The 55494-nt window shown below is 71.5% G+C and carries 56 protein-coding genes and 2 pseudogenes (2 of these 58 only partly in view); 27 read left to right on the forward strand and 31 right to left on the reverse strand.

What is annotated here, in order from left to right:
• Together NP777_RS23650 and NP777_RS23655 are read right to left on the reverse strand one after the other, a co-directional pair.
• Window positions 1-524, reverse strand: the 5' portion of a protein-coding gene (locus NP777_RS23650) for an ABC transporter permease (RefSeq protein ID WP_256652188.1). The gene continues 406 nt to the left of window position 1, outside the view; the window shows 524 of its 930 coding nt (coding positions 1-524); its start codon is at window positions 522-524; the stop codon falls past the left edge of the window.
• A 1-nt stretch (window position 525) separates the two neighbouring features.
• Window positions 526-2118: an ABC transporter substrate-binding protein gene (locus NP777_RS23655; protein WP_256652189.1), complete on the reverse strand. Its 1593-nt coding sequence runs from the start codon at window positions 2116-2118 to the stop codon at window positions 526-528.
• Between the two features lie 246 nt (window positions 2119-2364).
• Between NP777_RS23655 and NP777_RS23660 the strand changes: the two genes are divergently transcribed.
• Complete coding sequence (locus NP777_RS23660; protein ID WP_256652190.1) at window positions 2365-3414, forward strand: 2-hydroxyacid dehydrogenase; 1050 nt, start codon at window positions 2365-2367, stop codon at window positions 3412-3414.
• A 6-nt stretch (window positions 3415-3420) separates the two neighbouring features.
• On the opposite strand, the gene NP777_RS23665 is transcribed toward NP777_RS23660, so the two are convergent.
• Both NP777_RS23665 and NP777_RS23670 read right to left on the reverse strand, forming a co-directional pair.
• A complete protein-coding gene (locus tag NP777_RS23665) occupies window positions 3421-3777 on the reverse strand; it encodes a nuclear transport factor 2 family protein (RefSeq protein WP_256652191.1) in 357 nt (118 codons plus the stop codon).
• Window positions 3778-3859: 82 nt separating this feature from the next.
• Window positions 3860-4642, reverse strand: a complete 783-nt coding sequence (locus tag NP777_RS23670; protein WP_256652192.1) for an SDR family oxidoreductase — start codon at window positions 4640-4642, stop codon at window positions 3860-3862.
• Between the two features lie 100 nt (window positions 4643-4742).
• On the opposite strand from NP777_RS23670, the gene NP777_RS23675 reads away from it, so the two are divergent.
• The 4 genes from NP777_RS23675 to NP777_RS23690 all read left to right on the forward strand — a co-directional run bounded on the left by NP777_RS23675 (window position 4743) and on the right by NP777_RS23690 (window position 7118).
• The gene (locus NP777_RS23675) at window positions 4743-5267 is read left to right on the forward strand and encodes a winged helix-turn-helix transcriptional regulator (protein ID WP_256652193.1); all 525 of its coding nucleotides are present in this window, start codon (window positions 4743-4745) and stop codon (window positions 5265-5267) included.
• 33 nt (window positions 5268-5300) lie between these two features.
• Complete coding sequence (locus tag NP777_RS23680; protein WP_256652246.1) at window positions 5301-5705, forward strand: winged helix-turn-helix transcriptional regulator; 405 nt, start codon at window positions 5301-5303, stop codon at window positions 5703-5705.
• A gap of 17 nt (window positions 5706-5722) precedes the next feature.
• On the forward strand, window positions 5723-6046 hold the full coding sequence (locus tag NP777_RS23685) for a hypothetical protein (RefSeq protein WP_256652247.1): 324 nt from the start codon (window positions 5723-5725) through the stop codon (window positions 6044-6046).
• 109 nt (window positions 6047-6155) lie between these two features.
• A complete protein-coding gene (locus NP777_RS23690) occupies window positions 6156-7118 on the forward strand; it encodes a D-cysteine desulfhydrase family protein (RefSeq protein ID WP_256652248.1) in 963 nt (320 codons plus the stop codon).
• Between the two features lie 145 nt (window positions 7119-7263).
• On the opposite strand, the pseudogene NP777_RS23695 reads toward NP777_RS23690, so the two are convergent.
• Window positions 7264-7871, reverse strand: a pseudogene (locus NP777_RS23695) (helix-turn-helix transcriptional regulator); the annotation flags it as partial.
• A gap of 146 nt (window positions 7872-8017) precedes the next feature.
• Here NP777_RS23695 and NP777_RS23700 point away from each other — a divergent pair.
• The 4 genes from NP777_RS23700 (at window position 8018) to NP777_RS23715 (ending at window position 12444) form a co-directional block, all read left to right on the forward strand.
• Complete coding sequence (locus NP777_RS23700) at window positions 8018-8785, forward strand: GntR family transcriptional regulator (RefSeq protein ID WP_256652194.1); 768 nt, start codon at window positions 8018-8020, stop codon at window positions 8783-8785.
• 89 nt (window positions 8786-8874) lie between these two features.
• Window positions 8875-9882 (forward strand): ADP-ribosylglycohydrolase family protein, encoded by a 1008-nt coding sequence (locus tag NP777_RS23705; RefSeq protein ID WP_256652195.1) that lies wholly within the window; start codon window positions 8875-8877, stop codon window positions 9880-9882.
• Between the two features lie 61 nt (window positions 9883-9943).
• Complete coding sequence (locus NP777_RS23710; protein ID WP_256652196.1) at window positions 9944-11437, forward strand: purine-cytosine permease family protein; 1494 nt, start codon at window positions 9944-9946, stop codon at window positions 11435-11437.
• Window positions 11434-12444: a PfkB family carbohydrate kinase gene (locus NP777_RS23715; protein ID WP_256652197.1), complete on the forward strand. Its 1011-nt coding sequence runs from the start codon at window positions 11434-11436 to the stop codon at window positions 12442-12444. The genes NP777_RS23710 and NP777_RS23715 overlap by 4 nt, the downstream gene beginning before the upstream one ends.
• 51 nt (window positions 12445-12495) lie before the next feature.
• Here NP777_RS23715 and NP777_RS23720 read toward each other — a convergent pair whose 3' ends face one another.
• Window positions 12496-13125: a TetR/AcrR family transcriptional regulator gene (locus tag NP777_RS23720; protein WP_256652198.1), complete on the reverse strand. Its 630-nt coding sequence runs from the start codon at window positions 13123-13125 to the stop codon at window positions 12496-12498.
• Window positions 13126-13261: 136 nt separating this feature from the next.
• On the opposite strand from NP777_RS23720, the gene NP777_RS23725 reads away from it, so the two are divergent.
• The 3 genes from NP777_RS23725 (at window position 13262) to NP777_RS23735 (ending at window position 15156) form a co-directional block, all read left to right on the forward strand.
• Complete coding sequence (locus NP777_RS23725) at window positions 13262-13963, forward strand: SDR family oxidoreductase (protein ID WP_256652199.1); 702 nt, start codon at window positions 13262-13264, stop codon at window positions 13961-13963.
• 64 nt (window positions 13964-14027) lie between these two features.
• A complete protein-coding gene (locus NP777_RS23730; RefSeq protein WP_256652200.1) occupies window positions 14028-14450 on the forward strand; it encodes a tautomerase family protein in 423 nt (140 codons plus the stop codon).
• 103 nt (window positions 14451-14553) lie between these two features.
• A complete protein-coding gene (locus tag NP777_RS23735) occupies window positions 14554-15156 on the forward strand; it encodes a DJ-1/PfpI family protein (protein ID WP_256652201.1) in 603 nt (200 codons plus the stop codon).
• A 23-nt stretch (window positions 15157-15179) separates the two neighbouring features.
• On the opposite strand, the gene NP777_RS48135 is transcribed toward NP777_RS23735, so the two are convergent.
• The 4 genes from NP777_RS48135 to NP777_RS23750 all read right to left on the reverse strand — a co-directional run bounded on the left by NP777_RS48135 (window position 15180) and on the right by NP777_RS23750 (window position 17345).
• Window positions 15180-15503: a siderophore-interacting protein gene (locus NP777_RS48135; RefSeq protein WP_308405205.1), complete on the reverse strand. Its 324-nt coding sequence runs from the start codon at window positions 15501-15503 to the stop codon at window positions 15180-15182.
• Window positions 15504-15506: 3 nt separating this feature from the next.
• Entirely contained in the window at window positions 15507-15707 is a 201-nt protein-coding gene (locus NP777_RS48140) for a siderophore-interacting protein (RefSeq protein WP_308405203.1), read from the reverse strand.
• A gap of 76 nt (window positions 15708-15783) precedes the next feature.
• Window positions 15784-16692, reverse strand: a complete 909-nt coding sequence (locus NP777_RS23745) for a PDR/VanB family oxidoreductase (RefSeq protein WP_256652202.1) — start codon at window positions 16690-16692, stop codon at window positions 15784-15786.
• Window positions 16693-16715: 23 nt separating this feature from the next.
• Entirely contained in the window at window positions 16716-17345 is a 630-nt protein-coding gene (locus NP777_RS23750; RefSeq protein WP_256652203.1) for an MSMEG_1061 family FMN-dependent PPOX-type flavoprotein, read from the reverse strand.
• Between the two features lie 171 nt (window positions 17346-17516).
• On the opposite strand from NP777_RS23750, the gene NP777_RS23755 reads away from it, so the two are divergent.
• Complete coding sequence (locus NP777_RS23755; protein WP_256652204.1) at window positions 17517-18221, forward strand: TetR/AcrR family transcriptional regulator; 705 nt, start codon at window positions 17517-17519, stop codon at window positions 18219-18221.
• A gap of 22 nt (window positions 18222-18243) precedes the next feature.
• Here the strand turns inward: NP777_RS23755 and asnB are convergent, their stop codons facing one another.
• Complete coding sequence (gene asnB / locus NP777_RS23760; RefSeq protein WP_256652249.1) at window positions 18244-20076, reverse strand: asparagine synthase (glutamine-hydrolyzing); 1833 nt, start codon at window positions 20074-20076, stop codon at window positions 18244-18246.
• A 447-nt stretch (window positions 20077-20523) separates the two neighbouring features.
• On the opposite strand from asnB, the gene NP777_RS23765 reads away from it, so the two are divergent.
• Window positions 20524-21978: a glyceraldehyde-3-phosphate dehydrogenase gene (locus NP777_RS23765; protein ID WP_256652205.1), complete on the forward strand. Its 1455-nt coding sequence runs from the start codon at window positions 20524-20526 to the stop codon at window positions 21976-21978.
• Between the two features lie 147 nt (window positions 21979-22125).
• Here the strand turns inward: NP777_RS23765 and NP777_RS23770 are convergent, their stop codons facing one another.
• Both NP777_RS23770 and NP777_RS23775 read right to left on the reverse strand, forming a co-directional pair.
• A complete protein-coding gene (locus NP777_RS23770) occupies window positions 22126-22968 on the reverse strand; it encodes an NADP-dependent oxidoreductase (protein ID WP_256652206.1) in 843 nt (280 codons plus the stop codon).
• Window positions 22969-22973: 5 nt separating this feature from the next.
• Window positions 22974-23252 (reverse strand): hypothetical protein, encoded by a 279-nt coding sequence (locus NP777_RS23775; RefSeq protein WP_256652207.1) that lies wholly within the window; start codon window positions 23250-23252, stop codon window positions 22974-22976.
• A 334-nt stretch (window positions 23253-23586) separates the two neighbouring features.
• Between NP777_RS23775 and NP777_RS23780 the strand changes: the two are divergent.
• A pseudogene (locus tag NP777_RS23780) lies at window positions 23587-24525 on the forward strand (ROK family protein).
• A gap of 3 nt (window positions 24526-24528) precedes the next feature.
• On the opposite strand, the gene NP777_RS23785 reads toward NP777_RS23780, so the two are convergent.
• The 10 genes from NP777_RS23785 to NP777_RS23830 form a co-directional block, all read right to left on the reverse strand.
• Window positions 24529-25341, reverse strand: coding sequence for an IclR family transcriptional regulator (locus tag NP777_RS23785; protein ID WP_256652208.1), 813 nt, complete (start codon window positions 25339-25341; stop codon window positions 24529-24531).
• 150 nt (window positions 25342-25491) lie between these two features.
• Window positions 25492-25812 (reverse strand): indolepyruvate ferredoxin oxidoreductase subunit alpha, encoded by a 321-nt coding sequence (locus NP777_RS23790; RefSeq protein ID WP_256652209.1) that lies wholly within the window; start codon window positions 25810-25812, stop codon window positions 25492-25494.
• 1 nt (window position 25813) lies between these two features.
• Window positions 25814-26857: an NAD(P)/FAD-dependent oxidoreductase gene (locus NP777_RS23795; RefSeq protein WP_256652210.1), complete on the reverse strand. Its 1044-nt coding sequence runs from the start codon at window positions 26855-26857 to the stop codon at window positions 25814-25816.
• Between the two features lie 170 nt (window positions 26858-27027).
• Window positions 27028-27423, reverse strand: coding sequence for a MaoC/PaaZ C-terminal domain-containing protein (locus tag NP777_RS23800; protein ID WP_256652211.1), 396 nt, complete (start codon window positions 27421-27423; stop codon window positions 27028-27030).
• Window positions 27420-27941, reverse strand: coding sequence for a MaoC family dehydratase N-terminal domain-containing protein (locus tag NP777_RS23805; RefSeq protein WP_256652212.1), 522 nt, complete (start codon window positions 27939-27941; stop codon window positions 27420-27422). The genes NP777_RS23800 and NP777_RS23805 overlap by 4 nt, the downstream gene beginning before the upstream one ends.
• Before the next feature lie 11 nt (window positions 27942-27952).
• The gene (locus NP777_RS23810) at window positions 27953-28735 is read right to left on the reverse strand and encodes an IclR family transcriptional regulator (protein WP_256652213.1); all 783 of its coding nucleotides are present in this window, start codon (window positions 28733-28735) and stop codon (window positions 27953-27955) included.
• Between the two features lie 16 nt (window positions 28736-28751).
• Window positions 28752-29615, reverse strand: a complete 864-nt coding sequence (locus NP777_RS23815; protein WP_256652214.1) for an alpha/beta fold hydrolase — start codon at window positions 29613-29615, stop codon at window positions 28752-28754.
• The gene (locus NP777_RS23820; protein WP_256652215.1) at window positions 29612-30580 is read right to left on the reverse strand and encodes a DODA-type extradiol aromatic ring-opening family dioxygenase; all 969 of its coding nucleotides are present in this window, start codon (window positions 30578-30580) and stop codon (window positions 29612-29614) included. Before NP777_RS23820 ends, NP777_RS23815 begins: the two co-directional genes overlap by 4 nt.
• Window positions 30577-31926 carry a M20 family metallopeptidase gene (locus NP777_RS23825; protein ID WP_256652216.1) on the reverse strand — a complete coding sequence of 450 codons (1350 nt, stop codon included), beginning with the start codon at window positions 31924-31926 and terminating at the stop codon, window positions 30577-30579. The genes NP777_RS23820 and NP777_RS23825 overlap by 4 nt, the downstream gene beginning before the upstream one ends.
• A 114-nt stretch (window positions 31927-32040) precedes the next feature.
• A complete protein-coding gene (locus NP777_RS23830; protein ID WP_256652217.1) occupies window positions 32041-33300 on the reverse strand; it encodes an aromatic ring-hydroxylating oxygenase subunit alpha in 1260 nt (419 codons plus the stop codon).
• 353 nt (window positions 33301-33653) lie between these two features.
• Between NP777_RS23830 and NP777_RS23835 the strand changes: the two genes are divergently transcribed.
• Window positions 33654-34607, forward strand: coding sequence for a quinone oxidoreductase family protein (locus tag NP777_RS23835; RefSeq protein WP_256652218.1), 954 nt, complete (start codon window positions 33654-33656; stop codon window positions 34605-34607).
• A gap of 74 nt (window positions 34608-34681) precedes the next feature.
• Here NP777_RS23835 and NP777_RS23840 read toward each other — a convergent pair whose 3' ends face one another.
• Window positions 34682-35080 carry an acyl dehydratase gene (locus NP777_RS23840; protein ID WP_256652219.1) on the reverse strand — a complete coding sequence of 133 codons (399 nt, stop codon included), beginning with the start codon at window positions 35078-35080 and terminating at the stop codon, window positions 34682-34684.
• The gene (locus tag NP777_RS23845; RefSeq protein ID WP_256652220.1) at window positions 35077-35553 is read right to left on the reverse strand and encodes an FAS1-like dehydratase domain-containing protein; all 477 of its coding nucleotides are present in this window, start codon (window positions 35551-35553) and stop codon (window positions 35077-35079) included. Before NP777_RS23845 ends, NP777_RS23840 begins: the two co-directional genes overlap by 4 nt.
• A gap of 192 nt (window positions 35554-35745) precedes the next feature.
• Here NP777_RS23845 and NP777_RS23850 point away from each other — a divergent pair, with 192 nt between their 5' ends.
• The 3 genes from NP777_RS23850 to NP777_RS23860 are packed head-to-tail and all read left to right on the forward strand — an operon-like array spanning window position 35746 to window position 40448.
• The gene (locus NP777_RS23850; RefSeq protein WP_256652221.1) at window positions 35746-36615 is read left to right on the forward strand and encodes an alpha/beta fold hydrolase; all 870 of its coding nucleotides are present in this window, start codon (window positions 35746-35748) and stop codon (window positions 36613-36615) included.
• A gap of 18 nt (window positions 36616-36633) precedes the next feature.
• Window positions 36634-38934, forward strand: coding sequence for a CaiB/BaiF CoA-transferase family protein (locus NP777_RS23855; protein ID WP_256652222.1), 2301 nt, complete (start codon window positions 36634-36636; stop codon window positions 38932-38934).
• Window positions 38931-40448 carry an AMP-binding protein gene (locus tag NP777_RS23860; RefSeq protein WP_256652223.1) on the forward strand — a complete coding sequence of 506 codons (1518 nt, stop codon included), beginning with the start codon at window positions 38931-38933 and terminating at the stop codon, window positions 40446-40448. Before NP777_RS23855 ends, NP777_RS23860 begins: the two co-directional genes overlap by 4 nt.
• Here NP777_RS23860 and NP777_RS23865 read toward each other — a convergent pair.
• The 3 genes from NP777_RS23865 to NP777_RS23875 form a co-directional block, all read right to left on the reverse strand.
• Window positions 40417-41217 carry an alpha/beta fold hydrolase gene (locus tag NP777_RS23865; protein WP_256652224.1) on the reverse strand — a complete coding sequence of 267 codons (801 nt, stop codon included), beginning with the start codon at window positions 41215-41217 and terminating at the stop codon, window positions 40417-40419. The two genes, NP777_RS23860 and NP777_RS23865, sit on opposite strands and share 32 nt — an antisense overlap.
• 223 nt (window positions 41218-41440) lie before the next feature.
• On the reverse strand, window positions 41441-42712 hold the full coding sequence (locus NP777_RS23870) for an O-antigen ligase family protein (RefSeq protein ID WP_256652225.1): 1272 nt from the start codon (window positions 42710-42712) through the stop codon (window positions 41441-41443).
• 135 nt (window positions 42713-42847) lie between these two features.
• Window positions 42848-43909, reverse strand: a complete 1062-nt coding sequence (locus NP777_RS23875) for an Lrp/AsnC family transcriptional regulator (RefSeq protein WP_256652226.1) — start codon at window positions 43907-43909, stop codon at window positions 42848-42850.
• A 124-nt stretch (window positions 43910-44033) separates the two neighbouring features.
• Between NP777_RS23875 and NP777_RS23880 the strand changes: the two genes are divergently transcribed.
• Entirely contained in the window at window positions 44034-45332 is a 1299-nt protein-coding gene (locus NP777_RS23880; RefSeq protein WP_256652227.1) for a metal-dependent hydrolase family protein, read from the forward strand.
• The gene (locus NP777_RS23885) at window positions 45332-46903 is read left to right on the forward strand and encodes an AbgT family transporter (protein ID WP_256652228.1); all 1572 of its coding nucleotides are present in this window, start codon (window positions 45332-45334) and stop codon (window positions 46901-46903) included. The genes NP777_RS23880 and NP777_RS23885 overlap by 1 nt, the downstream gene beginning before the upstream one ends.
• 55 nt (window positions 46904-46958) lie before the next feature.
• Here NP777_RS23885 and NP777_RS23890 read toward each other — a convergent pair whose 3' ends face one another.
• From NP777_RS23890 to NP777_RS23900, 3 genes are all read right to left on the reverse strand, one after another.
• The gene (locus NP777_RS23890; RefSeq protein WP_256652229.1) at window positions 46959-47930 is read right to left on the reverse strand and encodes an arabinan endo-1,5-alpha-L-arabinosidase; all 972 of its coding nucleotides are present in this window, start codon (window positions 47928-47930) and stop codon (window positions 46959-46961) included.
• Between the two features lie 139 nt (window positions 47931-48069).
• A complete protein-coding gene (locus tag NP777_RS23895) occupies window positions 48070-48870 on the reverse strand; it encodes a DUF427 domain-containing protein (RefSeq protein ID WP_256652230.1) in 801 nt (266 codons plus the stop codon).
• Entirely contained in the window at window positions 48867-49187 is a 321-nt protein-coding gene (locus NP777_RS23900) for a hypothetical protein (RefSeq protein WP_256652231.1), read from the reverse strand. The genes NP777_RS23895 and NP777_RS23900 overlap by 4 nt, the downstream gene beginning before the upstream one ends.
• 271 nt (window positions 49188-49458) lie before the next feature.
• On the opposite strand from NP777_RS23900, the gene NP777_RS23905 reads away from it, so the two are divergent.
• The 6 genes from NP777_RS23905 to NP777_RS23930 form a co-directional block, all read left to right on the forward strand.
• Complete coding sequence (locus NP777_RS23905; protein ID WP_256652232.1) at window positions 49459-50094, forward strand: HAD family acid phosphatase; 636 nt, start codon at window positions 49459-49461, stop codon at window positions 50092-50094.
• A gap of 452 nt (window positions 50095-50546) precedes the next feature.
• Window positions 50547-51386, forward strand: coding sequence for a TrmB family transcriptional regulator sugar-binding domain-containing protein (locus NP777_RS23910; RefSeq protein WP_256652233.1), 840 nt, complete (start codon window positions 50547-50549; stop codon window positions 51384-51386).
• Between the two features lie 193 nt (window positions 51387-51579).
• Window positions 51580-52509, forward strand: a complete 930-nt coding sequence (locus NP777_RS23915; protein ID WP_256652234.1) for an ATP-binding cassette domain-containing protein — start codon at window positions 51580-51582, stop codon at window positions 52507-52509.
• A gap of 105 nt (window positions 52510-52614) precedes the next feature.
• Entirely contained in the window at window positions 52615-53688 is a 1074-nt protein-coding gene (locus NP777_RS23920) for a cysteine synthase family protein (RefSeq protein WP_256652235.1), read from the forward strand.
• Window positions 53685-55169 (forward strand): argininosuccinate lyase, encoded by a 1485-nt coding sequence (gene argH / locus NP777_RS23925; RefSeq protein ID WP_256652236.1) that lies wholly within the window; start codon window positions 53685-53687, stop codon window positions 55167-55169. The genes NP777_RS23920 and argH overlap by 4 nt, the downstream gene beginning before the upstream one ends.
• Window positions 55166-55494, forward strand: partial view of an ATP-grasp domain-containing protein gene (locus NP777_RS23930; RefSeq protein ID WP_256652237.1) — the start only. 940 nt of this gene lie beyond the right edge of the window; the window shows 329 of its 1269 coding nt (coding positions 1-329); it begins with the start codon at window positions 55166-55168; its stop codon lies beyond the right edge, outside the window. The genes argH and NP777_RS23930 overlap by 4 nt, the downstream gene beginning before the upstream one ends.

Genomic DNA, 55494 nt, shown 5'->3' on the forward strand with positions numbered 1-55494 from the left:
AGCACCCAGATCTCCGGACCGCCCAGGGTGCCGGAGGTCGGCAGCCAGTCGAGGCCCACCCCGAAGACCAGCACCCCCACGATCGCGAACCAGAAGTCGGGGATGCTGGCCGCCGTCATCGACAGCAGACCGGCGATCCGGTCGATGAGCGAGTTGGGCCGGTACGCGGCGAGGCTGCCGACCAGCAGCGCCCCGAGGATCGCCAGGAGCATCGTCATCCCGGCCAGTTGGAGGGTGACGGGAAACGCCTTGAGCACCATCGACCCGGCCGACTCCCCGGTGCGCAGCGAGGTCCCGAAGTCGAGTCGCGCGGCGTTGGTGAGGTAGTCCCACAGCTGCACCGGAATGGAGTCGTCGAAGCCGTGGGCGGCGGAGAACTCCGCTCGTTGCTGCGGGGTGGCGCTCAGCGGAAGGTACAGATCGACGGGGTTGCCGGTCAGACGGGCCAGGCAGAACACACCCAGCACCACGAACACCAGGGGGATCGCGCTGGAGATGACGCGCTTGCGCAGGAAGGACGTCATCTCAGCGCCTCCCCGCCTTCGCGGGGCCGACCTCGGCCAGCCGCATCTCGTCCCCGGTGGCGGAGTCCGGCCGGTACCGCACCTTCGGCGACAGCCCCAGCAGCCCGCGCATATGGGCCACATAGGCGTACTGCGCGACCGTCTCGTTCTGGTAGCCGAGCACCCCGGCGAACGCCTTCTCGCGGGCCTTGCCGGACAACGCGTCCGCCGCGGCGATGCGCCGGTCGAGCTCCTTGGTGCCGAAGGTGGACTGCGGGCCGTCGCTCACCAGGTACTGACTCGTGGTGAAGGCCGCGTCCCCGGCCTGGTTGCCGTGCATGATCAGCAGTGCCACCGGGCCGACGTCACGGGGCAGCGGACGGAGCTGGTACTGAAGGTGGGTGGCGGTGTCCGCCATGCGAATCCGCACGTTCAGCCCCACCCGTGCCATCTCGTACTGCAGGGCCTCGGCCACTTCCGAGATCCCGGCGAACATGCCGTTGCGCGCCACGAGGGTGATCTGCCGGTGCACGGGGACGCCGTCGTCGGCGGCCTGTTTCACCAGCGCGCGGGCGGCGGCCACTCGGTACGGGGCGGGGGCCAGGTCGTCGTTGTGGCCCACCACACCGGGTGGGACGAGTTGTGCGGCGGGCTTGGCCAGCCCGCCGAGCAGGGCGTCGATGATGCCCTTACGGTCGACGGCCATGCCGATCGCCTTGCGTACCCGGATGTCGTCGAGCGGCGCCTCGCGGCCGTCCAGCCGCAGGGCGGTGGTCTCGTTGTTGGGGTAGGCCACGGTGTTGCCGGTGTCGGCGCTGGTGTGGTCCAGCGCCGTCGCGATGTCGGCCTCGCCCTTGTCGATCATCGCGGCGCGGACGCCGGCGTCGCTGCGCCAGACGTACCGGGCCCGGGGGTAGGCGGGCGCCTTCCCCCAGTAGTTCGCGTTGCGGGCGAGGGAGATGGAGACACCGGTCTGCCAGGAGGTGACGGCGTAGGGGCCGGTCCCGATCGGTATCCGCACCTTGGCCTCGGTGCTGGTGGTGCGCGGCACGATCTCGACGAAGCTGAGCCGCAGGGGGAGGATGGGGTCGGTCTTCTCGGTGGTGACGGTCAGCCGGGTGGGGCTGACGGCGTCCACTTCGAGCTTCTCGTCGCCGAAGACGTAGCCGTCCACGTTGCAGGCGAGATCGGAGTTGACGGCGCGGTCGATGGAGAAGGCGGCGTCCTCCGCCGTGAACGGCTGCCCGTTCTGGAAGGTCACACCGGAGCGGATGTCGAAGGTCCAGGTCCTGGGGCTCGTATGCCGCCACCCGGTGGCCAGCAGCGGATCCAGCTTCCCCGAGGTGGGCTCGCGTTCCACCAGCGGCTCGGTGATGTTGGAGCGGACGACGACACCGGTCGCGGTCAGCGATGACTCGCAGGGCTCCAGCGTCGGGGGCTCCTGGGTGAGGACCACCCGCAGGGTGCGGCCGTCCGCGCTGCCGGCGTCCCCCGCGTCACTGTTCGCCACGGCGCACGCGCTGGTCAGCAGCATCGTGCCGGTCGTGAGGAGGGCGAGAACTGGATGGGCCCGGCCCCGTTCCCGGCGCGGGCTGGAGGGTACGGAGGACTTCATCGTCAGCGTATCTCCGAGGGTGCTGGCGGGTTGCCGCCCGAGAACGACAGTCGACATGGCCTGTCTACACTTACGTACCCGGTCTGCATTTGTGGACGCCGAAGCTAAACCGGAGGTGCCGGGGCGTCAAGAGATCTGACAACAGGCCCAGGTGAGGCGGTCCTTGGCCGATGACTCCCGATCATTGACAGCCTCATACGGCACATGCACAAATGAAGACAGCGCCTATATATGAGGACGGTGGTCATGGCCAGGACGGCTGCCCCCGGTGGTGACCGGGGGATGCGCATCATGCTCAACCACCGGATCCTGAGCAGGTTCGGCGAGCGGCTGCGGGCGCGGACCGAGGACCGGCACGATTGGCTGGACGTCTGCGACTGGGACGCGGCACGGATCGCCGATGCCATCGCCTCCGTCGATGTGTACGTGGGCTCACAACTCGGCGAGGACCATGCGCGCCGGGCCCAGCGCCTCCGCCTCGTCCATGTCGTCGGCGCGGGCTACGACGGCATCCCGCTGGAGGCGCTGGGGCCCGATGTGACCGTGGCGAACACCTTTCACCACGGCGCGTCGATCGCCGAACACGTCCTGATGTGCGTGCTGATGCTGTCCCGGCGGGTGCTCACGGCCGACCGGGAGCTGCGGGCCGGACGGTGGCGGAACGTGGCCGTCGATGCCACGCTCCCCTTCGGGGACACCCTGCGGGGCCGCCGGGTCGGCGTCATCGGCTTCGGCGGGACGGGGCGCGAGATCGGCCGGCTGTGCCAGGCGGTCGGCATGGGCGTACGGGCCGTGCGCCGCGACCCGTCGGCCCCGCTGCCGGACGATCTGCGCCCCGACTGGGTGGGCGGCACGGACCGGCTCCCGGAACTGCTGGCGGACTCCGACATCGTCGTGGTGACCGTGCCGCTGAGCCCCGCCACCCGCGGACTGATCGGTCCGGCCGAACTCGCCGCGATGGGCCCTCGGGCCCTCCTCGTCAACGTCGCCCGTGGCCCGGTCGTACAGGAGGAGGCGCTGTACGAGGCGCTGTCGGCCGGCACCATCGCCGGGGCCGCCCTCGATGTGTGGTGGGCCGCCCCGCCCCACGCGCCGAGCCGGCTGCCGTTCCACACCCTGCCCAATGTGGTGATGACACCGCACAACTCGGGCCACACGGAGGAGACGTTCGCCGCCCGGGCCACCGATATCGCGGCGAACATCAACCGCCTGGCGGCGGGGAGCCCGCTCGGCAACGTGGTGCGCGCCGGCCGGGTGCGGGCCGTGTCCGAAGGCCCCGCGGTGGAGAGCGTCTGAGGCGGCTCAGGGGGCGATGGTGAGGTGGCTGATCAGGCCCTGATGGAGCGTGAAGCGATAGCGGAGGTCGACGGTGCCGCCGGGGAAGTCGCCCTCGAGCCGCTGGGTGACGGTGCGGCGGTCCGGGCCCTCGTGCTCGGCCCCGAGGAATGTGGTGGTGTAGGTGAACTCGGAGGTGGCGCGGCCCAGCCACCGCTCGATGGCCGGGATTCCCTCGTAGGTTTCGCCGTCGTCGACGACCGTCGCGTCCGGTGCCGGCGCGGTTGAGGCCGCGGACACGTCGTGCTCGTTGTGTGCCTTCAGATACCGCTTGACGGCGCCGGGCAGATCGGTGGCGTCGAGGGGCGTGGTGTGGTCGGTCATGGCTGCCTCGCTGATGGTCTGCCGGACTCGCTGAGGGTCCGTCGGATGGGGATTCTCGGCCGGTTCCCGGTGGGGGCGCCGCTCAGACGGCGGGTACCGTGCCGCCGTCGATGACGTGCTCGGCGCCGACGATGGCGGAGGCCCGGTCGGAGACGAGGAAGGCGACGAGTTCGGCGACCTCTTCGGGCCGGTTGGGACGCCCGAGGGGGATGCCGCCGAGGGAGTCCATGAGCGACGCCAGAGCGGACTCCCGGTCACCGGTCCGCTCGGCGATGCGGTCGATGAGCGCGTCGGCCGCGCTGGTCTGGATGAACCCGGGGGACACCGTGTTCACCCGCACCCCGAGCGGCGCCACCTGGTTGGCCAGGCCCTTGCTGTAGGTGGTGAGCGCGGCCTTGGCGGCGGCGTAGGCCAGCGTGCCGTTCCACAGTGGCATCCGCCGCTGGATCGAGGAGACATGGACCACCGCGCCCCCGCCCCGTTCGATCATGCCCGGGATCAGGGCGCGGTCCAGGCGGACGGCGCCGAGCAGATTGTGGTTGAGCTCCTGCTGCCAGATCTCCTCGGACATCGCCTCGAAGCCACCGGCGGGGGCGGCCGAGCCGCCGAGCGTATGGACCAGGATGTCCGTGCCGCCCAGCCGCCGCCGCGCCTCCCGCGCGATGTGTTCGGCGCCTTCCGGGGTGGTCAGATCGGCGCCGACGAAGTCGTCGTCGGGTACGTCCTCGGGCTTGGAGCGGGCGGTGACCAGTACGGTCGCACCGGCCGTCCGCAGCCGGGCCGCGATCGCCGCTCCGCTGCCCTTGGTGCCACCGGTGACGAGGGCGCGACGGCCGGAGAGAGAGTCATTGGGGGGTGTGGGCAAGGCTTGTCCGTTCCGGAATGCGCGCAGGGCGCACCCCTTGCGACTGCTAAAATAGAAGCAAGTGACTTTCATATTAGCAGTAACTCGGGAGGGTGTCGCAATGGCAAGCCGGATCAGGCTGGAGGACCGTGAGTGCCCGCTGTCGACCACGGTTCAGCATGTGGGGGAGTGGTGGACGCTGCTGATCCTCCATGACGCCTTCGACGGCTATACGCGCTTCGACCAGTTCCAGCAGAGCCTGAACATCTCCACCAGCATGCTCACCACGCGGCTGAAGACCCTGGTGGCGGACGGCCTCCTGGAGCGGCGCCCCTACCAGACCAACCCGGTGCGCCATGAGTACGTGCTGACCGAGCGCGGCCGTTCGCTGCGGCCGGTGGTCGTCGCGCTGGCCGCCTGGGGCAATCGGCACCTCGCGCCCGAGGAGCGCGCCATGATCCTGGTCGACGCCCGGACCGGCGAGGAGGCCGAGCCCGTAGTGGTGGACGCGCGCACCGGTCGGAGCCTCGACGACAGCGAGATGTACGTGTTCACCGCGGGCCCGGCCGCGAGCGAGGCGATGCGCGCCCGCTACACCGAACTCGAGCGCCGGCGACCCGCGCCCGGCTCATCCGTATCTGAGTAGCGGAACGATACGTAGCCCCTGTGCTCGTAGCAGATTCCGGGTGAGCGGCGGGCGCTGCTGGTGCTGCGCGAGGTCTTCGCGGACAGGCATCGGTTCGCCGAGATCCAGGCGTCCCTCGGGGTGGCGCCCAATCTGCTCAGCGCCCGGCTGAAGCTGCTGGTCGAGGCCGGGGTGCTGGGTACGCGGACGTATCAGGGGCCCGGCAGCAGGCATCGGCGGAGCTACCACCTGACGCGGGCCGGGGAGGAATTGCGGATCGTGCTCGCCGCGCTCCAGCAGTGGGGCGATCGCCACCGCCCCCGCCCGTCGGGTCCCTCGGCGCTCCGGCGGACGCGCTCCACGGGCGAGGCCGTGAACGTCGGGTTCGTGGACGAGGGAGGCCGCGAGGTGCCCTGCGCCGATGTGGCCTTCGTGGTCGAACCGAGGCCGGGCGACTGACCCGGGCGCTGGTGAACATGCTGTCACTGGCCTCCTGGGTCGGACGGCCGGGCTTCCCCGGGTACGCGGCCTCCAAGGCGGCGCAGTGGCCGCCGACGGACGCGCTGCGCCGGGCGCTGCGGGAACAGCGCACTCTCGTGATCGGCGTCCATGCCGGTTTCGTGGCCACGGACCTCAGCGCCTGGGTGGACGCACCGAAGATCAGCGCGGTCGACGTGGCCGAGCCGACCATGGAAGCCTTGGCGAACGACTGGCTGGAAGTGCTCGCCGATGAGGAGACCAGGCAGGCCAAGGCCGCCTTGTCGCACCCCCTTCACGCCGAGCCCGGCCCCGAAATGTGAGGCGAAGGCGGCGATCGTGTCAGAAGAGCGTCAGGGCGGCACGCAGGGTCAGGGCAGCACACCGGGGCAGGATGCCACGCGGGGCCAGGACACCACGCGGGCCGAGTTGATGAGTCGGCCCACACCGCTGGAGGCCGCGCCACGCCTGGCCCGCGCCATCGGACTGGAGCCCGATGACCTGTGGATCAAGCGTGACGATCTGATCGGCCTTGGCGGCGGGGGCAACAAGGTCCGCAAGCTGGAGTGGACGGCCGGTGCCGCCCGCGCCGAGGGCGCCACCACGCTGGTGACCAGCGGGGCGGCCCAGAGCAACCACGCGCGTCTGACGGCCGCGGCCGGGGCCCGGCTGGGCATGGACGTGGTCCTCGTCCTCGCCGGTGCCCCGACCGAGGGGATGACCGGCAACATCGCGCTCGATGGTCTCTTCGGCGCCCGCGTCGTATGGACGGGCCCGGTGAGCGAGGCGGAACTCGCGGCGGCCGTGGAGGATGTGGCCCGCGAACTGCGTGAGCGGGGCGCACGGCCCGCGGTGATCCCCTTCGGCGGATCCAGTGTGCTGGGCGCACAGGGCTATGCGGCGGCGGGGACGGAACTCCTGGTGCAGGACCCGGACCTGACCACGGCGGTGGTGGCGGTCGGATCGGGCGGCACCATGGCCGGGCTCGTCCACACCCTCGGAGCCGAGCGAGTGCTGGGGGTGCACTGCGGAGCCGTCGCCGACCCCGAGCACACCGTCCGCCACCTGGTCGAGGGGCTGGCCGGACAGCCCGCGGCCACCTCCCTGCGGCTGCGCCTGGACCAGGTCGGGCCCGGCTACTCCGCGCTCACCGAACCGGTCATGGACGCCCTCGCCACGGCGGCCCGCACCGAAGGCATCGTCCTCGACCCCATCTACACCGGCCGTGCCCTGGCCGGTCTCATCGCCGCCGTTCGCGACGGCCAGGTGCGCCCCGGACAGCGCACGGTCTTCGTGCACACGGGCGGACTGCCGGGCCTGTTCGGGCACACCGAGACACTGGAGCAGGCGCGTTCCGCCGTGGCCGACACCGCCGTACGGTGGCCCCGCGGCTGAGCGCCGCACCGGCACGACCCGCTTGAACGACCCGGCGTCACTCCGCGCGGGACTCCGCTCCCTCGGCGACATCGGCGACATCGGCGGCATCCGTGGCATCGGTGATCGCGTCCGCGTCCGCGTCCGCGCACGTGGCGAGTTGGCGGGCTAGTCCGGGCGGAAGCCGGTGGCGGACCTGCTCGACCGTGCCCCGGACCCGGAGCGACACCTCGTGCGGATACGGCACCCCGGCCAGCCCGGACAGCACCCGGGCGGCCGGGTCGAATCCCTCGGGCACCTCGAACGACCCCGGTAGCACCGAGGCCGTCTCGATCCGGTCCAGCCGGAACGTCCGCACCTCGCCGCTGTCCGAGTCCAGCCGGCGGCCGAGCGCCTCGGGCAGCACCCGGCGCACCTTGGCCGCGGCGCTCTCCGCCGCCGCGACGGACGTGGTGACCAAACCGGCCCGGCGGCCGGCGACCAGCCCGAGCAACACGGCCAGCGCCTCCTCGTCGGTGAGCATCAGCGGCGGCATCCGGCATCCGGCATCCGGCATCCGGCATCCGGCATCCGGTAGCCGGGCGCGAGCCGGTAGCCGCCGTAGCGGCCGCGCGCCGACCGGACCGGGACGTCCAGGTCGATCAGGTGGCCGGCATAGCGGCGGACCGTGCGCTCGTCCACGCCGAGCCGGTCGGCCAGATCGGCGACGGTACGGGTGCCACCGGCCTGGAGGATCTCCAGCAGCGCGAGCACGCGGGCGGTCGGCCGGTTCATACCGATCAAGTATTCCCGAATACCGGGCGGATCCTGTCCGGTATCACTTCTAGCGTCTGAGCCTCCCCGGATCAAGAGTGATCAGTTCCCGATTCGAGTGCTTGCGACTCTAGACAGGACTGAACATGTATGGCTAACGTCCGGACATGCCTAAACAGGTCCTCAAGCATCAGCGCATCGCCCGCGTCCTGGCCCGTGAGATCCACAGCGGCGCCCTGGAGCCGGGCAGCAGGCTGCCCGGCGAACACGCGCTCACCCGGCGCTTCGCGGTCAGCAGGGCCACCGTCCGCCAGGCGCTGGACGAGCTCAGCAAGCAGGGGCTGATCTCCACCCACGCGGGCGTCGGCTCGTTCGTCACCTTCGACGGCGGCGTGCTGGACAACCGGCTGGGGTGGACCAGGGCGCTGGCCGACCAGGGGGCCCGGGTCACCACCGAGGTGCTCCGTCTCGAAGCGGTGCGCGACGCCCGGCTGGCCGGGGAACTCGGCATCGAGGGTGTCGAGTTCATGGCGCTCGACCGGCTGCGGGTGCTGCCGGAGGGCACTCCGGTCGCGCTGGAGCGCAGCCGGGTTCCGATGGTCCCGGCCCTGGCCGAGGTCCCGCTCGGCGGGCTCCTCGACGGCTCGCTGACCAAGACCCTCGCCGCGGTCGGCATCCGGGCCACGCACGGGGACGAGTGGGCGTCCGTACGCCAACTGGCCGCCGACGAGGCGACCGTGCTCCGCCGCCAGGTGGGCGAGGTCTGGCTCAACACCCGCCGGGTCAGCCGCGGGGCCGACGGCCGGATCGTCGAGCAGGTGACCAGCCTCCTGGACCCCGCCCGCTTCCAACTGCACCTCGGCTTCGGCGAGAGCCCGGACGAGACGGCCCTGGGCAGCGGCGATGCGGCGGCCGCGAGGAAGCGGCCCCGATGAGACCCCACACCGCGCCCCGCGGCGGGCAACCCGCACCCGCCCCGCGTACCGCCTTCGCGCACTGACCGGAAGACCGACAGGAAGTCCCAATGAACCACCAGCACGACCGCGCGCTCGGCGCCCTCTACGGCCTGGCGATGGGCGACGCCCTCGGTATGCCCACCCAGATCATGTCCCGGCGGTCCATCGTCGCCCGGTTCGGCACCGTCACCGATTTCGAACCCGGCCCCGAGGACAACCCGGTGAGCGCCGGAATGCCCGCCGGTTCGGTCACCGACGACACCGATCAGGCCGTCATCGTCGGCCGGCTGCTGACCGGGTCCGGCGGCCGGATCGAGCCGCTGCGGCTCGCCCACGAGCTCCTGGAGTGGGAGCGCGCCATGAAGGCCAAGGGCTCCTTCGACCTGCTCGGCCCCTCCACCAAGGCCGCCCTGGAGGCCGTGTCCCGTGGCGTACCGCCCGAGGAGGCGGGCAAGTCCGGTGCCACCAACGGCGCGGCGATGCGGATCACCCCCGTCGGTGTCGCCTTCCCCGGCACACCCCTGGAGCCCTTCCTCGACCGGGTCGCCGAGGCATGTCAGGTCACCCATGACACCTCCATCGGCATCGCCTCCGCCGCCGCCGTGGCCGCCGCGGTGAGCCGTGGCATCGACGGCGGCGACCTGGAGGACGCCTTCGGCGCGGCGATCGCGGCGGCCGCGGCCGGCGCCGAGCGCGGCCACTGGGTCGCCGGGGCCGATATCGCCGCCCGCATCCGCTGGGCCGTGGACCTGGTCCGCGGACTGCCCGAGCGGCAGGCCCTGGACCGCGTCTGCGACCTGGTCGGCACCAGCGTCGCCAGCCAGGAGTCGGTCCCCGCCGCCTTCGCCGTGCTGGCCCTCGCCGAGGGCGAGCCATGGCGGGCCTGCCTGCTGGCGGCCAACCTCGGCGGCGACTGCGACACCATCGGCGCCATCGCCGGTGCCATAGCCGGTGCCGTCAGCGGAGCCTCCGCCCTGCCCGACAACGCCCTCGCCACCCTGCGCTCGGTCAACGACCTCGACCTGGAACCGCTGGCCAAGGCCCTGCTCGCGCTGCGCGCCGGCACGGCCGAATGACACACCCCCCCGCCCCCACATCCGCACCGGAGCGCCCCCGGACAGAAAGACAGGTACCACCATGGCGGCTTCAGAGAACGACCGCGTCGGCTCCGTCGAGACAAGAGGCATCGAGCCGGTTCCCGACGCCGAGCGCCACGGCCACGCGAGCCAGATGTTCTGGACCTGGTTCGCCGCGAACATCAGCATCCTCGGCCTGCCGCTCGGCGCGGCGCTGGTCAGCTTCCGCGGCCTGAACATCTGGCAGGCGGCCGTCGTGGCCATTCTCGGGTCCTTCGGCTCGTTCGCCCTGGTGGGCGCCCTCAGCATCGCCGGGAAGCGGGGCGGAGCGCCCGCCCTCACCCTCTCCCGCGCGGTGTTCGGTGTCCGTGGCAACGCGGGGCCCACGCTGGTCACCTGGATGAGCCGGCTCGGCTGGGAGACCATCAACACCACCACGGCCGCCTTCGCCCTGCTGGCGCTGCTCGACGCCGCCTTCGGCATCCGGCGGAACACCGTCCTCACCGTGGTGTGTCTGCTGGTCTTCATCGGCTGCACGCTGCTGATCAGCGGCCTGGGCCACGCCACCATCATGTGGATCAACAGGTGGGCCAGCTATGTCTTCGGACTGCTCAACCTGGTCGTGATCGGCTTCCTCGCCACCACCGTGGACTGGAACAAGGTCTTCCACGCCCCGGTCGGCTCGGTGAGTTCGATGGTGGTGGGCGTCGGTGTGATCGCCGCCGGTACCGGGATCGGCTGGGCCAACGCCGGTGCCGACTACGCCCGATACCTGCCCCGCCGGGTCCCCGGCGGCAGGCTGGTGGCCGCCTCCGCCTTCGGCGCCGGTATCCCGCTGGTGGTGCTGATCTCGCTGGGCTCGCTCCTCGCGGCGGGTGAACCCGATCTGGCCTCCGCCTCCGACCCCGTCTCGGCGATCAACACGATGCTGCCCACGTGGATGTCCATCCCGTATCTGATCGCCGCGTTCGGCGGGCTGCTGCTCTCCAACCACCTGTCCGTCTACTCGGCCGGGCTCACCATGATCACCCTGGGGATACGGGTCCGGCGCACCCTCGCCGTCGGCCTGGACGTGGTCGTCACCTTCGCGGGCGGGATCTACTTCATCCTGATCGCCAAGGACTTCTACGGCCCGTTCATCACCTTCCTCACCCTTCTCGCCGTCCCCATCAACGCCTGGGTGGGCGTCTTCGCGGTCGACCTGATACTCCGCCGGTCCTACGACGGCGCGGCCCTGATGGACGTCGGCCGCTCCAGCCGCTACTGGTTCCGGGGCGGGGTCGCCTGGGCCGCGATGATCGCCTGGGCGGCGGCCATCGTGGTGGGCCTGCTGTTCACCGAGGCCGGCACCAGCGCCACCGACGTGTGGTTCTCCGGGCCGCTCGCCCACAGCTGGATCGGGTCCAACGGGCTGGGCTGGGTGGTGACCCTGGTGCTCGCGGCCGCCGTCTACGCCCTGTTGCGCCGGCTCGACGGCACCGTCCGCGAGGAGGCGTCCGCGCAACCGCCCCAGCAGCAGGTGCTGCCCGCCCCGGCCGCGCGGGAGCTCTCATGAGCGGCCACGACGGCGTCCCCGGCGCCCCCGGCGAGGCCACGGGCGGCCGGCTGGTGCTGCTCGGCAACGCCATCGTCGACCTGGTGATGCGGGTGCCCGCACTGCCCGAACGCGGCGGCGACATCATCTCCCAGGACACCGCCCTCACCACGGGCGGCGGATTCAACGTCCTCACCGCCGCCCGCCGCCTGGGGCTGCCGGCCGTGTACGCGGGCGCCCATGGCACCGGGCCGTTCGGCGACCGGGTGCGGGCGGACCTCGCCCGCGAAGGCATCGAGGTGCCACTGCCCCCGATCACGGAGGAGGACACCGGATTCTGCGTGGCCTTCGTCGACGGCGGTGGCGAGCGCACCTTCGCCACCAGCCTCGGCGCGGAGGCCCGGCTGACCGAGGCCCACGCGACGGCCGTGCTCGCCGCGGTGCGCCCCGGCGACCTGGTGCAGATCTCCGGATACGGGCTCGCCTACCCGGTGAACGGCCCGGTCCTGGCCTCGCTCGTGGCACGGCTGCCGGAGCACACCCGGGTCTTCCTCGACCCGGGCCCGCTGGCCGACCAGATCCCGGAGGCGGTGCTGGAGCCCGTTCTGGCACGCTGCGACTGGGTCAGCTGCAACCAGCGCGAGGGGCGGCTGCTGACCGGCCGGGAGGACGCCCGGGAGGCCGCGGCCGCGCTCGCCGCCCGGCTGGGCCCGCGCACCGGGGTGCTGCTGCGGGCCGACGCGGACGGCTGCTGGCTGGTCCCGCCCGGCGAAGAGCCCGCGCACATCCCCGGCCGCCGGGTGACCGCGGTCGACAGCAACGGCGCGGGCGACGCCCATACGGGCGCGTTCCTGGCCCTCCTCGGCCACGGGCTGGACCTGAGCAGCGCCGTAAGGGGTGCCAACGCGGCGGCCGCCTTCGCGGTCACCCGGCACGGCCCCGCCACCGGGCCGACCGTCGGCGAACTGCTGGACCTCCTCGACGGCGAGCCGCTCGCGGCGCGGCTGTCCTCGGCGCTCGGGCGGTAGCCCGCGCCCGGTGCCCACCGGGCGAGACTGACCCCTGACGGGGAGGACGCTTCACTCGGCGGCTTCGGACGCGTCCTTCCCGTCAGGGGTGTGCTCGTATGCGCTCAGGACGTGGTCGCGCACCGCGGTCAGGACGCGGTCCGACAGATCGTCGCCCGCGCAGGCCCGTGCCAGCACCAACGCCCCGACCATGGTGGACAGTTCGACGAGAACGGACTCCTCGTCGGGCGCGGTGTCGCCGGACGTCCTCGCGTTGCGCTGCATGCCGCCGATCAGATTGCGCACACCCTCGATGTACGCCCCCTTGAGCGGGTCACCGGGCTCCGCGTGCGCGGCGTCCACCGCCAGCGCCGCCGCGGCGCACCCCAGACCGGGGTTGTCGCGGTGCCGGGCGGACAGATAGGCGGCCAGGAAGGCGGCCCGAGCACCGCTCGTGTCCTCGCCCTCGGGGGGCTCCTCCATGGCGGCGAGGCGTTCGGCGAAGGCGGCCGAGCACGCCTGGGCGACCAGGTCGTCCTTCGAGGCGAAGTGGCGGTAGAAGCCGCCGTGGGTCAGACCTGCCGCCGCCATCGCCTGCTCCACGCTCACCTTGTCGGCGCCGTGGGTGCGCACCAGCTTCGCGGTGGCCGCGATCACCTGCTCGCGGTGGCGCTCGGCCTCGGCTCGGGATGCTCGGGGCATGGTCGGTACTTCCTTCTGCGTGTGGTGCCGGACGGGGGTACCGGATGCCGGTACCGCGTCGATGATATTTGCGGCCCATTTTAGATGATGCTAATAATCTATTTTGGCGATTCGACGTTCGACAGGGAGGTCCGACATGGTCGCGATCGATGGTTCCGTGGTGCTGGTGACCGGAGGTCGACGTGGCATCGGCAAGGCGTATGTGGAGGCTCTGCTCCGGCGCGGAGCGGCGAAGGTCTACGCGACGGCGCGGAAGCCCGGCCCCAGCGAGGACCCGCGGGTGGAGGCCGTGTCCCTCGATGTCAACGACGCGGACGCGGTCGCCGCTCTCGCCGACCGGGCCACGGACGTGAACATCGTCATCAACAACGCGGGAGTGCTCCTGCCCTCGCCGCTGCTGACCGCGGACATGGCCGATGTGATGGCCACGTTCGAGACGAACGTCTTCGGGCCCCTCCGGGTGGCCCGCGCGTTCGCCCCGGTCCTCGCCGCGCGGGGTGGCGGCGCGCTGGTCGACATGCACTCCGTGCTCTCCTGGGGCGCGGGCGCGGCCGCCTACGGCGCCTCGAAGGCCGCCCTGTGGTCGATCACGAACTCCCTCCGCATCGAGCTGGCGGAGCAGGGGACCCAGGTGGTCGGGGTGCACCTCGGGCTCGCCGACACCGAGATGGTCGCCGGGATACCGAGTCGGAAGATCTCCCCGGCCGAGGTCGTGGAGGCGGTTCTGGACGGCGTCGAGAGCGGTGGCGACGAGGTGCTCGTGGACGACGTGACCCGGCAGATGAAGGCGGCGCTCGCCGGGCCGGTGGAGGGCCTCACCCTGCTCCTCGGACGCTGACCGCCCGCCGCGAACGACCGCTCGTCACCACCGTTCGGCTTCACCCGTCCTGAAGGAGAGAGCAATGCCCCTGTGGCACGTCCACCATCCGGTCGACGCCTACTCCGCGGAGCAGAAGCGGCAGTTCGCCGCGGACGTCACGGCGTACTACACCCGGGTCGGTCTGCCGAAGTTCTACGTCGTCACCCTCTTCCACGAGGTCCCCGAGTCCTCGTTCCTGGTCGGCGGGGAGCCGGCGGACAACACCGTCCGGGTCGTGGTCGAGCACATCGCCCGCCACCTGACGGACCCCGAGGTGAGGAAGAAGAGCGCCGAGGGGCTCGACCGCCTGCTGGCCCCGCACACCCGGGACCGCGGGCTGCACTGCGAGTTCCACGTCGACGAGACGCCCCGGGATCTCTGGATGATCGACGGGATGTGGCCCCCTCCCGCGCGCAGCGAGGCCGAACAGCTCTGGGCGCGGGAGAACCGTCCGGTCGCGTACTGACGGGCGGCCACTTCGCCGTCGCGCGAGGCCGCCGACGTCGGTCGGCGGCCTCGCCCCGGTGAAACCCGTGGCCGGGCGGGGGAGGGTCTGATTGGATCGCGGCATGGCCCAGGAAGACACGCGGAAGATCGGGATCCTGCTGTTCCCGGACGTGGAAGAACTCGACGCCATCGGTCCGTGGGAGGTGCTGTCCTACTGGACCCGCAATTTCGCGGAGGACGGGTGGCAGGTGTTCTGCTTCTCCGCCGATGGAAACCCCGTGACCTGCGCGAAGGGGCTCACCGTCCAGGCCCATCACGCGATGGCCGACCTGCCCGCACTGGATGTGCTGCTGCACCCGGGCGGCCAGGGGACCCGGCCCCAGCTCGTGGACGACCGGCACCTGGAGTGGGTCCGGGCCCAGCGGCGATCCGTTCCCCTGATGACGAGCGTGTGCACGGGCTCACTGGTCTACGCGGCGGCCGGGCTGCTGGCCGGGCGGCCCGCGACCACGCACTGGGCGTCGCTGGACCGGCTCGCCGAGCTCGACCCGACGGTCGACGTACGGCCCGATGAGCGATTCGTCGACGACGGTGACCTGATCACCTCCGCGGGGGTCTCGGCCGGTATCGACATGGCCCTCCACCTGGTCGCCAGGCTGGCCTCGCCGGAGCGCGCACGTCAGGTGCGGCGTGGCATCCAGTACGACCCGCGGCCACCGGTGTGAGCTCAGCCGGGGCTGGACCGGCCTCAGCCGGGGCTGGAGCGGCCGTGCCGCCAGTAGCCGAAGAACGCGATGTCCGGCTTCGGCACACCGCGGTCGCGCACCAGATGGCGGCGCAGCCCGGTGGCCAGTCGGGCCTCCCCGGCGACCCAGGTGTAGAACCGGCCCGGCCGCAGGGACGACGTCCGGACCGCGTCGAGGGCCGGTCCGCCGGGCAGGGTGTCCGCACCCTCCCGGGCCAGCCACCGCACCCGTACGCCCTCGGGCGCGGTGATGTCCGTGCGGATGTCGGCGGTCCCGGGCACCTCCAGGAAGACCTCCGCCACCAGCGACGCGGGGGAGTCCTCGATAGCTCATGCCCATGTCGAAGATGCCCGCCGGTCTCCGGAGAGCTTCGGCATCCTCAGCCCGTCCTGCCCTTCGCGGGGGAAGAACAGCCGCACCAGCTGGTCGAAGCCCATGGGCTTCAGACGCTCCAGTTCGGGTCCGCCGAGTGTGATGGTCGAGAAGGCGGGGGTCAGCGATGTGTTCCGGCGCACCTCCAGTGTGATCATTTGCCGTGATTCGGGCGTGCGTGTCCTGGGCAACATGTCGTTCCTCGCGTTGAGTTGGGGATCGCTCGCCGCCTGGTCAGAGGTCCACGACGAGCCGCGGGGACAGGGCGCGGGACACACAGGCGTACATCCGGCCCGCGGGGGCGCCGATGTCGTCCCGGTGCTCGGGGTCACCGTCGAGCACGGCCACTTCGCAGCTGCCGCAGACACCTTCGCGGCAGCCGGACGCCACGGGGAATCCGGCGTGGTTCAGGGCGTCCAGCAGCGACTCGTCGTCGGGCACCCGGACCGTCCGCCCCGACCGGGCGCACACCGCCTCGAACGCCGTGTTGGGCGCGAACGACCTGGGCGCCGGGCGGAACCGCTCCGCGTGCAGCCGCCCCGAGGGGAACGCGGCCTCCGCCGCGGCGAGCATCGGTCCCGGACCGCAGGCGTAGACCACGGCACCGGGGCTCAGCGCGGAGGCCAGGGCCGCGAAGTCCGGCCTGCCCTGCTGTCGCGTGGCGACGATCCGCACCCGATCGCCGTAGGAGGAGCGCAGGTCGTCGACGAAGGGCATGGATTCCACCGACTGCCCCAGGTACACGAGCGACGCCGGGACGTCCGACGCGGCCGCCGCCCGCAGCATCGGCAGGATCGGGGTGATGCCGATCCCGCCGGCGAGGAAGAGATACTCCGGCGCGGGGCGCAGCGGAAAGTGGTTCCGCGGCAGCGACACCTCGAGGGCGCGGCCCTGGCGCAGGAACCGGTGGATGTACTCCGAACCGCCCCGGCTGAGGCGGTCGTGCCGTACCGCGACGCGATAGGACTCCCGGTCCGCCGGGTCTCCGCACAGCGAGTACTGCCGGGTCAGCCAGTTCGGCAGCGCCAGGTCGACATGGGCGCCCGGCTCCCAGGGCGCCAGCGGGCCGGTGGCGCCCCGCAGAACGAGGGAGACGACGTCTTCGGCGATCCGCTCGATGTGGTCGACGACGGTCTGTTGCATCGTTGATTCACCTTGTGCCGTGGTCAGTAGAGTTTCCGGTAGCCCTCTTCGAGGACGTGGGTGAGCGCCATCGGGTCGATGTCCATCCCGAATTGGGCGGCGGCGATCTCGCCCACCGACGGGATCTCGTCGGCGAGGGCCTGGCTCGCGGGATCCCACAGCCGGGAGCGGATGAGCGCGCGACCACAGTGGAAGTACGCCTCCGCCACCTCGACGACGATCGCCAGCACCGGGTCCTTGGCCTCGGTCCGCATCCGGGCGAGCACATCGGGGTCGTCGGTGGGGTAGGCGCGGCCGTTGACCCGCAGGGTCTCCCGCAGCCCGGGGATGAGGAAGAGCAGCCCGACCCCGTCGTTCTCGGCGAGGTTGCGGAAGGAGTCGGCGATCTTGTTGCCGGGGCGGTCGGGAATCGCGAGCGTGTGGTCGTCGAGGACCTTCACGAACCCCGGGTAGTCGCCACGGGGGGAGCAGTCGGCGCGCCCCTCCGCGTCCGCCGTGGCCATGGACAGGAAGGGGGAGTGCGCGATGAAGAGGCGGAAGTATTCGTCGATATGGTCCTGGACCTTGGCCTTGACCATGTCTTCGGGCTCCCCGAGCAGGGCGTGGACCTCGGCCGGCGACAACCGCCGGGGGCGGGTGCTGGTCTGCGTCATGAGGACTCCTTCCGGGAGGGGCGGAGCGGAGGGCGCGGGGCCCGTGCCGGTCGCCTCCCGAACCCCTGCCGACGACGGTGGCTCACCGCTCCGCCGCAGTTCATGGCACTATTGTGAGCAATTACTCAGGTCTCGCGCCACTCGCTTTCGAGGCGCTGCGCAGGAGGTGTCATGACGACCGGCCGTCGCGGACTTCAGCCACGTAAACAGCCACGCCAGGCCCGCGCCGAGCTCACCCGGCAGCGCATCCTCACCGCCGCTGCTCACGTTTTCGCCGAGTACGGGTACGCCGCCGGGACCACCAATCGCATCGCCGAGCGGGCGCGGATCTCGATCGGCTCGCTGTACCAGTACTACCCGAACAAGGACGCGATCCTGGCCGAGCTGCTGACCCGTCACCTCGACGCGGGGGGCGACGCCATCAGGAGCCGCCAGGACGAGGAGCAGCCCGACTCCTTTGAAGGGATCATCCGCGGTTTCGTGCGCGCCGTGATCGAGAATCACCTCGACGACCCGCAGTTGCTCCGCGTCATGATGGAACACGGGCCGCGGTCTCCCGAGTTGCTCGAGAAGGTCACCCGGCACGAGCGGGAACGGGTCGCCTACACCCAGGAGTTGCTCGAGCGCCATCCCGAGGTCCGGGTCGAGGACACCCATGTCGCCGCCCGGCTCGTCGTCTCCACGGTCGAGCTCGTCGTCCACCAGCTCATCGCGGCGCCCGGCTCCATCGACACCACCCGGCTGGAGAACGAACTCGTCGCGATGCTCACCCGCTATGTCACGGCCGTGCCGGGCGGGGCCGGCGGGGCCGGCGGGGCTGAGCGGCCGCGGGACGAGGGACGGGCACCCGGTGGCCCGGGTGCCCGTCCCTCGTGATGTCTTACGCCCGCGGCGGGCGTCAGTCGATCGTGATGACGGGCTTGCGCAGGTCGAACCAGGTCGCCAGGTCGAGGGCGCGTTCGATGGTGGCGCGCTGCTGATTGGTGATGGCCTCCGCCGGTGCGGCGAGCGCCTCCTTCAGCGTCTCGACCCGGCACAGCTCCATGGCCTGGTGTCCCGAGGTGATGAGATCGCCCGCCTGCCGCTTGATGGCGGCGAGATAGGCGGGGTCGAAGCTGCCCGGGTAACCGCTCTTCTTGCGGTTGGCCACGGACTCGGGCAGCACATCGCGGGTGGCCTCGCGCAGGATGCTCTTCTCCCGCCCGTCGAACGTCTTCAGCGACCAGGGGGTGTTGAAGACATAGGAGACCAGGCGGTGGTCGCAGAACGGCACCCTGACCTCCAGACCGACGGCCATGCTCATCCGGTCCTTGCGGTCGAGCAGCGTGTTGACCATGCGGGTGAGATGCAGATAGCACACCTGCCGCATGCGCTTCTCCAGGCCGGTCTCACCGTCCTTGAGCGGCACTTCGTCCAGGGCCGAGAGGTAGTGGTCGTGGAGGTAGGTGTCCAGGTCGAGCTTCTCGGTGAGGTCCTGGGACAGCAGGCTCTTGGTGTCGCCGAGCGTCAGTCCTCCGGCGAGCCACGGGAAGGTGTCGGCCTCGCGCCGCTCGTCATGGAACCACGGGTAGCCGCCGAAGACCTCATCGGCCGACTCGCCCGACAGGGCCACGGTCGACTGTTCGCGAACGGCTTTGAACAGCAGGTAGAGCGAGTTGTCCCGGTCGCCGAGCCCGGTGGGCAGATCCCTCGCCGCGATGGCCGCCCGCCTGACGGCCGGGTCGGACAGGGCGGAGCCGTCGAGCACGATGTCCCGGTGGTCGCTCTTCACATGCTCGGCCACGGCGTGCACATACGGGGTGTCGACGCTGGGCACCACGTCGATCGCGCGGAAGTTCTCCGCCTGCCCGGGGAAGTCCACGGCGAAGCTGCGGACGGTCTCGCCGTGCTCGCCGAGCTTGCGGGCGGCGAGCGAGGTCATCGCCGAGGAGTCGAGTCCTCCGGAGAGCAAGGTGCAGCGGGGCACGTCGGCGACGAGCTGCCGGGCGATGATGTCCTCCAGCAGCTCCCGCACATGGGCGACGGTCGCCTCCTGGTCATCGGTGTGCTCGGAGACCTCCAGACGCCAGTACGCCTGCTCGCGGAGCCCATTGCGGTCCACGACGGCGATATGACCGGGACGCAGCTCCTTCATGCCCTTCCAGATCGCATGGCCCGGTGTCTTGGCGAAGGCGAAGATCTCCCGCAGCCCGTCGAGGCCGACCTCGGGGGCGGCGAGCGGGTTGGCGAGGATGGCCTTGGGCTCGGATCCGAAGAGGACGCCGTCGTCGGTCTCGTAGTAGTAGAACGGCTTGATGCCCATCCGGTCCCGGATCATCACCAGCTTCTCGGTGCGGGAGTCCCAGATGGCGAAGGCGTACATCCCGTTCAGCTTCTCGGTGAGGGATTCGCCCCACTCCACATAGCCGCGCAGAACGACCTCGGTGTCGGAGTCGGTGGTGAAGCTGTGGCCCCTGCGGCGCAGTTCGTCGCGCAGCTCGGTGAAGTTGTACGCCTCACCGGAGTAGACCATGCTCACGGGGCCGTCGGCCGTGTCGACGGCCATGGGCTGCGCCCCGCCGGGCAGGTCGATGACGGCCAGCCTGCGGTGCCCGAGCGCCGCCCTGCCGGTCACCCACGCTCCGGCCGCGTCCGGGCCCCGGCAGGCCATTGTCTCCGTCATGGTGTCGAGAACCTGGCGGTGGGAGGTCAGATCGCGGCGGTAGGAGACCCAACCGGTGATGCCGCACACAGTGATCATCCCTTTCACTCAGGGTGAGATGGTTGCCTGTGAGAACCATCTACCTCTCCGGAGGGGGATCGCTACCGGGCGCTGATCTTTCGGGGGGTGGTATTTCTCACTGGTAAATTCCTGTTAATGGTAAGTTTCGGCATGCGCGCTGTCCGAAAAACGACGCCCACTAAGTCGCTATTTTACGGCTGATATCCACGTCGTAATTCATCAAGGAATGACCAGCCGTATACGAAAGAGAAGGCCCGGCCGCGTGGCGGCCTCGGTGCTCCGTGATGGGCCGCGGCGCGATGGGCGGTGGCGGGGGCCCTCGGGCTCGCGTGTCGTTCGCCATATGCGTGGGGGTAGGGCCGAGAGTCCGCGTGGGATGGCTGGTTGGGGGTGCCGACGAGCGCCATGACCTGGGGAGCTACCATATGAGCGCCACCTAGCTCGAAAGATAAACTTGTGACTCTCAACGAGGACTCGTTCACCAACTGGAAGCACCGCGAGGAGATCGCGGAGTCGATGATCCCGCTCATCGGGAAGCTGCATCGGGAGCGGGACGTCACGGTCCTGCTCCACAGCCGCTCCTTGGTGAACAAGTCGGTCGTCAGCATCCTGAAGACCCACCGATTCGCCCGTCAGATCGCCGGTGCCGAGCTCTCGGTCACCGACACCCTGCCGTTCCTGCAGGCGCTCACCGCGCTGGACCTCGGCCCCTCCCAGATCGACATCGGCATGCTCGCCGAGACGCACCGGGCGGATGACCGCGGTCTCTCCGTGGCGGAGTTCACCGCCGAGGCCGTCGCCGGCGCCACCGGGGCCAACAAGATCGAGTGCCGTGAGGGACGCGATGTCGTCCTCTACGGGTTCGGACGGATCGGGCGGCTGGTCGCCCGTCTGCTCATCGAGAAGGCCGGGTCCGGCAACGGTCTGCGGCTGCGCGCCATCGTCGTCCGCGGGAGCGGCGGGCGGGCCGGTGAGGACATCGTCAAGCGGGCCTCGCTGCTGCGCCGCGACTCCATCCACGGCCAGTTCCAGGGCACGATCACCGTGGACGAGGCGAACGGCAAGATCATCGCCAATGGCAACGAGATCAAGGTGATCTACGCCGACGACCCGACGTCGGTGGACTACACGGCGTACGGCATCAAGGACGCCATCCTCATCGACAACACCGGCAAGTGGCGTGACCGCGAAGGGCTGTCCAAGCATCTGCGCCCCGGTATCGACAAGGTGGTGCTGACCGCGCCGGGCAAGGGCGATGTCCCCAACATCGTCCATGGCGTCAACCACGACACGATCAAGCCGGACGAGCAGATCCTGTCCTGCGCCTCGTGCACCACCAACGCGATCGTCCCGCCGCTGAAGGCGATGGCGGACGAGTACGGTGTGCTGCGCGGCCATGTGGAGACCGTCCACTCGTTCACCAACGACCAGAACCTGCTGGACAACTACCACAAGTCCGACCGCCGTGGCCGCTCCGCGCCGCTCAACATGGTCATCACCGAGACCGGTGCCGCCTCCGCCGTCGCGAAGGCCCTGCCCGACCTCAAGGCGAAGATCACCGGCAGCTCGATCCGCGTCCCGGTGCCGGACGTCTCGATCGCGATCCTCAATCTGCAACTCGCGCGCGAGACCACCCGCGAGAAGGTTCTGGACTACCTCCGCGATGTCTCCCTGACCTCGCCGCTCAAGCGTCAGATCGACTTCATCAGCGCCCCCGACGCGGTCTCCAACGACTTCATCGGCTCGCGCCACGCCTCGATCGTCGACGCGGGCGCCACCAAGGTCGAGGGCGACAACGCGATCCTCTACCTCTGGTACGACAACGAGTTCGGCTACTCCTGCCAGGTCATCCGCGTCGTCCAGCACGTCTCCGGGGTGGAGTACCCGACCTACCCGGCCCCGGTGGTCTGACACTCGCCACGACACCCGGCACCACGGGCGCGGGCGCGCACCGAGGACGTGGCGACGGTCCTGATGAGGACCGTGGGACACCGGCTGGTGGCGCTACCGCGTACCCGGCCGGGGCCAGGTCGACTGGGACGCCGTGGTGGACGCCCTCTACGAGCACGGTTTCGCCGGGACCAGCACCACCTTTCCCCACGGGTGGCCGGACTCGACCGCGCGGAGGGCGGCCGGGGCCTCGGCGAAGGGGAAGACCTCCCGGACGTGGGGGTCGAGCCGGCGGTCCCGGACCCGGCGGGCGAGTTCGCCGAGGGCCTCCGCCCGGTTGCCACGGGACAGCGGCCGGGCGCCGAAGCGAGCCGCTGTGTCCGGGGCGGCGACCGTGAGGACCCGGCAGCCGGGGGACAGCACGCCGGAGACCGTGTCCAGGGCCTCGCCGCCCACCAGGTCCAGTACGGCGTCGGCACCGTTCGGGAGCGCGGCGGCCAGCCGGTCCGCGGTGTCGCCACTGTCGTACGGAACGGCGGTGGCGCCCAGGGACGACACGAACTCCCGCTGCGCACCGGACGCGGTGCCGACCACCGACACCCCCTCCGACGCGGCGAGTTGGACCGCCGCCACGGGGAGGGCCGCCGCGTCGGTGTACGACAGCCCGTCCGGCTTAACGATCGTGCAGTCGGCGGTCAGGACGGCGTGGTGGGCGTAGCCGCCGCAGCCGCGCGCACTGCTGCCGAACACCGCGTCACCCACCGCGAACCCCTCGGCCCCGGGGCCCAGGCCCACCACCACCCCGGCCGCCTCGCGCCCGAACACCGCCGGGAGGCCGAGCGGCAGGAACGACCGGTGCATCTCCTCGCGCACCTTCCAGTCGACCGGATTGACACCTGCCGCCCGCACCTCGACCAGCAGCTCCCCCGGACCGGGGGAGGGGAGCGGAAGGTCCAGGAAGCGCTCCACTTCCGGGCCGCGGTAGGCCGTGAATCCGTATGCGTTGTGCATGCTCGTCATTCCGCCGCCGTGGTCATGAGGCTCCGACGCCGCTCACGGCGTGCCCGCTGGCGTTCCGGGTCCGGTACGGGGGCGGCGAGCATGAGCCGTCGCGTATAGGGGTCCCGCGCCATGACGACCTGCTGGCTCGGCGCGACGGAGGAGACGTCGGGCATGGTGACGGTGAAGCCGTGTGGATAACCCGCCTCGGCGAGCAGCTTCCTGGCCTTGGCCGGGTCGTAGGCGTAGTCGCTCTCGAGGGACTTCTGGTACCAGGTGCTGCCCGCGGTCGCCATCCGCGAAGGCGTGGTTCAGGGCCTGACGCACCTTCATCTTGCCCAGGGCGGGCACGATCCTGCCGGTGCGGTCCCAGATGTAGAGGCCCTCGAGGCTGTCGGCGTGTGCCCGCACCTGCGCAGGGTGCTGGACCTCGTGTTGGCCGGTGAGGCGACCAACCGGGCCGAGATCGCCCGGCGCAGTGGTCTGGCCCGCTCCACCGTCGGCCAGCAGGTGGACCAACTCCTCGGCCGCGACATCCTGGAGGAGCTGGAGTCCGGTGAATCGGTGCGCGGGCGGCCGCCTCGGCTGCTGACCCTCAGCCCGCACGCGGGGACCATCGCCGTCGCCGACGTGGACACCCTGGACGCCAGGATCGCCATCGCCGACCTCGGCGGACGTCTCATCGCCCAGGACACGGTGACCGTGCGCATCGACACGGGGCCGGAAGCGGTCCTGGAGGTGGTGTGCGACCGGCTGCACGCCCTGTTGGAGCGGTCGGGGCGCGATCCGGACCAGGTGCGTCAGGTGGTGATGGGGTTGCCGGCTCCCGTGGACCGGGAGCGCGGTTGCCCGCTCAGGCCCAACGGCATGCCGGGCTGGGACGGCTACCCGGTCGCCGAACGGCTGCGCGCACGGTTCCGGGCCCCCGCCCAGGTGGACAATGACGCCAACCTCATGGCCCTCGGCGAGGCCGTTCATGCCCGCGCCGAAACCCCGGTGCTCTGCCTCAAGATCGCCAACGGGATCGGAGCCGGGCTCATCACCGCGGAGGGCCGGATCTAGCGCGGCGCGGACGGCGCGGCCGGCGACGTCGGCCACATCCGGTCCCTCGGCGGCGGCACCGCCCTGTGCACCTGCGGCAACGTCGGCTGTGTGCGCGCCATCGCCTCGCACCGCGCCGTCCTGGGGAGCCTGGACATCCCCGAGTCCACCGAGGAGGATCCGCTGCACGGGGTTCACCAGCTCGCGGAGCGCGTCGCGAACAACGACCCGCCCGCCGTCCGGGTCCTGCGCCAGGCGGCCACCGAGATCGGCGAACTCGCCGCCATGCTCGTCTACATGTACAACCCCCGCACCCTGATCCTCGGCGGCCCGCTCAGCGACCTGCGCGACGACCTGCTCTCCGGGGTGCGCGCCGTGGTGTACCAGCGCGCCCTGCCGCTGGCCACCCGGAACCTGACCATCACCACCACACGGCGCGGCGCCGCCTCAGCCGTGCACGGGGCGGTGGCCCTCGCCACCGGGGACGTCTTCAGCGAACGGGGGATAGCCCGGCTGCTCTTCGACTGAGGGCTACGGCTCGGTCCGGTACGCCTCGATCACCGCGAGACGGGTGGTGACCGCCTCCGCGGCGGTCCGCAGCGCGGCCAGCGTACGGGGGGCGTTGTGGCGTGAAGTGGCGGCGACGACCGACAGCGCGCCCAGGTAGGCGCCGTCCCGTGGCCCGCGTACGGGCACGGCCACGGCGGAGTAGCCGAGCCGGTGTTCCTCGGAGTCGGTGGCGTAGCCCTGCTCCTGGATGCGGGCCAGTTCGCCCGGGAGCCGGTCGGCGGTGAGGGTACGGGCGGTCATCCGGCGCATATGGGGGGCCAGCCGCGCCAGCGGGTACTGGTCGGGCAGCAGGGCCAGGGTGAGCTTTCCCGGGGCCGTGCTGTGCAGCTGGAGCAGCCGTCCGCCGACCGAGGCACCGGCCCGGTTGCGGTGGCGGCCGGCGTTGTCGATGCACAGCAGGTCGGTGCCGTTCGGCACGGACAGGCTGACGGGGCTGTCGAGGGCCTGCGCGAGATTCTCCATCACCGGCCGCGCGGCATGGCGCAGGGTGCGCTGCCGGGGTGCGCGCAGGCCGATCGCGTACAGCAGCAGGCCCAGCCGGTAGTGGGAGCCCTCCCGCTCCAGCAGCTCGCAGGCCACGAGGTCCTGGCACAGCCGGTGCACCGTGGCCTTGGCCACCCCGGTGCGCGTCGTGAGCTCCGTGAGGCTGAGGGAGAGGTCGCCGTCGCCGAAGGCGGACAGGATCAGCCCGACCTTGCCGAGGACGGATTTGGGGGACGGCCCATCCGCCTCGGCTTCCTCGCCATTGCCACGAGGCACCGCAGCAGTCGTCACGACATGCCCTCCTCGCCCGCCGGTGCGCCTCGACCGAGGCCGCCATGAGTGCTGAGGATGGCCAATATAGAGAGCTTTTTGCCTGGTAGGAATGGTGTGAGGGGTCGAAATTCGGCGGGGGCCCGCCCGATCCCGCGAACGGAGGTCCGCTCACCGGCCGCCCACCAGGGCCGTGTCCACCCCCAGCGGGCCGACCGCCCCGGCGCCCCCGGGGGTGCCCAGCGGGGCGTCCCGGCCGGGCAGGACCTCCTCGAAGAACCGCCGGTTGTCGGCGCGGTACTCGGGGTCCGCCTTCCGGTCCACGGTGATCGCCTGCTCCGGGCAGGCCACCTCGCAGGCGCCACAGTCGATGCACTCCACCGGGTTGATGTACAGCTTGCGCTCGCCCTCGTAGATGCAGTCGACCGGGCACTCCTCCATGCAGGACCGGTCCATGATGTCCACGCAGGACGCGCCGATGACGTAGGCCATGTCAGTTCTCCTTCTCGGTGGAATGCCCGGGGAACAGCGCCGCCTCCGGGTCGATGACCGTGGCGGCGTTGTTGACGGCCGTCGCGGCCTCGCCGAAGCCGACGGAGATCAGGCGCACCTTGCCCGGGTAGTCGGTGATGTCGCCGGCCGCGAAGACACGGGGCAGGTTGGTGGCCATCCGGGTGTCCACGGCGATCCGGCGCGCCTGGAGGGTCAGGCCCCACTCCCGCAGCGGGCCGAGGTCCGCGATGAAGCCGAGGGCCGCCACCACGGTCTGGGCCGGGAGGCGCGTGATGTCCTTGGTGGTCCGGTGGCGGATCTCGACCTCCTCGAGGTGTGCGGCGCCGTACAGGCCGCTGACCTCGGAGTCGGTGAGCAGGTCGATGCCGAGCGCCCGCACCTTCTCCACCGACGCGCGATGGGCGCGGAACCGGGCGGTGCGGTGCACCAGGCGGACCGAGCGCGCCACGGGGGCCAGCAGGGCCGCCCAGTCGAAGGCGCTGTCGCCGCCGCCGACGACCACCACGTCATGACCGGCGTGGGCGGTCGGGTCGGGCACGAAGTACACCTGACCGCGGCCGAGGAAGTCCTCCCCGGCCGGGAGCGGGCGGGGGGTGAAGGTCCCCACCCCTCCGGTGATCACGACGGCCCCGGCCCGTACCGCCGTCCCCCGGTCGCTGTGGACCACGGGCAGTCCGTCGCCGTCGTAGTCCAGCGCCACCGCGCGGTGGCCGAGGAGGTAGCGGGTGCCGTGTGTCTCGGCCTGCGCCACCAGGCTGTCCACCAGGTCGCGGCCGCGCACCGAGGCGAATCCGGCGATGTCGAAGATGGGCTTCTCCGGATACATCGCGCTGATCTGGCCGCCCCGCTGGGGCAGCACGTCCATCACGGCCACGCGCAAGCCCCGGAAGCCCGCGCAGTACGCGCCGTACAGGCCCGACGGTCCGGCGCCGATGATCAGGATGTCCGTCTCGATCACCGCCGCGTCCGTCTCGACCACCGCCGCGTCCGCCGCGGCGACCGGCTCATCGTTGAGAACGCTCATGGCCGAGGAGCGTAGGCAGGCCGCGATCACGGGCCAATGGAATCGGTCCGCCTGCCGGGACGGCGCCGCGGAACCGTTCGGACACCGTCCCCGGACACGCCGAAGCGGTGGAACCCAAGGCCCCCACAGCCCTGAGTGCCACCGCTCCCGCGCCCGGACGCGCCGGGCCGTCATCCGGCGCGCGTCACCTCCACCGTCCCCGTCACGCACTCCGAGCCGTCGGCCTTGAGGATGCGCGCGTCGAGCCGTACCCGCGCGCCCTCGACCGACGACACCGTCGCGGCCCAGGTCAGCCGCTCACCGGCCACCGCCGTCGCGACGTTGCGCCACGCCACCGACTCCAGCCGGGCGCCCGGCCCGGCCCACTCCAGGGCGTACCGGCTGAGCATCTCGCCGTGCAGCGTGGACTGCACGACCGCGTCGGGAAACCCCTCCGTGGCCGCGTACGCGGCGTCGTAATGGATCCGGTGGGCGTTCCACGACACGGCGCTGAAGCGGAACAGCTGCACACTGGTGTGGGCGTACCGGCGCGGTGGACACTCCGCCCCGGCCACGGGCGCCGTCATCGGTCACCTCCGGTGGCGTCGAGCACCACCATCGTCTCGTCCACGGCCGCCAGCTCGCTCCCGTCCGGGGACCGGAACCGGGTGCGGACACCCAGCAGGACGAACTCGCCCGACCGCCCGCGCTTGTGCCGTGCGGAGACGACCGCACGGGCCGCCGTGATCCGCGTCCCGGCCACCGGAGGCCGGACCAGGCGCACCGACTGGCCGCCGTGCACCTGGCGCACCGGCAGGCCCTCGGTGCACGGCGACTCCCGCCGCGCCAGGCCATCCGGCCGCAGTTCGTCCTCCGGCGGGCCGTCCTCCCAGCTCATGGTGGCCGCGAGGAACAGGGCGGGCGCCTCGACGGGCCGGCCGTCCGCCTCCAGGGCGCGGGCCCGGCGGATGTACCCGCCGTCGTTGAGGGCGGCCGCGTAACGGCAGAAGTCCTTGACCGTAGGAGTGCCGCAGTCCTCGTCCCGCCACCGGTCGATCAGCTCCCGCGCCCGTGCCAGCACCTCTTCCAGAGCGGGGGAGGACACGGCGGGCGCCGTCACAGCGCCGACCTCAGCGAACGGCTGATGCCGAGGCCCGCCGTACGCAGCGCGCTGGCGTGGGCGATGGCGTCCACACGGTAAGTCGGCGCCGTGATCGACAGGGCCCCGGCGAGGGTATTCTGCCGCCCGAAGACCGGTACCGCCATGCTCATATAGCCGAGCCGCACCTCCTCCGCCTCGGTGGCGATGCCCTGCTCGCGGACGCGGTCCAGCTGGCCGCGCAGCCGGCCCGGCGAGGTGATGGTGTGGCGGGTGAACGGCTTGAGGCCGCTCTTGACCACCTCGGCGAACAGGGTGCCGGGGGAGTGGGCGAGGATCGCCTTGCCGGTGGCCGTGCAGTACAGCGGAAGCCGCCCCGCCACCCGCGACTCCTCGCTCAGCCCCCGGTGGGGCAGGATCTTCTCCAGGTACACCACGTCCAGCCCGTCGTGGATGGCGAAGTGGATGGTCTCCCGCGTGGCCAGCAGCAGATCCTCCATGTACGGCTGCGCCACCTCCCGCAGGATCCGCTGCCGGTGCACCCGCTGCCCGATCTCGAACAGCCGCAGCCCCAGCCGGTAGTTGCAGCCCGCCCGCTCCAGCAGCCCCCATGCGACCAGCTCCTGGGACAGCCGGTGGACGGTGGCCTTCGCCACGCCCGAACGGCGCACCACATCGGCGAGCGACAGCGAGTCGTCGTCGGCCGAGAACGCCTCGAGGATGGACCGGACCTTGCCGAGGACGGAGTTCATCGAGTCGGGACAGGCTCTGGTGGCGTGGTCGATGGGGACGACGGTCATGGCAGGCACCTCACGATCAGGTGGTGGAGGAGGCGGCGAGGAACTCCAGGCTGAGCGGGTTGTAGAGATCCGCCTTCTCGTGCTGCGGCCAGTGGCCGCACTCGTTGAAGATCTCCAGCCGGGCGCCGGGGATCGCGGTGGCGATCGCCTCGGCCTCCGGTACGTCCCCGAACGGGTTCTTGTTGCCCCAGACCACCAGCGTCGGCGCCTTGATCCGGGCCATGCGGTCGGGCCGCAGCAGATTGCGCTCGCGGGTCTCCGTCTCCTGGAGCGCCAGCAGATTGTGCAGGTTCCGCTGGAAGTCGGGGTGGTGGTAGATCTCGTAGCGGATCCGCGTCAGCTCCTCGCCCAGCTCCTCGTCCCAGTCGGCCCACAGCAGCCGCAGCCGGTCCCGGGTGAAGGAGATGTCGTCCTCCAGCGAGGCGCTGCGGGTGGACTTCTTCAGCCGCTCCATCACGGCCGGATTGACCTTGGTGCCGCCCATGCAGAGCAGTTGGAGGGAGGCGACCCGGTCCGGGTGCTCGCTCGCGGCCCACGACGCCACCCAGCCGCCCAGCGACTCGCCGACCAGATGGGCGCGCTCGGCGCCGACCGCGTCCAGATAGGCGATCAGATGCTCGACATACGCCGGGATCTCGCCCGGACGGTCGGGCTTGCCCGTGTAGCCGTGGCCCAGCATGTCGATGGAGTGGCAGCGGTACCGCTCGGCGTGTGCCGGGATGTTCCGTACGAACGCCTCCAGATGGCCGGTGGTGCCGTGCAGGAACACCACGTGCTCGCCGTCCTCCGGGCCGGCCTGCAGCGCGCGGGTCGTGATGTCGCCGGTCTCCACATAGGCGTGCCGGTAATCGATGCCCGACAGTTCGGTCCAGATGCTCATGACTGCCTTTCGCTGTTCTGTGCGGGGGGCTGTGCGGGGTCGAGCACGGCGACCCCCATGCCGGTGAGCCACTCGGGCATCGGCTCGTAGGCCAGACGCCGGCCCGGGGCGTGGTCGAGCAGCGCGGCCATCAGCAGCCAGGTGCGCAGCTCCTGGGCGCCGTTGCCGGCCACCTTCTCCAGGTCCGCGGTGGTGTACTCGGTGAGGCGGTGGGCCTGTCCGCGTTCCAGCCAGGACAGGAACTCCTCGTCGAACTCCGGGTTGAGCGCCGCCTCGGCGGCCCGGATGATCTCGCGCCGCCGCGCGTCGTAGTCCTGCCAGTTCTCCCGGCCGTTGAGCCAGGCGCCGACCATGAACTCCTCGTCCTCGCCGTGCGGGTCGCGCCAGTCCGGCCAGGGCAGCCGGTGGGAGAGCCCGCCGGAGCCGATGACCGCCACCCGGCGGTCGCCGGGGAACGTCAGGACCGCCTCGCGGATCGCCCGGCCCAGCCGCTCGCAGCGGTCGAGCGTGGGCAGCGGGGGCGCGAAGACGTTCACCACCAGCGGTACGAGGTCGACGTCGAGCCCGTCGAGCAGATACTGGACGGCGTGCGACTGGCCGTGGTCGATCTGCAGCCGGGCGGAGAACGCCACATCGAAACCGGACCGCTCCACCAGCGCGCCGGCCAGGTACCGGGCCAGCTCCCGGTCCACCGGCTGCGGGCCCTTCGGGGTGCCGGACTCACCGCTGGCAAGACACTCGTCCACCCCGATGGTGAAGCTCGGGATCAGGTCGAGCCAGAACCCCCGGAAGTGGTTGGAGCCGATGAGGACCACCGTGTCGGGGCGTGCCGCGGCCAGCGCGTCGCGCGCCTCGCCGAGCGCGTCCCGGAACCGCTCGGCGCGGTCCTTGTGGTACGTCTCCTCCCAGTGGGTGTTCATCAGCGTGCTGTGCGACGCCCCGACCCCCAGCACGATCTCGGTCATGCCACAGCTCCTTCCTCCGCCTCGGCCACCTCGGCACGGGACCGGGTGACGGTGTCCACGGCGGTGCGGATCAGATGGCGGGTGAGCCTCTCCATGGCCGGGAGGGACACCGTGTTCATGCCGCGGGCGAAGTCGATCTCGAACGGGGCCTCCGCCACCTTGGGCATGCCGATCCGCACCGTGGGGATGCCACGGCCGCGCAGGATGTTGGCGTCGGTGGCACCGCTGTTCCCGGCGATCACCTCGTGTGCGCGCCCCTCCAGGGCCTCCCAGGCGGCCGTGGCACTGCGGTGGATCCACGACCCGCGCGGGGTGCGGGTGCCGGGGATCGCCAGCACCATCTCCGCCCGGACGTCGAGACCGGGCGAGGCGGCCCGCAGGGCGGCCAGCGCGGCCATGAACTCCCGCTTGGCCCGCATCGGGGTGATGTCCGGGCTGATCCGCAGGTCCACCATCAAGGTGCACACCGCGGGGGTGACCGCCGCCATCCGCGGCCAGCCGCCACGGATCGAGGAGACGATGCCCTGCGGCGCCACCGTGCCCGAGGTGTGCCGCTCGGCGTACTCCTCGAACCACTTCTCCAGATACGCGGTCACCTCCCCGGCGCGGGCGATGGCGTTGTCGTACGGGAGCCGGTGCCGGGAGCCCGCGTAGGTGTGGGTGCCGCCGACCGTCACCTCGAACCAGACCAGCCCGACCTCGTCCCACGAGACGGTCCAGCCGGGCTTGGCGATGACCGCGTAGTCGGTCCACACGCCCTGCTCCAAAAGGAACGAACACCCCGCGCCCTGGCCGGTGTTGTGGCGCGTCCCCACCGGCCGGGCGTTGGTGGGCATCCCGCCCGCGCCGAAGGCCGCCACCAGGTCACCGGTGAGCGGGACACCGGCCCGGGAGATCGCCTCGACGGCCATCATCACGCATGCCGCGTGCCCCTTGGGGTTGGAGGCGCCGAGCCCGGTCACCAGGTCGCCGTGGACGGTGGCGGCGGGCCGCATGTCCTCGCGCAGCTCCGGGCCGATCCACGGCACGTCCTCGCTCTCCTCGCCCACCGTCAGGGTGTCGATGGGGGCGTAGAGCATGAGGTCGGGGCCGGTGCCGTCACCGGTCAGCCGCCCCCAGGCGTTGGCCTGCCGGTCGTCGAGGGGCTGGACGGCCGCGTGGCAGCCGGTGGCGCGCAGAGTGTCGGCGATATGCGTGGCCAGCGGGCCCTCGTCGCCGGTGGGGCTGGGAATGTCCACCAGGCCCGTGATCAGTTCGCGGAGCCGGTCGGCGCTGATGTGGCGGGCGGCGTCGAGCGCCCAGGAGCGCCGCCGCTCGTCCAGGCCCGCCAGGCCGTCGGCGCTCACTGGTTGATCCTGTGGACCTGGGTCATCGTGGTCCGCGCGACGCGCTTCGTGGCCAGCGGGATCCCGACGGCGATCGCCGCGCCCAGCAACAGGGTGAACAGGGTACGGAACATGTCATGCCTTCTTCTCGGGTGCGGGTGCGGGTGCGGGTGCGGGTGCGGGTGCGGATGTGGATGTGGATGCGCCGTCGACCGCGGCCAGCTTCTTCCCGTACTCCTCCTCGCTGAGGTTCCGCCAGGCGGTGAGCGAGATGTCGGGCCGGTAGAGCTTCTCCGGCGGCGCGTCGGTGACATCGACCATCCACGCGTCCTGACCGGAGAACTGGCCGTGGAACAGCCAGCGGATCGCCCCCAGGTACTTGGCGTAGAAGCGCACGGTGTCCCAGCCCTCGGTGAAGTTGACCATCACCCCGACATAGCGGTGATTGCCTTCGTCCACCGGGACGTAGAACTCGTAGTGGATGAACTTGGGGTAGGCGATGCGCAGCACGCCCGGCATCGACAGGGAGGCGAAACCGGGGAATTCCTGGGCCTCGATCGTCGGGTCGATTTGGTCGGCCTTGCCGGTGTTGCCGATGTTGAAGGTCTCCTTCGGCGGCTGCATCTTCCACCACCGCTTGTTGGTCCAGCGGCCCACGCCGGGGAACTCGGCGTCCCAGTGGACCTCGTCCTGCACCCGGAAGATCCAGCGGCCACGCGGCACGATCCGGGTGATGTTCCAGGTCGGCATGGGCTTGAACAGCCGCCACAGGGCCGTGCGGTGCAGATACTTGGCGTGGCCCTCGTCGAAGCCGTTCTCGCAGGCGAACCGCCAGTTGCCACCGCGCGGCTCGATCCGGCCGCCCATCACGAACGCGTTGCCGACCAGCTCCTCCGGAAGCTGGGAGTCGATCGGATGCGGCTCCTCGTCGGCGATCGGGATGTACACCCACACCATGCCGAGGCGCTCCTCGACCGGATAGGTGCGCACGCCCAGCTTCCCGGTCAGCCGGCACCCGGGGCCGTCGGTGATGACCGCGGCCAGCCGCCCGGTGGGCAGGTCGAAGGTCCAGCCGTGGTACGGGCAGCTGACCGTGCCCGGAAACTGCTGGTTGCCCTCCGACAGCGGCACACCGCGGTGCGGGCAACGGTTGTGCAGGGCGTACGCGGTGCCGTTGTCGCGGATCAGCGCGATCCGCTCGCCACAGATGGTGAACGGCAGCGGCTTGCCGGTGATCTGGCTGGACCAGGTGACCGGGTACCAGTAGCCCCGGAAGCCCGCGGCCGCACCGTCGTAGTGGGGCCAGGACGACCAGTCCTGGCGGCCGGGTTCGGCCGGTTTTCTGCGGCGGCTCCGGACGGGGGTGGCCGTGTCGGGAGAGTCCTCGACCGTCATCGTGCGTGTCCTCCTGCTGCCGGTGTTCGGTGGACCCGAGCATCCGGCCCGGCGCGGATCCACCCAAGGGATCCGGTCCGCTGAGCAGACCGCCCCTCGCCCCGGCGCGCGGCTGGACGGCGGGCGGCTGGACGGCGGGTGGCCGGACGGCGGGCGTCCGGAGCGGGCGACCGGACACGGGCGTCCGGACGGCGCCGGATGTCCGGGCGGCGGACATCCGTACGGCGGCCGCGGCGGCGCGTCCCGCTGAGCGGACCCCGCCCGGTGCGCGGACCGGGCGGCGCGGTCTAGCGTGCGCCGGGTCCGCCCCCTCACCGAACAGGGCCGTGAGCCCGTGGATACGGAGCGAAAACGTGAGCCACCCGACGTCACAGTCCCTGGTGCTGGAGGAGTTCGGCACCCTGCCGCGGCTCGTCGAGCGGCCGGTGCCCGAGCCACGCCCCGGCCACACCCTGGTGCGGATGAAGGCGGCCGCCGTCAGCCACCTCGACCTGAACGTCATCGACGGCAAGTTCGGCATCCTCCCCGACCTGCCCGCGGTGCCCGGAACCGCGGGCAGCGGAATCGTCCTCGCCTCCGACGCCCACCCCGAGGGGAGCCTCGTCCGCCTCAGCGGCAAGGCGCTCGGACTGCGCCGCGACGGCACCTGGGGCGACCACGCACTGGTCCCGGACGCCGCGGTGGAGGCCGTGCCCGAGGGCACGGACCCCGCTCTGGCCTGCAGCTTCTTCTCCCCCGCGGGCACGGCGTGGGCCTCGGTGCACGCCGTGGCGGACGTCCAGCCCGGGGAGCGGGTCCTGGTGACCGGGGCGGCCGGCGCGGTCGGAGCCCTCACCGTGCAGATCGCGGTCCGGGCCGGTGCCGAGGTGATCGGTGTGGTGGGCCGCCCCGCCAAACTGCCGCACGTCCCGGCCCCCGCCAAGGCGCTGCTCGCCGCCGATCTGTCCGCCGACGCGATCGGCGGCCCGGTGGACGTCGTCGTGGACACCGTGGGCGGGCCGGTCCTGCGCGACTCCCTGCCGCTGGTGCGCCCGCGCGGCCGGGTGGCCCTCGTCGGTTACACCGCGGGCCGTGAGTTCACCGTGGACCTGGCCGACTTCCTGCTCGCCGATGTGTCGCTGCTGCCCGTGAACCTGATGACCCGGGGGAAGGAAGTGGCCGCCGACACCAGGCGGCTGCTCGACGACCTCACCTCCGGTGAGCTGACCCTGCCCGTCGAGCGCCATCGCATCGACGGTCTGGCGGAGGCCGTGGCGCGCCTGCGGTCCGGGGAGGCGGTGGGCAAGGTGGTCCTCGACCTCGGCTGAGCGGCCCCGCGCCGGGGCGGGCCCGCTCACCCCATCAGGGCCACGGCCGCTCACCCCATCAGGATGACGGCCGCTCACCCCATCCGGACCACGGCCCGGCCCCGGCAGCACACCACATCGCCCCGCCCACCGTGCTCGACCAGATCCAGGGTGACCCGCCCCGTCGCCGGATCGACGGCGCCGACCGTGCCGCTCACCACGAGCCGCTCCCCGGCCAGGGCCGGTGCGCGGTTCTGCCATTCGACCTCCAGGACCCGTCCGCCCGGACCCGCGAACGACATGGCGGCGCGGTGCATCAGACAGCCGTGCAACTGCGCCATGACGACCGGGCCGTCCAGCCCCTCGGACCCCGCGAACCCGGTGTCGTAGTGGATGCGGTGGGCGTTGCGGGTGACCGACCCGAACCGCAGCAGCGCGACGGCGTCCGGGGTGAACTCCACCGGCGGTACGGGCTGTCCCGTGCGCACCCTCATCGGACGATGAACCTCTCCCGCACCCGGGCGAGCGTGCCCCGCTCCGCCGTGTACGTCTTCTCGACGGTCAGCAGCAGGAACTGGGCACCGCTGCCCTTGCGTTCGACGTCCGTGAGGACCCGGCGGACCGCGATCCGGTCGCCCGCCCGCACCTCGCCGGTGAACCGGACCTCCTGGCCACCCGCCATCAGCCGTACGTCCAGGCCGTCGGTGCCGGGGACCTCGTCGCGGTACATCCCGTCCGGCCGGAACTCGCCCCGACCGGCGCCGCCCGCGCCCCGCAGCAGACTCACCACGTACAGCGGATGGACGGTGAATCCGGGGTCGTCGGGGTCGGTCAGCCGCGGGCTCGTCTCCCCGGCCGCGCGTGCGAACTCCGCCGCGTCCTCGGCCCGTACGACTCCCAGGTCCCGGTGTTCCGGGCGGCCGATCACCGCCCTGGCCCGTTCCTCGGCCACTTCCCATGCGGACATGTGCTGCCTCTCTGCGGACACGAATCATCGGGGCCCACGGATCATCGGGCCCACGAATCATCGGGACTCGGCTCATCGGAGACTCGATGAGCCGGGAGGCTAGCCACCGCCCCGAGGCCCTCACCACGGGACCGGCCCGCTCAGCGGACCGGTCCGCTTGGGCGGAGATCACCGGCCGCACACCATCGGGACATGGACCTCATGACCATTCAGAAGCCGCCGGAGGGCGCCTACGCGGAAGCGGACGGCGTCACGTACCACTACGTCGAACTGGGCACGACGGGCAGGCCGACGGTCTTCCTGCACGGCGGCGGCCCCGGGTGCACGGGCTGGTCCGACTTCGGGCAGGTGGCACCGCTGTTCGCCGAGGACCGCCACTGCTACCTCGTGGACATCCTCCAGTACGGCAAGTCCGCGAAGCCCGTCATCGAAGGCCCGATGTGGGACTACCACGCCGCCAAGACGGTCGCCCTGCTCGACACCCTGGGCATCGAGCGCGCCGACTTCGTGTGCAACTCGTGGGGCGGGACCATCGCGCTGAACCTGGCCGCGAAGTACCCCGAGCGGGCCCGGTCGCTGACCATCACCGGCAGCATGCCCGTGTTCCACGGCCCGCTGGCCCCGCTCCCGGAGGGCGGCCGGCGCGGCCGCAACGCCCGCGATGTGTACTACGGCGGCACCGGACCCTCCTGGGAGAAGATGCGGCAGCTGATCGCCCGCCTGGAGTGGTACGACCCCGACGCCATCCCCGACGGCACCGTCACCCTGCGCCACGAGCAGAGTCTGGACCCGGAGGAGACCGCCCTCGCCGGAGCCTCCGACAACCCGCGCGGCGACTGGCAGGACCTCACCGCGGAGCTCGGTGCCATCCAGGCGCCCACCCTCTTCCTCTGGGGCATGTACGACGCGTTCCTCACCCCGGACTATCCGCTGATGCTCGCCCGCATGGTCCCCAAGGGCAATCTGCACATCATGCACCACACCTCCCACCACCCCCAGGAGGAGCGGCCGCACGCCTACTACACCGCGGTCACCGGCTTCCTGAACCAGCAGCACGACTGAGCATCCCGCGGAGGAGATGTGAGCAACCCGGCCGTACGCGTCGTCGAACTGCCCAGCCCCTTCACCCGGTTCGCGGGCCGGCTCCTGGTCGGCCTCGGACACGAGGTCGTCCTGGTCGAGCCCGAGGAGGGCGATCCGACACGGCGTGAACTGAACGGCGACGCCTTCGTCCACTGGCACGCCGGCAAGCGGTCCGTGACCCCCGCGTCCCCGGAGGAGCTGCGGCGCCTGGTGGCGGGGGCCGACGTCCTCCTCGACGGGACACCGGACGGCGCGCCGGAGGCCGTAGCGGGACTCGGCCACCTCGTCCACGTCCGCGTCACCCCGTTCGGGACCGTGGGCCCCCGCGGCCACTGGCAGGGCACCGATCTGGTGGTCGCCGCGCTCGGCGGCATGCTCGCGCAGGTCGGCGACCCGGACGGGCCGCCCCTGCGGCTGCCGGCGAACCAGGCGGAGCAGCTCGCCGGGGTGCACGCCGCGATCGCCGCGCTGCTCGGGCTGCGGGCCAGGCGCACGGGGCCGGGCCAGCTCGCCGACGTGTCCGCCCAGGCGTGCGCGGCCGCCGCCCTGGAGGCGGGCGCCCTCGCCTATCTGCACGAGGACCGGGTGCCCGCGCGCCCCGGCCGGGTGCATCCGCTGGTGCCGCACGGGCTGTTCCGGGCCGCCGACGGCCATCTCGGCGGTGGCCTCGGCGGCAGCCCCCGGATGTGGGACGCGCTGCTGGCCTGGCTGCGGGAGGAGGGCGCCGAGGCCGACCTCGCCGAGCCGCGCTGGCAGGACCCGGTGGAGCGCAAGAAGCACCAGGAGCATGTCTTCGCGGTGGTGCAGGAGTTCGCGGGCCGGTGGCCGAAGGCCGAGTTCGCCGAGCTCGCCCAGTCCAGGAAGCTGCCGTGGGCGGCGGTCGACCAGCCGCACGAACTGCCCGGCAACCCGCAGCTCGCCGCCCGTGACTTCTTCCTCCGCGCCGGGGACCGCACCGATCTGGGCTTCCCCTTCGCGTTCCCCGAAGGCCACCGGACCAAGGAGCTGGACGTCCCGGAACGGGGCGCGGACCAGCGGCTGCTGCACGAGCACCGCCCGGCCCCGCGGGTGTCCGCGACCTTCGCGGAACCCGCGCGGCCCGCCCTGCACGGCGTCCGCGTCCTGGATCTGACCTGGGTGCTCGCCGGGCCGTACTGCACCAAGGTGCTCGCCGACCACGGCGCCGATGTCATCAAGGTCGAGTCCCTGGGCCGTCCCGACCCCACCCGGTTCGCGCCCTTCATGCACCTCTCGCGCGGCCCGCACACCGATCCGAACACCAACGGCTACTTCAACGAGGTCAACCGCAACAAGCGCAGCCTGGCCCTCGACACCCGCACCGAGGACGGCGTCGCCGTACTGCGCGACCTCATCGCCTCCTGCGACGTCCTGGTGGAGAACTTCAGCGCCACCGTCATGACCAAACTCGGCCTCGGCTACGACACCCTGCGCGAGATCAACCCCCGGCTGGTGTACATCAGCATGTCCGGCATGGGGCACACCGGCCCGCGCAGCGGCTGGGTGTCGTACGCGGACACCGTGTCCGCCAGTTCGGGGCTCACCGGCCTCACCGGATGGGGCCCGGACGACGTGGTCGGGGTGATCTACGGCCACGGCGACATCGTCGCGGGGCTGCAGGCCGCGCTCGCCACCGTCGCCGCCCTGGAGCACCGGGAGGAGACCGGGCGCGGACAGCACATCGACCTGTCCCAGCTCGAGGCGATCGCCTCCCACATGGGCACCAGTCTGCTGCACCCCACCGAGCCCGCCGGGAACACCGATCCGCGGTGGAGCCCGCAGGGCGTGTACCGCTGCCTCGGTGCCGACCGCTGGCTGGCCGTCAGCGTCCGCGACGACACCGAATGGGCGGCGATGTGCGGGCTGATCGGGCGCCCCGACCTCGCCACCGACGAACGCACCCGCACGGCGGCCGACCGCGCACACCACACCGGACTGGTCGACGACGCCCTCGCCACCTGGGCCAGGCCCCTCCCGGCCGACGCCGCCGCCGAACTCCTCCAGGAGCACGGCATACCCGCGGGTCCGGTGCGGGACGGCCGCGACCTCGTGGAGCACGATCCGCAGCTGCGGGCCAGGGGCTTCTACGTCCGCGCGGAACACCCGGTGGCCGGGGCCTTCCTGCACGAGGGGCCGCCCATCCGGCTCGCCCGCACACCCGGTGGCATCCGCAAGGCGGCACCCGTGCTCGGCGCCGACACCGACGATGTCCTGCGCGAGGTCGCGGGCCTGTCACCGGAGCGGATCCGCGCACTGCGGGAACGTGAGGTGCTGCGGTGACCTCGCTGACGATTCCCGGGCTGCTCCAGGCCGCGGCCCGGGACCACGGGGACCGACCCTTCCTGCGGATCGGGACCACGGTCCGCACCTATCGCGAGACGCGGGAGGCCGCCGCCACCATGGCGGGGGCCCTCGCGGTCCAGGGCTGCCGCCCGGGCGAGCGCATCGCGGCGATGGCGGGCAACCGGATCGAACTCGTGGATCTGTTCCTCGGCGCCGCCTGGCTCGGCGCCGAGGTGGTTCCCCTGAACACCGGGCTGCGCGGCGGCGGGCTGCGACACGTTCTGGACCAGGCCCGCCCCGCCCATCTGCTCGCGGAGGACGAGACGGCCGAGCGCGTGCGGGCGGCCGGGTACCGGGGGACGCTGTGGCGCGCGGGCGCGGACGGCACACCCCGGCCGGGCGGCGGCCCGGCGTTCCCGGCCGCCCCCGTCCGCCCGGAGGACACCGCGTGCGTCCTGTTCACCTCCGGGACCACCGGCACCTCACGCGGGGTGCGCTGCCCCCACGCCCAGTTCGTCTGGTGGGGGCGCAATGTCTCCGACGCGCTGCACCTCACCGCGGACGACGTCCTCCACACCTGCCTCCCGCTGTTCCACACCAACGCGCTGAACGCGCTGGCACAGGCGATGACCGTGGGGGCGTCGATCAGCCTCGCCGCGCGCTTCTCGGCCTCCCGGTACTGGACCGAGGCGGCCGAGGCCGGGGCGACCGTGGTCTATCTGCTGGGCGCCATGGTGCCGATGCTGCTGGCCCAGCCCCCGGGCCCGCACGACCGGGCGCACCGGGCCGTGCGCGGACTCTCCCCGGCGACACCGGCCCACACCTGGGGGCCGTTCCGTGAGCGGTTCGGCGTCACCCTGGTCGACGGATTCGGCTCCACGGAGACCAACCTGGTCATCGGCACGACCCCCGAGGAGCAGCGGCCCGGCTATATGGGCACCCTGCGCGAGGGTTTCGACGCCCGCGTGGTGGACGAACTGCTCACGCCCGTCCCCGACGGCACCCCGGGTGAGCTGGTCGTGCGCAGCCACCGGCCGTACGCGTTCGCCACCGGCTACCTGGGCGAGCCGGCGGAGCCGGTGGACGCGTGGCGGCATACGGGGGACCGGGTGGTCCGCGAACCCGACGGCTGGTTCCGGTTCGTGGACCGCATCAAGGACGTGATCCGCCGCCGTGGCGAGAACATCTCCTCGTGCGAGGTCGAGACGGTCGTCCGGGGCCATCCCGAGGTTGCCGACGCGGCCGTCTTCCCCGTGCCGTCCGAACTGGCGGAGGACGAGGTGATGGTCGCGGTGGTGCCCCGCGCGGGCGGCCCGCTCGACCTGGCCGATGTGATCCGCCACTGCGAGCGCGAACTGCCCCCGTTCGCCGTCCCCCGCTATGTGGACGTCCTGCGCGAACTCCCGCTCACCGAGACCGGCAAGGTGCGCAAGGCGGTGCTGCGGCGGCGGGGCGTCACGGAGACGACGTGGGACCGGGTCACCGCCGGTGCCGGTCCACCCACGCGGTGACGACATCGGCGAACTCCCCGGGCAACTGCTCGGGCGCCGGTACATGGCCGCCGGACAGGACCGCGGTCTCGCAGCCGAGCGCCGCCGCGAACCTCTCCAGCGCGGGCAGCGAGTAGTGGTCCTCCGGCGCGCACACGGCGAGTACGGGGGCGGTGATGTGCGCCAGCCGGTCCTCCATCCGGTACCGGTACACCGCCTCGTGCCCCTCCTCCACCCGGTCCAGCACGGTCAGCGCGTCGATCACATAGCGGTGCAGCGCGGCCTCCTCGCCCGCCCGGTAGAAGCCACGGCGCCGGTTCCACACCTCCACCAGATGCGAGCCGTCCGGCTTGGGGTCGACGTGGTCGACCGGCGGGCGCGCGGGAGCCGCCGCGCGCTTGGCCTCGTCCACGAAGGCCGTGGCCGAGAGCAGCAGACTGCCGACGCGGTCGCCCAGCCGGGCGGCCGCCTCCACGGCCACCACACCGCCCGTGTGATGGCCCACCAGGTGGAACGCGTCCAGCCCGAGCGCGTCGGCCAGCGCCTCCACCCCGTCGGCGAACCGCTCGATCGAATGCGGCCCCTCGGGCTTGGCCGAGGCGCCGAACCCCACGGTGTCCATGGCGATCGCCCGGTGCGCCCGGCCCACGAGGGGCAGCACATCGGCGTACTCGGTCCAGGACCGCGGCGTCTGGTGCAGCAGCAGCACCGCCTCACCGGACCCGCACTCCGCGTAGTGCAACTGCCCGAAGGGGCTGGGCGCATAGCCCCGCCGCACCGTGTCCGCCATCGCTGTGCCCCACCTTCCGGTTGACGCGAAACCGCCTCCCCACTCTCGTCGCCGCCGAGCGGGCGGGACCAGGCGAACGGTCCGCTGTCCGGACCCCGGGCGACCACGGCGTCCGCAGGGGACGAAGGCGGCTCGCTCAGCGGGTCGGGCGAAGTCCGCTCGGCAACGCGGCGAGGTGCGGTGCCAGGCCTCGCGACCCGGGCGGGCATAGTGCAAGGACCCCTTAGCGCCGCGCCCGGCGCCCCGACCGGCCGGTGGCCCGCGCGAGGGTACCGGACTCCCGCCACCCGCCCGGGACCTCGGCCATGACGAGGCCGAGGACCAGCCAGAAGAGCATGGCGATCCGGTCCAGGTTGGCCGGGTGGTCCACCGTGGCCGCGAGGAAGAACCCGGTCAGGGCGGCTAGCCCGACGACACCGGCCACCGACTTCTCCCGGGCGGCGCGGACCGCCGAGGCGATGGCGATCACGGTCACCAGCAGGATGCCGAGCAGCCCGGCCACGCCCGTCTCGGCCAGCCAGTTCAGCCACATGTTGTGCGCGTGGACGAACGTCCTGCCGCCGGGCACGGCGGCGGAGACGGCGTCGCCGGCCCGCCCGAGACCGACCCCGAGCGGATTGTCCACGGCCAGATCCACGGCCGCCTTCCACGCCTGGCCCCGGACCCCGAGCGCGTCACCGGCCCGCGACACCACCCACAGCGCCACCGTCACCGCCGCCAGCCCGGCCAGCCCCACGGCCGTCAGCGTCCGCACCCCCCACCGGCCGAGGCGCGGGGCGAGCCAGTACGCGCCACCGAGCACCAGCAGACCCGCCGCGGCCGCGACACACCCCGCCCGGGAGAAGGTGGTCAGCACCGCGCCATACGCGAGGAGGCCCACGGTCACGACGGCGACCCGGGCCGTGCGCTCGGCGACCGTCACCGCCGTCAGCAGGGCGATCGGGGTGAGCAGCACCAGGAACGCGGCGAGCAGATTGGGGTTGGCGAAGGTGCCCGTGGCGCGGATCATCGCACCGGCCCCGCCGCTGTCGCAGTCGACATCGCTGAAGAGTCCGGTGCGGCAGAAGCCGGTCGGCACCTCATTGGTCACCTGGGCGAACGCCGAAGTGGCCGCGGCCGCCACGCAGACCAGCGCGAGCAGCGCCACCGCCCGCCATGATTCGGGCTGCGACCGCCGCACCCCGACCAGCAGATAGAAGGTGGCGAGAGCGGTCATCAGGGCACGCAGCGGCGCGTCGGGGTGTCCGCCGACGTAGGTGGTGGCGACGGCACTGAGCAGGAGCAGCGCGATGGCGAGGTCGAGCCGGGTGCGGAACGTGGCGAGTCGCGGGGCCGTCACCACCGTCGCGACCAGCCCCGCCAGCACGGCGAGGCGCACCGGTGTGATGACGCCGACCAGCGGGGCGTCCGGGAAGAAGTCGGTGGCCGCGTCGAGCATGACGATGGCCGTAGCCACCAGCGGAACGGCTTGGACTGTCGCGCGCACAGGTGCCATGGCGCCCCAGCGTGTCCGGCGGCGGGTACCGGCAGATGGCACCCACACGAACAGTGGACACCGCCTTCACGTCCGGTGCGCCGCGCCGGCCGGTTCGGACGAAGTGGCCGCGACGCGGGACCGGGTGCCCGCGCATCAGGTGGCGGTGGCGCTCCCGGCGGCGGGGGCGGCGAAGGGACGCAGCGGGACGATGCCCACGCTGTGGCCGTCGCGGTCCAGCAGCCGTCCCATGTGCTTGACGGTGCGCAGCACCACCGAGCGGTCCTCGATGGTCAGCCGCGGCAGCCGCCTCGACAGATGGGCCTCGAAGGCGTGCACATCGCCGGACGCGCGCAGCCAGACGTCGATCACGAGGTTGTGCGGGCCCGCCGTGATCGCACACGACCGCACCTCCCGCACCCCGGCCAGCGCCCGGCTGGTCTCCTCCAGGCGCTCGGCCGGTACGGACGCGAAGTACACCGCGGACAGCGGCCATCCGGACAGCGGCCGGGCCAGGTCGCAGCGCAGACACACCCGTGAGCCGAGCAGCGACCGCAGCCTTCGGCGGACCGTGGTCAGCGGCGCGTCGGCGTGCTCCGCCAGATCGCTGATCGCCATCCGGCCGTCCGCACTCAGCAGTTCCAGGAGCCGGATGTCCAGGGGGTCCCAGCCGGTCGCCCCCGGGGGGAGCGGCTCGACCGGCGGGAGCGCCTCCTCGAGCCGGGCGCACTGCGCGGCGTCCAGGGCGCGCAACCGCCACCGGCTGCCCTCGGAGGGCAGGGCCGTGGCCACATGGGTTCGTGTCGCCCGTACCCCCGGCGCGCCGCGGAAGAGGACGGTGGTGAGCTGGGAGAGCTCACCCAGGTCGGAAGCCTGCAGCGCGATCACCAGATCCCGGCTTCCGGCCGTGAGCTTGACGTTCGCCACCGAGGGCTCGGCCGCCAGGGCCTCGGCCACGTCCTCGCCGACCCCGGGCTCGGCGTCCACCTCGACGATGCCGGTCACCACGATCCGGGAGTCCGACAGCTGGGGGTAGGCGGTCACCCAGGCCAGCCCCGCCTCCTGGAGCCGGTGCCAGCGGCGCGCGGCCGTCACCGGGTTCACCCCGAGAACGTCACCGACGAGAGTCCATGGGGCCCTGGGGTGGATCTGCAGTGCGTGTATGAGGCCGCGATCCAGATCGTCCAGGTCATGCGCGGCGAAATCCTGCGTGTGCATGGGCGGCGCTTTTCTGCGTATCGCATGTGAATCTCGATGGAATGCTGCATGATAACACCCGAAACACGCGATGGATCGACACTCCTCCCCACCAGTTCCCTCAACGAGGAGTGAGATCGAGCTCATGACGGAACCCACCACGTCCGAGATCACCAGGACCGCTCTGCGCGTGGAGAACGCCACGTTGATCGACGGTACCGGGGCGGCCCCGATCGCGGACGCCGTCGTCATCGCCGACGCCGAAGGAACCATCAGCTACGCGGGCCCGGCGGCGACCGCCCCGGCCTCCGGCGACGCCTTCACCGGCCGTGTCATCGACGCGGGCGGCCGCACCGTGCTGCCGGGTTTCTTCGACTGTCACACCCACCTCGCCTACGCCCATGCCAGCCCGCCCGGCCGCCGCGGTGAACTCGACCCGGTCCTGGTCACCTTCGACACCGCCACCCGCATGCGGCAGACCCTCGACGCGGGCATCACCACCGCCCGCGACCTGGGCGGCCTGGCCACCGGGTACCGGACCGCCGTCGAGTCCGGGCGGATCGAGGGTCCCCGGCTGCACACCGCCGTACGGATCATCAGCCACACCGGTGGCCACGCCGATGTGCGCCTGCCCGACGGCACCGACCTCAGCGGCGGTGAGATGTCCGAGCTCGCCGACACCGAGGACGAGGCGCGGCTGGCCGTGCGCAAGGTGCTGCGCGCGGGGGCCGACCTGGTCAAGATCTGCGCCACCGGTGGCATGGGCAGCCCCTACGACCAGCCGGACGACGAGGGGCTCCTGGAGGAGGAGATCCGCGCCGTGGTCGACGAGTGCCGGCGCCACGGCGGCAAGCCGGTGGCCGCCCACGCCCAGGGCAACGCGGGCATCCTCAACGCCATCCGCGGCGGGGTCACCAGCATCGAGCACGGCTACGGCCTGGACGACCGGGCCCTGGAGATGGCGGGGGAGCGTGGCGTGTTCGTCGTCCCGACCCTCTCCACCGTCTACGCGGGCATCGACAAGGCCACGATGGAGCCCTATCACTACGAGAAGAAGGTGCGCTGGTCCGGCATCACCAAGGAGAACATCTCCCGCGCCATCGAGCAGGGCGCGAGGATCGCGCTCGGCACCGACGCCGCCGTCTGCCCGCACGGACGGAACCTGATGGAACTCTCCTACCTCGTGGACCTGGGCATGGACCCCATGGACGCCATCGTGGCCGGCACCCGGACCGCCGCCGAACTCCTCGGCGTCGCCGACCGGCTGGGTACGCTGGCCCCCGGCCGCGTCGCCGACCTCGTCGTCTGCGAGGGCGATCCGCTCGCGGACATCGGTGTGCTCGGCGATCCCGCCAACGTGGTGTGCGTCGTGCAGGACGGACACGTCCGCAAGGACACCAAGGGCCTCCTGCCGTCGGCCACGCCAGCCGGAGTGCGGCCCTGATGCCCGCGGTGACCGGGCTCCCCGCCCCCGGAGGGACCTCGCCGGACAAGGAGCGGCGTGGCGGACTCGACCGTGTCCTCTCCGTCATCGAACGCGCCGGAAACGCCCTGCCCAACCCCATCGTCCTGTTCGCCGGGCTCTTCGCACTGCTGGCCGTCGTCTCCACCGTCCTCGCCCTCGCCGGTGTCTCCGTCACCGTCCCCGGCACCGATGACACCAAGTCCATCGGCGGGCTGCTCACCGGTGAGGGGCTGCGCTGGCTGCTGGAGAACCTGATCCCCAACTTCGCCACCTTCCCGCCGATCGGCGCCGTGCTGGTGCTGATGATGGTGGTCGGGCTCGCGGAGAAGACCGGTCTGCTGGAGACCGCGATGCGGGCCACGCTGGCCCGGGTGCCGCGTGCCGTGCTGCCGTACGCGGTGGCGATCGTCGCCAGCCAGGCACACATGATGAGTGACGTCGGCGCCATCGTGTTGCCGCCGCTGGCGGCCCTGGTGTTCAAGAGCGCCGGACGCCATCCCGTCGCGGGCCTCATCGGCGGATTCGCCTGTGTCACCGCGGGCTACGCCGCGGGATTCACCATCGGCTCGCTGGACGCGCTGTACGTGGGCATCACCCAGCAGGCGGCCTCGGTGCTCCCGGCCGCCGAGGGCCTCCATATCCATGTGCTCATCAACTACTTCTTCACCGCCGCCAGCAGTGTCGTCCTGGGGCTGCTCGGCGGATTCCTCATCAGCCGTGTCCTCGAACCACGCCTGGGCACCTACCAGGCGGCGGACGGCGAGGACCCGGGGGAGGACCTGACGCTCACCCCGGTGCAGCGCAAGGGGCTCGCGGTCACCTGCGCGGTCGTCGGTCTGTATCTGGCGGCGGTCCTCGCGCTGTGGCTGCCGCCGGGCGCCCCGCTGCGCGGGGAGGGCGGCGCCTTCGTGCCCTCGCCGGTGCTGACCGGTGTCGTCCCGGTGCTCTTCGGCGCGTTTCTGCTCGCCGGGCTCGCCTACGGCTTCACGGTCAAGCAGCTCACCGGCACCGAGGACGTGGTCACCGCCATGACCGACTCGGTGAAGAACATGTCCGGCTACATCGTGATGATGTTCTTCGCCGCCCAGGTCATCGCGGTCTTCACCTGGTCCAACCTCGGGGTGCTGCTCGCGGTGAAGGCGGCCGCGCTGTTCAACTCCATCGGCGTGACCGGCTTCTGGGCGATCATCGCGTTCGTCCTGCTGGCCTCCTGCCTCAATCTGGTGATCCTCTCCGGATCCGCCCTGTGGTCCCTGGTCGGCCCCGTCTTCATCCCGGCCTTCATGCTCATGGACATGAGCCCGGCGCTCAGCCAGGCGGCCTTCCGCATCGGCGACTCGGCGACCGGCGCCATCACCCCGATGAACCCGTATCTCCTCCTGGTCCTGGCCATGGTCCGGGAATACGAACCGGAGGCCCGCCTGGGAACCCTCATCTCCCGGCTCGCCATCTTCGTGGTGCCGTTCCTGGTGGTGTGGCTGGCGATCCTCGGCATCTTCTACGGCCTGGACCTGCCGCTCGGCCCCGGAGCGCACATCGGCGTCAAATGACCCTTCCCGAGCACATGGTGACCACCATGTGCTCGGGACTCCGCCGAGGGGGCGGTCAGTACGCGGTCGGCCAGCCGCCGGACCAGCTCAGCAGGTTGACGCCCAGCTTCGGGGTGCCGTTGTCCTGGCCGTCGTAGTAGTGGTAGACGAGCAGATCGCCGTCGACGTCGCTCATCACCGACTGCCCGCCGGGGCCGATGTAGCGGCCGTGGGATTCGAGGACCGGGGTGCCGCCGTTGTTCATCATGTTCACCCCGTTCTTGTCGTAGTACGGACCGGTGGGGCTGGTGGCGCGGCCGACCTTGATCTTGTACGTGGAGCCGGTGCCCGCGCAGCAGGTGTCGTACGACGCGAACAGGTAGTAGTAGCCGTTGCGCTTGACGACCGACGGGCCCTCGATCGCCTTGGTGCCGGTGGGCCGGGAGGCGATGGCGTAGACGGTTCTGTCGCCCGCGTACTGCTTGCCGGTGGCGGGGTCCAGGCGGATCATCTTCAGCCCCGACCACCATGAGCCGAAGGACAGCCACCACTTTCCGTCGCTGTCGACGAAGAGGTTGGGGTCGATGGCGTTGTAGTCGCCGCCGCCGGTGGTGGAGTGCACGATGCCGCGGTCGGTCCAGGTCCCGGCCCTGCCACTGGAGGAGGTGGCGAGGCCGATGGCGGAGTTGCTGGAGCCGAAGGACGAGACGGCGTAGTACATCAGATAGCCGCCACCCTGGTACGAGATGTCCGGCGCCCAGGGGTCGTTCTCGGCGGAGTACGTCCGCCACCAGGAGGGCGGGGTGGGGAAGGCGCTGCCCGAGCGGCTGAAGGCGATCCGGTCGGTGGAGGTGCGGGCCTCCAGACCGCCGTGGGTGGAGTAGAGCAGATAGGTGCCGTCGGTGGCGCGGATCATCGACGGGTCGTGGACGACGGTGTCGCCCGTCACCCGGCCGGGGTTGGGGTACGCGGAGACGCTGGTGGGGAGCAGGGCGAGCAGGAGTGCGGTGGGCAGCGTGAGCCATCTGGTGCCGCGGTGCGCTCGCATGGCGGTTCTCCTCTCGTGGGCCTGGTGTGGGTGCGCGTTCTGCGGGCTGAACTGACGGAGCGTCAATCCTAGCCGTGGGGCGCGCACCTGGGCCCCGGGCCGAGGCCCGGGGCCCTTCCGGGCGAGGAGGTGTTACCGCCTATCGGTGTTCCTTCTCCCAGTTCGCCCTGGAGACCGGGGCGGGCCGGGGGAGTGGCCGGCCGTCCAGGTAGAGGTCGACCTTCTCGTTGTAGAAGGCGATCAGCCCCGCGATGGGGGACACCTGGCGGGTCGGGAAGTCGTAGGCCCACGCGAGGTCCGGGTGGGTGGCGGTGTCGGTCCGGACGGACCAGTAGCCGCTCGTCATGCCCTTGTACGGGCAGCTGGTGACGGTCTCGGTGGGCTCCATGCGCGTCCAGTCCAGATACACCCGGTCCAGGTAGTAGCGCGTCGGGAGCCCCGTCTCCACCACCATCACCGAGCTGGGGGCGTCGGCGAGCACGGCGCCGTCCAGCTCGACGCGCACCGCGCGGCCCGACCGGAGCGCGTCGACGCGGGTGTACGGGCTCCTGGGGTGGACGAACACCTGCTCGTCCTCCTCGAACCAGGCGTCGACGGCCTCCCACCGGAAGGTGACATGGCCCACGATGCCGGAGGGCGCGTCCTCGCCCCACTCCCAGGCCGCACCCGGGCGGCCGACCGAGCCCACCCGGAGGGTCTGGCGGCGCGCTCCGCCGACCTTCAGCGCCAGGTCCCGCCCCTCGTCGACGAGCGCGCCCTCGACGATGTCGTCGCGGGGCACGCAGTACTGCGGATAGCCGGGCCAGAGCCACACATAGCGCGCCCGCACGGTGTCGAAGACGGGACGTCCGGCCACGAAGCCACGGATGCGGCGCGGCACGGGTTCCACATGTCCGACCGGAACGATCATCGCGGGGTAGTCCGGGGTGTGTTCCGTCATGCCTCTTCCAGGGCCTCTCCGAACTCGCGCAGCGCCTTCCCGTGCTGGCTGTGGGCCAGCCCGTGCCCGACCGCTATGGCGGCCGCCACCGGCCATTCGATGATCCCGGCGGCGGCGATGACGCCGAGCCCGGCGAGGAAGCAGAGCTGCTCCCGCGACGGCAGCTCCACCCGCCGCCCATCGAACTGGACGGTCACCGAATGGTGCGCGGACACGACCTCGGCCGCGGCGCGGGGGCCGCGCGGCCGCTTCCTGGCCGGAGCCGGCGCCCGGGAGGATGCGCTGGTGGGAGGGGTTGTCTTGGTCGTTCTGGCCATGGCATCGATCCGTTCATCAACCTTGACGGACAACCGCGCGATGACATTTTCTACTCTAATCCCACCTCCGCGGCTCATGCCCGGTGGCAGCTACTTGCCATGATTTCGGCCGGTCCGGCGCGAAGCGCGCGGTTGCGTCCGTGGCTCCCCTGTGCGGTCAGAGCGCCTCGCTCCGGTTGTGGCCAGGGGCTCGCCGAAGCGTCGGTGGCGGCCTTAGCTTCGAGCCGAATCGTGGCCGCCGGCCACGGCTGACGCAATGGAGGAAGCAACCATGAGAGCGGGCTTACGGAGGGCGCGGGCAGGAGCGGTTGTCGCCACGGCGGCTCTGCTGGGGCTGGCGGGCACGGTGGACGCCCAGGCCCTCGGCACGGACCGGGCGCGTACCACGGCGGTCGGGGCCCCCAGCGCCGCCGCGGCCGTCGACTACCAGACGTGGAAGAGCGATGTCGACAAGGTGATCGACCAGGCCCTTCCCTACATCCAGCAGCGCATCCAGAACGGCGGGGGACAGAAGCAGGCGATCGTCCTCGACATCGACAACACCTCGCTGGAGACCTACTTCCAGTGGTTCCCGCCGACCCCCGCCGTCGAGCGGGTCCTGGAGCTCACCCGCTACGCGAGCGAGCGCGGAGTGGGCATCTTCTTCATCACCGCGCGCCCGGACCTCCTCGACCAGGTGACCCGGGGCAACCTGGTGCACGTCGGCTACCCCATCACCGGCCTGTACCAGCGGTCACTGGGCGACATCCTCGGTGATCCGGCCGAGTACAAGACGGCGAAGCGGGCGGAGATCGAGTCCCTCGGCTACACCATCATCGCCAACATCGGGAACAATGAAAGTGATCTTGTTGGCGGGCACGCCGAGCGCACGTTCAAACTGCCTGACTACGACGGCCAGTTGTCCTGAATCGGAATAATGAGTTCCGGCGGCTGCCCGGAGGGAGCCGCCGGAACTCGTCGGCCCATGGCCCTGCCACCGGCCCCCCGGGTGGCGTTCCGGATGCGGCTTCCCCGTCGCCTGATGAGGGGCGTGAATCCGCACCTTGCAATGAGGTTTCCCCCATTGTCTTTAGTGATTCGACCATTCTCCCTGCTGGAGCGGGTAGGTATAGTCCAGCGCTATGGACGGTCAAGGTGCGTTCGCTACGTCTTTGTCCCCTGGCGGCGAGGTGCTCATGGGGAAGGCGAGCACGTTCCGAACGCGGACGGTGTGGGCGAACAGGGAGCCCGCTTTTCTCCTTGAGCTGTCCTGATCCCATGGCGCACTCGTGGATCGCTACCCTTCCTTCGACGATCAATGCCGGGTCATGGACGTAATCCCAGGCTTCAGGGGGAACTGTGCCAAGCTCTTGCAACGACGTGTTCATCATCGCCGACAATTCCATCGGTCCGGATTCCGGACCAGACGCTGATATCACACCGTTAAGATCGAGCAGCGGAGTCTTCAGTGGAGAGATAGAACGCATGCTTCTGGAGGCCGGTCGGCTCGTCAAGTCGGCCGCCGACCGCCATCGCAGCGAGGAACGGCTCCTGACCGCGATGGAGCCGGAGGAAGGCGTGGACGCCGCCGAGCACGTCATCGAGTCGGCGCAGCAGAGCCTCTCCGTGGTTTTCGCCGGCGGCAACGACCAGCGGGCCGCCAGGCTGGTCACGCGGCTGGGCAGGGCCGTCGCCCGGGGGGTCGACGTCCGTCTGCTGGGGCGGGTGGGGCTGATGGACGAGCGATACCTCCTGAAGTGCCTGGACAAGCACGCGTCAGGAGTCGACGTGAGACTCGTCGGGGCACCCCTGCACGAAATGGTGCTCGCCGATGGCTCGGTGAGTGTGGTGTGGTCCGGTTCGGACAAACTCTCGCGCGAGGCGATGCTGGTGCGGGCGCCGGCCGTGCTGCGCAATCTGCGCACCCTGTTCATGATCTCCTGGAACGGCAGCGCGGCGCTCGAGGACCATCGCCGGCTCAGCGGCCGGACGCGCAGCGTCATGGCCCGGCGGATACTCATGGCGCTGAGTTCGGGGCGTACGGACGAGGCCGCCGCACGGGAAATCGGTATGTCGGTCCGCACCTATCGAAGGAACGTGGCCGAAATAACGCGTGAACTCGGCGCGCATTCACGCTTTCAGGCCGGCGCCCGTGCGGTGGAGCTGGGTCTGCTGCCCTATGTGGACGCCGCCGATGATGAGGACTCGCAGCCCGCGTAATCACCGGACCGTGGTCAGAACCTGTCAGGAGAAGTCAACTCTCCTGAACGCCCCGGCATCGTCTGGCAACTTGTTGTATGGGCCTTGCAGGGGCGCGAGCGGCGAATGTAGGAACTTCCCAGCCTCTCACTGCATTGCCCGACCCGCTCCCTGCGAGGAATGATATCCGGTGAATAGCGCGATGATTGATGTGATGGACATAAGCCGGTCCTTCGGCAGCACACGGGCGCTGGACGGTGTCAGCTTCCGCATCGGGGAAGGCGAGGTTCTGTGCCTGCTGGGTCACAATGGCGCGGGCAAGAGCACTCTGGTGAGCATCCTCGCCACCGCGCTGCCGCCCAGCCGGGGCACCGCGCGGGTGGCCGGATACGACGTGGTGCGCGAGGCCCGTGAGGTACGCCGGCGCATCGGCCTGACGGGACAGTTCGCCGCGGTGGACGAGAACCTCTCCGGCAGGGACAACCTCATCCTGGTGGCCCGCCTGCTCGGCGCGAGCCGCGCCCAGGCCCGGACGAGGGCGGATGAGCTCTTGGAGACCTTCGCGCTGACCGGCGCGGCCGACCGCGCGGCCGCGACGTACTCGGGAGGCATGCGCCGCCGGCTCGACCTCGCCAGCAGCTTCGTCGGCCGCCCCCAGGTGCTGTTCCTCGACGAGCCCACCACCGGCCTCGACCCGGTCAGCCGCGGCGCGCTGTGGGACTCGGTCCGGTCGGCGGTGACGGGCGGCGCCACCGTGCTGCTGACCACTCAGTACCTCGAAGAGGCCGAACAACTCGCGGACCGGGTCATCGTGCTGGGCCGTGGCCGGACCATCGCCGACGGCTCGGTGGCACAGCTCAAGGCACAACTCGGCGTCAGCTCGGTCCGCGCCACCCTCGCCGAACCGGCGGCCGTACCGGCCGCATGGGCGGCGCTGCGCCACGCGGGTCTCGAGCCGCAACCCGGTGAGCCCGCGGGCACGGTCTGCGTCCCCGTGCGCGAGTCCGCCGCCCTCGCCGCCGTCGTACGTGCCCTGGATGACGCGGGAGTGGTGATCACCGGGATCTCGCTGTCCGAGCCGACCCTCGACGACGTCTACGTGGCCCTTGCCGAGGGGCTGACCGACCTGCCGGTCCTCTCCTGATTCCGACCCCGTGCCCCGGCCGACAGGCCATGCCCCCACCGAACCCCGCGGGGCGTCCACCGGATCCCGGATCCATGGTCCGCCCCCGGACCCCGAGGAGTCTCCATGCCGCTGTCCACATTGACCTACCGCTCCATCACCGAGGCCCAGATGCTGCCACGCCTCATCCGGCTCGGCCCCAATCTGTACGGCGCGGTCTTCACCCTGATGAAACTGGTGCCCGCCCAGTACATCCTGCGTCGCGCGTTACAGCGCGGTGAGCTGACCGAGGACACCGTGATCGTCGAAACCACCTCGGGCACCTTCGGACTCGCCCTCGCGATGCAGGCGGCGCTGATGGAGCGTGACCTGGTCCTGGTGAGCGACCCCGCGATCGACGACAACCTCTACCGAAGACTGACCGACCTCGGCGCCAAGGTGGAGATGTGCCTGGAGCCCGCGCCGGTCGGCGGATATCAGGGAGCCCGGCTGGCCAAGGTCGCGGAGATCCGCGCCTCGCTGCCCTCCACCTTCTGCCCCGAGCAGTACAACAACCCGGACAACGCCCGCTCGTACCACGTGGTGGCCGAACAGCTCGTGCGCACCTTCGGCACCGTCGACTGCCTGGTCGGCACCGTCGGCACCGCCGGATCGATGTGTGGCACCGGGGGCGGCCTGCGCGAATACAGCCCGCAGACCCAGGTCATCGGCGTCGACAGCCACCGCAGCGTGCTGTTCGGCCAGCCCGACGGACCCCGCTCGCTGCGCGGCCTCGGCAACAGCCTGTGGCCCGCCAACCTCGACCACACCCTCTTCGACGAGATCCACTGGTGCAACGCGGCCGAGGCATACGCCCAGACCCGGGCCCTGCACGCCGAATCCGCCCTCTTCCAGGGCCCGACCAGCGGCGCCGCACACCTGGTCGCCCAGTGGTGGGCGGCGAAGAACCCGGACGGGCTCTGTGTGGTGATGCTGCCCGACGAGGGGTACCGCTACCAGGCCACCGTCTACGACGACGCGTGGCTCGCCGCGAACGGCCAACTGCTCCCCGAGCGTCCCACCGAGCCGGTGACCGTCGCGTCCCCCGCCGAGGCCGGTGACCGCTGGACCCGGCTCGTCTGGGGCCGCCGCTCCTACGAGGAGGTGCCCGGCGTCGTGCCCAGGGTGACCCACCCCCTCGCCGAGCGGGCCCTGTCGTGAGCTCCACCGGACGGCTCACCCGCATCCTCGGCCCGCGCACCCGCCGCGTCGTCTACGGGGAACCGGATCCCGGTGCCATACGCGGGGAACTGGAGCCCATCAGCACCATCGACATGGCGCATGTGGTCATGCTCACCGAGTGCGGGCTGCTGCCCGCCGACACGGCCACCGCGCTCCTGGAGCGCATCACACGGCTGCGCGCGGAAGGCTTCGGCAGTCTGCACGGGCTGCCGGCACCGCGCGGCCTGTACTTGATGTACGAAGGCCATCTCGTGGCCGAACTCGGCGCCGACGTGGGCGGAAAGCTGCACACCGGACGCTCCCGCAACGACATCAAGGCGACCGTCACCGCGATGCGGCTGCGCGCCGAACTGACCGATGTGCTCGGCGAGGTGCTGAGGCTTCAGGCGGTCCTGCTCTCCCGGGCCCGCGCCCACCGCGACGTGGTGATGCCCATCTACACCCACTTCCAGCCGGCCATGCCGGTCAGTTACGGCTACTACCTGTGCGGGATCGCCACCGCGCTGGACCGCGACATCACCGCGCTGCGCCAGACGCTGGACGAGCTGGACCGCTGTCCCCTGGGCGCCGGGGCGGTGTCCGGGACGGACCTGCCCATCGAACCGGCCCGCACCGCCTCCCTGCTGGGGTTCGCCGGGCCACCGCTGCACGCGATCGACGCGGTGGCCGCACGGGACACGCTGCTGCGCGCCCTCGCCGTCGCCTCCTCGGCCGGGGTGACGCTGAGCCGGCTCGCCACCGACCTCCAGCTGTGGAGCACTCAGGAGTTCGGGCTGATCGAGTTCCCCGAACGGCTCGTCGGCGGCAGCTCGGCCATGCCCCAGAAGCGCAACGCGTTCCTGCTGGAACACGTCAAGGCCAAGGCGGGCGCGGCCATCGGCGCCTGGACGGCCTCCGCCTCCGCCATGAAGTCGGCGCCGTTCACGAACTCCATCGAGGTCGGCACCGAGGCGGTGGCTCCGGCCTGGCCCGCGCTGGCCGCCATACGCGACTCCGTCCTCCTCGCCCAGGTGCTCGTCAGCGGTGCCCGTCCGATGGTGGAGCGGATGGAGCGGCGTACGGCGGAAAGCTTCGTGACCGCCACCGTGATCGCCAACAGACTGGTCGCACAGGGGGTTCCGTTCCGCACGGCCCACCACATCGTGGGCGCCGCCGTCCGCGAGGCCATCGAGAGCGGGGCCACGGAACTCACCAAGATCGACCTACCCGATGGGACCCCCGGTGGCACGGTCGCCGAACTGCCCTCCCTGCGTGAGGTCGTCGAGGCACACGAACGGGGCGGCGGCCCCGGCGAGTGCGACGCGGCCGTGGGCGTCCTGCGGGAGCGGCTCACCGCCCATGGACGACGGCTCGCCGACCACCGCGACCGGACGCGGGACGCCCGGCGGCGGCTCGAGGACGCGGTCGGCGCGCTCCTGGCGGGCCACGGATCCGCGGCCGGAAGGGAAGGAGAACGATGACCGGGCACGCGAGGACGAGCGGGCGGTGGCTCGCGTTCGTGGAGAGCAACACCACGGGAACGGGGCGGGAGTTCTGCGCGGCGGCGCGGGCGCGGGGACTGCGGCCCGTGCTGCTGACCCGGGACCCGGGCCGCTATGTGTACGTCGAGCAGGACGGCATCGAGACCAGGCTGCTGGACACCGGTGACCTGGCCGCGGTGGTGGACTGCTGCGCCGGGCTCGTACTGGACGGGGGGCTCGCCGGAGTCGCCTCCAGCTCCGAGTACTTCGTGTCCACCGCCGCCCGCGCGGCCGCCAAGCTCGGCCTGCCCGCGGCGGACGGGGA

Source organism: Streptomyces rugosispiralis, assembly GCF_024505145.1.
Classification (GTDB): Bacteria; Actinomycetota; Actinomycetes; order Streptomycetales; family Streptomycetaceae; genus Streptomyces; species Streptomyces rugosispiralis.

Bases quoted from the DNA above. Each gene is read 5' to 3' on its own strand.
- NP777_RS23790 (WP_256652209.1), bottom strand. From the start codon at position 25,812: ATGGCCTACGTCATCGGCGCGTCCTGCGTGGACATCATGGACCGGTCC.
- NP777_RS23770 (WP_256652206.1), bottom strand. From the start codon at position 22,968: ATGCACAACGCATACGGATTCACGGCCTACCGCGGCCCGGAAGTGGAG.
- NP777_RS23890 (WP_256652229.1), bottom strand. From the start codon at position 47,930: ATGCGAGCGCACCGCGGCACCAGATGGCTCACGCTGCCCACCGCACTC.
- NP777_RS23870 (WP_256652225.1), bottom strand. From the start codon at position 42,712: ATGGCACCTGTGCGCGCGACAGTCCAAGCCGTTCCGCTGGTGGCTACG.
- NP777_RS23715 (WP_256652197.1), top strand. From the start codon at position 11,434: ATGAGCGGCCACGACGGCGTCCCCGGCGCCCCCGGCGAGGCCACGGGC.
- NP777_RS23755 (WP_256652204.1), top strand. From the start codon at position 17,517: ATGACGACCGGCCGTCGCGGACTTCAGCCACGTAAACAGCCACGCCAG.
- NP777_RS23875 (WP_256652226.1), bottom strand. From the start codon at position 43,909: ATGCACACGCAGGATTTCGCCGCGCATGACCTGGACGATCTGGATCGC.
- NP777_RS23735 (WP_256652201.1), top strand. From the start codon at position 14,554: ATGGCCCAGGAAGACACGCGGAAGATCGGGATCCTGCTGTTCCCGGAC.
- NP777_RS23705 (WP_256652195.1), top strand. From the start codon at position 8,875: ATGAACCACCAGCACGACCGCGCGCTCGGCGCCCTCTACGGCCTGGCG.
- NP777_RS23850 (WP_256652221.1), top strand. From the start codon at position 35,746: ATGGACCTCATGACCATTCAGAAGCCGCCGGAGGGCGCCTACGCGGAA.
- NP777_RS23655 (WP_256652189.1), bottom strand. From the start codon at position 2,118: ATGAAGTCCTCCGTACCCTCCAGCCCGCGCCGGGAACGGGGCCGGGCC.
- NP777_RS23750 (WP_256652203.1), bottom strand. From the start codon at position 17,345: ATGACGCAGACCAGCACCCGCCCCCGGCGGTTGTCGCCGGCCGAGGTC.
- NP777_RS23840 (WP_256652219.1), bottom strand. From the start codon at position 35,080: ATGAGGGTGCGCACGGGACAGCCCGTACCGCCGGTGGAGTTCACCCCG.
- NP777_RS23880 (WP_256652227.1), top strand. From the start codon at position 44,034: ATGACGGAACCCACCACGTCCGAGATCACCAGGACCGCTCTGCGCGTG.
- NP777_RS23920 (WP_256652235.1), top strand. From the start codon at position 52,615: ATGCCGCTGTCCACATTGACCTACCGCTCCATCACCGAGGCCCAGATG.
- NP777_RS23915 (WP_256652234.1), top strand. From the start codon at position 51,580: ATGGACATAAGCCGGTCCTTCGGCAGCACACGGGCGCTGGACGGTGTC.
- NP777_RS23865 (WP_256652224.1), bottom strand. From the start codon at position 41,217: ATGGCGGACACGGTGCGGCGGGGCTATGCGCCCAGCCCCTTCGGGCAG.
- NP777_RS23685 (WP_256652247.1), top strand. From the start codon at position 5,723: ATGCTGTCACTGGCCTCCTGGGTCGGACGGCCGGGCTTCCCCGGGTAC.
- NP777_RS23885 (WP_256652228.1), top strand. From the start codon at position 45,332: ATGCCCGCGGTGACCGGGCTCCCCGCCCCCGGAGGGACCTCGCCGGAC.
- NP777_RS23845 (WP_256652220.1), bottom strand. From the start codon at position 35,553: ATGTCCGCATGGGAAGTGGCCGAGGAACGGGCCAGGGCGGTGATCGGC.
- NP777_RS23720 (WP_256652198.1), bottom strand. From the start codon at position 13,125: ATGCCCCGAGCATCCCGAGCCGAGGCCGAGCGCCACCGCGAGCAGGTG.
- NP777_RS23800 (WP_256652211.1), bottom strand. From the start codon at position 27,423: ATGACGGCGCCCGTGGCCGGGGCGGAGTGTCCACCGCGCCGGTACGCC.
- NP777_RS23810 (WP_256652213.1), bottom strand. From the start codon at position 28,735: ATGACCGTCGTCCCCATCGACCACGCCACCAGAGCCTGTCCCGACTCG.
- NP777_RS23700 (WP_256652194.1), top strand. From the start codon at position 8,018: ATGCCTAAACAGGTCCTCAAGCATCAGCGCATCGCCCGCGTCCTGGCC.
- NP777_RS23775 (WP_256652207.1), bottom strand. From the start codon at position 23,252: ATGGCGACCGCGGGCAGCACCTGGTACCAGAAGTCCCTCGAGAGCGAC.
- NP777_RS23675 (WP_256652193.1), top strand. From the start codon at position 4,743: ATGGCAAGCCGGATCAGGCTGGAGGACCGTGAGTGCCCGCTGTCGACC.
- NP777_RS23660 (WP_256652190.1), top strand. From the start codon at position 2,365: ATGGCCAGGACGGCTGCCCCCGGTGGTGACCGGGGGATGCGCATCATG.
- NP777_RS23815 (WP_256652214.1), bottom strand. From the start codon at position 29,615: ATGAGCATCTGGACCGAACTGTCGGGCATCGATTACCGGCACGCCTAT.
- NP777_RS23725 (WP_256652199.1), top strand. From the start codon at position 13,262: ATGGTCGCGATCGATGGTTCCGTGGTGCTGGTGACCGGAGGTCGACGT.
- NP777_RS48140 (WP_308405203.1), bottom strand. From the start codon at position 15,707: ATGATCACACTGGAGGTGCGCCGGAACACATCGCTGACCCCCGCCTTC.
- NP777_RS23665 (WP_256652191.1), bottom strand. From the start codon at position 3,777: ATGACCGACCACACCACGCCCCTCGACGCCACCGATCTGCCCGGCGCC.
- NP777_RS23730 (WP_256652200.1), top strand. From the start codon at position 14,028: ATGCCCCTGTGGCACGTCCACCATCCGGTCGACGCCTACTCCGCGGAG.
- NP777_RS23795 (WP_256652210.1), bottom strand. From the start codon at position 26,857: ATGAGCGTTCTCAACGATGAGCCGGTCGCCGCGGCGGACGCGGCGGTG.
- NP777_RS23690 (WP_256652248.1), top strand. From the start codon at position 6,156: ATGAGTCGGCCCACACCGCTGGAGGCCGCGCCACGCCTGGCCCGCGCC.
- NP777_RS23905 (WP_256652232.1), top strand. From the start codon at position 49,459: ATGAGAGCGGGCTTACGGAGGGCGCGGGCAGGAGCGGTTGTCGCCACG.
- NP777_RS23900 (WP_256652231.1), bottom strand. From the start codon at position 49,187: ATGGCCAGAACGACCAAGACAACCCCTCCCACCAGCGCATCCTCCCGG.
- NP777_RS23820 (WP_256652215.1), bottom strand. From the start codon at position 30,580: ATGACCGAGATCGTGCTGGGGGTCGGGGCGTCGCACAGCACGCTGATG.
- NP777_RS23745 (WP_256652202.1), bottom strand. From the start codon at position 16,692: ATGCAACAGACCGTCGTCGACCACATCGAGCGGATCGCCGAAGACGTC.
- NP777_RS23895 (WP_256652230.1), bottom strand. From the start codon at position 48,870: ATGACGGAACACACCCCGGACTACCCCGCGATGATCGTTCCGGTCGGA.
- NP777_RS23830 (WP_256652217.1), bottom strand. From the start codon at position 33,300: ATGACGGTCGAGGACTCTCCCGACACGGCCACCCCCGTCCGGAGCCGC.
- NP777_RS23710 (WP_256652196.1), top strand. From the start codon at position 9,944: ATGGCGGCTTCAGAGAACGACCGCGTCGGCTCCGTCGAGACAAGAGGC.